A 54907-nucleotide genomic window follows, 5' to 3' on the forward strand; every position below is an offset into this window, starting at 1 on the left:
TCGCTCGCCGTGGCCGCCCCGGGCGTCCCCGCGCCGCACGATCCCGAGCCCGACCCCGAGTACGCCGACACACCGCCGCTGACGCCGCCCGACACGGAGACGTGGGGCCCGGCCCAACGGCGCCTGGGGGCGGACGAGATAGCGCTCCAGTGGGCCGTGTGGCGGGAACAGCTCGACGACTCCCAGTTCGCCACGGAGGAGGACGCCGAGGCGCCTCAGGAGGGCGAGCCGAGCGGCACCCAGACGGGCATCCGGCGGGTCCTCTCGGAGGTGCGCGGGTACGTGGACGCGCCGCCGCCCCTGGGCCGCGTGCGCTCCTCGTTCGCCTCCGGCGACGCCCGGACGCTGCGCGCGGACGGGCCCGGCTGGTCGATGGTCGCGCGGACCGACGACATCGCCTTCGTGCTCCTCGACGACGAGCCGGGCGAAGTGCTGCCGGTCGGCCGCGGCCGGGAACTGCCGAGCCTGCTCGAAGCGCTCGACAAGATGGCCGTACGCCCTACGTGAATCGACGGAGCCGCGCGGGGCGCGAACGTCCCGTGCGGCTCCGATGGTCACGATGTCCCCTCAGCGCCCCAGCTCCTTGCGCGAGGCGCGGCGCAGCCGGCGCCGCTGCGAGGGGTCGAGCAACATGTATGCGGCGGCGGGCGCGCCCAGCACGATGAGCAGGGCCGCCCACCAGGGCAGCCAGATCAACAAAATGATGCCGGCCGCCACACCTCCCACGGCAATCTTCGCGCTCTTCGACATGTGTGGCCTCCTTCGGGGCGGCCCGCCCTCGCCTGAGTGGAGCGGACCCGCCTCTGCTGTGAGAAACGGGCCCACGTCGCCCGCAGTTCCGTCCGGCAACCCTGAGACATCCCTGATTCCACGCCCCGCACACGGCGGGGAAGCCGTCAGATGTCGACCCGCAGCGGCTCTCCCACTTCATACATGTGGCGCAGCGCCTGGCGGTAGGAGTCGACAAGCCCTGTCTCCACGAAGGGGATGCCGAGCCCGCGGCAGTGGGCCTTCACCATGGGTTGGGCGAGGCGCAGGTGGGGGCGGGGCATGCTCGGGAACAGGTGGTGCTCGATCTGGTAGTTGAGGCCGCCGAGGAACCAGTCGGTCAGCGCACTGCCCTTGATGTTGCGCGAGGTGAGGACCTGGCGGCGCAGGTGGCCCCACTTGTCGCCGTCCGGGTCCGGCATCTCCATGCCCTTGTGGTTGGGGGCGAACGCCATACCCAGATGCAGCCCGAACAGTGCCTGATGGAGGGCCGCGAAGACGAGCGCGTGGCCGAGCGGCATGGTGGTGAGGAGCAGCGTCAGGTAACCGGCCACGTGCGCGACCAGGAACGCGCCCTCCACGAGGCGTTCGCGGCCGCTCTGGCGGCGCAGGTCCTGGAATCCGGAGATCTTCAGGGCGAGGCCCTCGAGCAGGGTGAGCGGGAAGAAGAGCCAGGCCTGGTGGCGGGTGAGCCAGCCGCGGAACCCCGCGCGCGTGGCGGCCTGTTTGCTGGTGAAGACGAGTACGTCGGCGGCGACGTCGGGGTCCTTCTCGATGTGGTTCGGGTTGGCGTGGTGCCGGTTGTGCTTGTCGTTCCACCAGGAGTAACTCATGCCGAGCAGCAGGTTGCCGTGGACCAGGCCGATCAGCCGGCTCACCGAGCGGTTCCCGGTGATCTGGGCGTGGCCCGCGTCGTGTCCGATGAAGGCGGTGCGTGCGCACAGCGCCGCAAGGACCGGTGCCAGGGCGAGCACCCACCAGGAGCCGCCGATGAGAGCCATGCCCGTGACGACGGCGCCGAGGCACAGGGCGTTGACCAGGATGGTGCGTACGTACCAGCCGGTGCGCCGCTCCAGCAGCCCCTGCCCCTTGATGGCGCGCAGCAGTGGCGTGAACTCGCTTCCCCCTTCGGGGGAGGCCGGCCCGGTGGTGGGCTCCGGCAGGGTTCCGACGGCCGAGGGCATGGCGGTCTCCGGTCTGTGGTGGGTGAGGTCGATGCGGCGGGCTACGCGTCGCCCGACCACTAGGAACCTATGGATCACGGGCCTTCATCGGCCATGGCGCCACCACCCGAGTACCGCCTGGGCGCACCCCACCACGACAGGGGGGTAAGCCCCACCCTTAAGGGTCAGGTGATCCAGATCACGACATATGGAGGCGCGTCCGGCCGATCGGGAGGTGTACCCTCGGCGCCTCCAGGGTGAGTAGTCAAGTTTGATGAATACGAGGACGTCGCCATCTCCGAGCACACCCACACCGCTCCGCCCACCCCCTCCGAGACCACCGAACTCGCGCGCTGCGGCGTCGTGTTCACCCCCGCCGACCCGGCCCGCACGTCGACCGTGGCCTTCTGGCGACCCGAAGGCGGCGAGCCGCCGCTGCCGGACGCGGGCACCCGCACCGAACTGCGCCTCGCGCTGCCCGGTGAGGACGCCGTGGAGCCGGTGACCGTACCGGCCGTCACCCTGCCCATGCGCGCCGCGCTGCCGGTGCTCACCCGCGCGCGTACCACCGCGGACGCCGACCCGACGGCGACCTTCTGGGGCGCGGCCGGCCTCCTGGCGCTCCAACTCGTCGCCCGTGGGCTGCTGTTGCCGGGAGTGAGCGCCGAAGGCCACGACGCGTGGCGCGCAGGACCGCTGGGGGCCGGCGACCTCGACCGGGTCAGGGAGCTGGCCGCCGCGATGCCGCCCGAGGCGCACGCCGTGCCGCTGGACGGGACCGAAGCGCCGCGCCTGCACGCCCCGGAACGACTGCTGCGCGCGTTCCTGGACGCGGTGGCCGACGCCCTGCCGCGCTCCCCCGCCGCCGCGCACGCCGCCGGTGGACCGGCGTTCGCCGCGCGGGAACCGCAGCGCGTGCCCGAACTGCGCCCCTGGGCGGGGGATGTCGCGGCGGGGCTCGACGCGGGCGTGCGGATCTCGCTGCGCGTGGAGGTCCCCGGACTCGAGCAGATCACGGACGACGAGCCCCGCTCCCCGTTCCGCGCGGTGCTTCAACTGCACAGCGTCAGCGATCCCACCCTGGTCGCGGATGCGGCACAGGTGTGGGCCGGGGGCGGTTCCTCGGCGCGGGCCTTCGGCGACCGTGCCCGTATGGACGCGTTGTTGGCACTGCGCCGCGCCACGCGCGCGTGGACACCACTCGCGCCACTGCTCTCCGCGACCGTGCCGGACGCCGTCGAACTGGCCGACGAGGAGGTCACGGAGCTGCTCGGCGAGGGCGCGCGGGCGCTGTCCGCGGCAGGCGTCGAGGTGCACTGGCCCCGGGAGCTGGCCCGCAAGCTGACGGCCCGTGCGGTGATCGGCCCGGCCGAGGGCGAGGCCCCCGACGGGCTCTCCTCCGACGGTCCGTCCTTCCTGTCGGCCGACGCCCTGCTGGCGTTCGACTGGCGGTTCGCCCTCGGCGACCAGGAGTTGAGCCGCGCGGAGCTGGACGTGCTCGCCGAGGCGAACCGTCCCGTCGTACGGCTGCGCGACCAGTGGGTGCTGATCGACCCCGCGGAGGCCCGCCGCGCCCGCTCGCACCAGGACCGCAAGGTCACACCGGTCGACGCGCTGAGCGCCGTTCTCACGGGCTCGACGGAGGTCGAGGGCCGCCGGGTCGACGTACGGCCGACGGGCTGGCTCACGGCCCTACGGGACCGTCTCGCGGACCCCGAGGGCATGACGCCGGTCGGCCAACCGGCGGCGCTCGACGCCGAATTGCGCGACTACCAGCTGCGCGGGCTCAACTGGCTCGCCCACATGACCTCGCTGGGCCTCGGCGCCTGTCTCGCCGACGACATGGGCCTCGGCAAGACGATCACGCTGATCGCGCTGCACCTGCACCGCCAGACCTCCCCGGAGAGCGCGGGACCGACGCTCGTGGTCTGTCCGACATCCCTGATGGGCAACTGGCAGCGCGAGATCGAGAGGTTCGCCCCCGGCACCCCCGTACGCCGCTTCCACGGCGGGCGCCGCTCCCTGGAGAACCTCGCCGACGGCGAGTTCGTGCTCACCACCTACGGCACGATGCGCCTCGACGCCACCCAACTCGGCACCGCGTCCTGGGGAATGCTCGTCGCCGACGAGGCGCAGCACGTGAAGAACCCCTACTCGGCGACGGCCAAGGAACTGCGCACCATCGGCGCACGCGCGCGCGTGGCGCTCACCGGCACCCCGGTCGAGAACAACCTCTCCGAGCTGTGGGCCCTGCTCGACTGGACGACGCCCGGTCTCCTGGGCCGCCTCGGCACCTTCCGCACGCGCTACGCCCGGGCGATCGAGGGCGGCAAGGACCCGGCAGCGGCGGAGCGTCTGGCCAAGCTCGTGGGGCCCTTCCTGTTGCGTCGACGCAAGTCGGATCCCGGCATCGCCCCGGAGCTGCCGCCCAAGACCGAGACGGATCGCGCGGTGTCCCTCACCGCCGAACAGGCGGGCCTGTACGAGGCCGTGGTGCGGGAGACGCTCGCGGAGATCTCCGGGGCGGCGGGATTCGAGCGGCGCGGTCTGATCGTCAAGCTCCTCACCGGCCTCAAGCAGATCTGCAACCACCCGGCGCAGTACCTCAAGGAGGACAAGCCGCGCATCACCGGCCGCTCCGGGAAGCTGGAACTCCTCGACGAGCTCCTGGACACGATCCTGTCCGAGGACGCCGGCGTGCTGGTCTTCACGCAGTACGTGCAGATGGCCCGCCTCGTGGAGCGGCATCTGGTGGCCCGCGGCGTGCCGGTGATGTTCCTCCACGGAGGCACCCCGGTCGCGGAGCGCGAGGCCATGGTGCGGCGCTTCCAGGAGGGCGAAGTGCCTGTGTTCCTGCTCTCGTTGAAGGCCGCGGGCACGGGCCTCAACCTCACGCGCGCGGAGCACGTCGTGCACTACGACCGCTGGTGGAACCCGGCCGTGGAGGCGCAGGCCACCGACCGCGCGTACCGGATCGGGCAGACCAGGCCGGTGCAGGTGCACCGGCTGATCGCCGAGGGCACGATCGAGGACCGGATCGCGGAAATGCTGCTCCGTAAGCAGGAGTTGGCGGACGCGGTGCTCGGTTCCGGTGAGGCGGCGCTGACCGAACTCACCGACGCGGAACTGGCGGACCTGGTCGAGTTGCGAGGGGGCACCCGATGAGCCACATGGAAGACGACATGCGCACGTTCGCGGCACTGCCGCCCGCGCGCGGGCGGGCCTTCGCCGAGACCTGGTGGGGGCAGGCCTGGTTGAAGGCCCTGGAGGACACCGCGCTCGACACCGCGCAGCTGAAGGCGGGACGTCGGCTCGCGCGCGCGGGAGCGGTGGGCGCGGTGTCGGTCCGGCCGGGTCGCATCACCGCGGTGGTGGAGGACCGCGGCGGCGCCACACACCGCTCGGACGTGCTGCTGCAGTGCCTGGACGAGGACGAGTGGGACGGCTTCCTGACGATGGCGGCCGAGCGGGCCGGGCACATCGCGGCGCTCCTGGACCGCGACATGCCGCCGCACCTCGTGGAGGACGCCTCGGCCTCGGGTGTGGAACTCCTGCCGGGGATCGGCGACTTGGAGCCGCGCTGCGACTGCGACGCCTGGGACCACTGCGCGCACACGGCGGCGCTGAGCTATCAGCTCGCCCGTCTGCTGGACCAGGATCCGTTCGTGCTGCTCCTGCTGCGCGGGCGCGGCGAGCGCGCGCTGCTCGACGAGCTTCAGGTGCGCAGCACCGTACGCACCGAACCGGAGGCGCCGCACGCAGCCCGGGAGGCCGAGGGGGTGGACGCGGCCGAGGCGTACGCGTCGGCGATCGTGCTGCCACCGCTGCCGGGTCCGCCGCCGCTGCCCGACGAGCCCGGCCTGCCGCCGTCGCTCGACACGGAGACAGCACCACCCGCGGGCACGGACGTCGACGCGCTCGGCTTCCTCGGCGCGCAGGCGGCGACCGAAGCGCACCGGCTGCTCGCGGAGGCACTGTCCCCCGGGCACGAACAGCGCCCTGCCCCACCGGAATTGACCGTGCCGCAGGACGCCGTACGTCTGGCCTCCGCGTCCCCCGTGCCGCACATCCGGGCACGGCTCGCCGAGGTCGGTGGCCGCGGCCGGGAGGGCCTGACGCTCGCCGTACATGCCTGGGAGTACGGGGGCGCCGCCGCGCTCGACGTACTGGACGAGGACCGGACCCCGGACGCGGAAGGCCTGGTACGCGCGCGTGCCGCGCTCGACGCGGCCTGGGACGACGACGAGCGCCCCGCGCTCAAGGCCGCCCGCGGCCGCTGGAGCACCGCCGACGGGCAGGCCCAACTGCGGCTCGGCCGGGACGGTCGCTGGTGGCCCTACCGCAAGCAGCGCGGTCGCTGGGCTCCCGCCGGGCCCTCGGCGTCCGACCCCGCCTCCGCGCTGGCCGGAGCCCTCGGCTCCGCCGACGAGGACGGGTAGGCGGAGTCCCGCCGGGCACAGTCCCACCGGGCGCAGTCCCGCGGTGGCCTCTCCGACATCGGTGAGGCCACCGCGAAACCCGCTATCGGATCGGCATGCCCGAGAGGGTGCGGGCGATGACCAGGCGCTGGATCTCGCTCGTGCCCTCGAAGATCGTGTAGATCGCGGCGTCGCGGTGCATGCGCTCCACGGGGTACTCGCGGGTGAAGCCGTTGCCGCCGAGGATCTGGACGGCCTGGGCGCTGACCTTCTTGGCTGTCTCGCTCGCGAACAGCTTGGACATGGAGCCCTCGGCGTTCTCGAACTTCTTGCCCGTGGACGCCATCCAGGAGGCACGCCACACCAGGAGGCGCGCGGCGTCGATCTGGGTGCGCATGTCGGCGAGTTGGAAGGCCACGCCCTGGTTGTCGATGATCGGGCGGCCGAACTGCTCGCGCGTCTTCGCGTACTCCAGGGCCTCCTCGTAGGCGGCGCGGGCCGTGCCGACCGCCATGGCGCCGACGGCGGGACGCGAGGCCTCGAAGGTGGCCATCGCGGCGTTCTTCACGCGCTCGCCGCCCTTCTTGGCCTTCTCCCGCGAGCGGGCCAGGCGCTCGTCGAGCTTGTCCTTGCCGCCGAGCAGGCAGGAGCCGGGCACCCGGACGTTCTCCAGGACGACCTCGGCGGTGTGCGAGGCGCGGATGCCGTGCTTCTTGAACTTCTGCCCCTGGGACAGACCGGGGGTGTTCGGCGGCACGATGAAGGAGGCGTGCCCCTTGGAGCCGAGCTCCGCGTCCACGGAGGCGACGACCACGTGGACATTGGCGATGCCGCCGTTCGTCGCCCACGTCTTGGTGCCGTTCAGGACCCACTCGTCCTTGGCCTCGTCGTAGACGGCGCGCGTGCGCATCGCGGCGACATCGGAGCCGGCGTCCGGCTCGGAGGAGCAGAAGGCGGCCACCTTCACGTCGTTCGCGTCGCCGTACATCTGCGGGATCCAGGTGCCGATCTGCTCCTCGGTGCCGTTGGCGAGGACGCCGACCGCGGCGAGGCCCGTGCCGACGATGGACAGGCCGATGCCCGCGTCGCCCCAGAACAGCTCCTCCATGGCCATCGGAATGCCGAGGCCCGAAGGGTCGAAGAACTGCTGCGCGTAGAAGTCCAGGGAGTAGATTCCGAGCTTGGCCGCTTCCTGGATGACCGGCCAGGGGGTCTCCTCGCGCTCGTCCCACTCGGCGGCCGCGGGGCGGATCACATCGGCGGCGAAGCCGTGCAGCCAGTCACGGACTTCCTTCTGCTCGTCGCTGAGATCCATGGTGAACTCGGCCATAACCCCTCCAGGGCGCACGCAATACTGTGTTACTTAAGGTAACTCGAGTCTGTTACTGGCGAGTAGCCCCTGTCAACCTCCGAGTGCGCGTTCGATACCGGATGGCCATCGGGTGTTACCTTTCGCGTGCGTCAGGCAATCGCACGGGGGTGGGGAGAGCTCATGGAGACCACACAACGGAACGATCAGCGCGCGGACCAACAGTCCGCCGCCGAGCGTCGGCGCCGCGAGCTGCTTGAGGCCGCGGACCGGGTGGTGCTCCGGGACGGCCCCGGCGCCTCGATGAACGCCATCGCGGCCGAGGCCGGGATCACCAAGCCGATCCTGTACCGGCACTTCGGCGACAAGGGCGGCCTCTACGCCGCGCTCGCCATGCGACACACGGACGCGCTGCTCGCCTCGCTGCGGGCCGCCCTGGACGCGCCCGCGGAGCGGCGCGAGCGCGTGGAGGCGACGCTCGACACCTACTTGGCGGCGATCGAGGCCCGCCCTCAGGTCTACCGCTTCCTGATGCATCCGTCGGAGGGCGCCCCCGCCGAATCCGGGTTCGACGTCGGACGGCACTCGGCGCCGCTGCTGCGCCGGATGGGCGAGGAGCTGGCCGAGGTCATCGAGGAGCGCGTGGACCTCGGCCCCGGCAGCCAGCAACTCGCGCGTGTGTGGGGGCACGGGATCGTCGGCATGATGCACGCCGCCGGTGACTGGTGGCTCGGTGACCGCCCGTGCGAGCGCGCCGAGTTGGTGCGCGCACTGGCCGATCTGCTGTGGGGGCGGCTCGCCGCGGCGGGCGACAAGGTGGGCGGCCCCGGCTTCTGACCGGGCCATCTCCTCAACACCTGACGGCGCGGCCTCAGTACCTGGCGACTCCGCCTCACTACCTGACGCCGCCGCACCTGACGACGCCGCCTCAGCGCCTCACGTGGCCCACGGCGCCTTCGCCGCCTGCCGCAGCACCTTCCTGCGGCGCCACCCGGTGACCCGCTCCGTGTACGTACGACCCTCCAAGTGGTCGCACTCGTGCTGGAGGCAGCGGGCGAACCAGCCCGTGCCGTGGATCACCACAGGTTCGCCGCCGAGGTCGTACCCCTCCACGCGCGCGTGGTCGAAGCGGGGCGTGCCCGCCTCGAGGCCCGGGAGCGACAGGCAGCCCTCGGGGCCGCGGATCACGTCGCCGTCGGCCTCGACCAGACGCGGGTTCACGACGTGGCCGACGTGGCGCACATCGTCGTCATCCTCACAGTCGAAGACGAAGACCCGAAGTCCCTCGCCGACCTGGTTCGCGGCGAGGCCCACGCCCTGCGCCGCGTACATCGTGGCGAACATGTCCTCGACCAGGCGCGCGAGGTCCGGGCCGAAGTCCGTTACCTGGGCGCAGGGTTGGTGCAGCACGGTTTCACCGAGCAGGGTCAGGGGTCGTACGCGCCCTGAGGCGCCCGGGATCGAGCCGTGTCGCATGCCGGTAAGGGTACGGTCCAGTACGCACCACGAAGTGCTGGTGGTGCCACTGTTCGGGCTTGTCAGAGGATCTCGATAGGCTGAGCCCACAATCGATGCCGGGGGCAGGCGCGGCGCGGTACGCAAGGAGGACCCAGGAAGATGTCAGGCAACTCGGAGCCGATGACTCCGCGGGCCAAGCTGGCCGTCACCGCGGGCAGGGCCGCGGCCGCGGTGTCGCGGGCGGCGGGCCGCGGCAGCGGATCAGTGATCGGCGGCAAGGTCGCGCTGCGGCTCGACCCCGAGCTGCTCGCGCGGGTCGCCCAGCACCTGGACGTGGTGCTCGTCTCGGCCACGAACGGCAAGACGACGACCACGCGACTGCTCGCGGAGGCCCTGCGCGCCAGCGGCCCCGTCGTCTCGAACGCGCTGGGGGCGAACATGCCCGCGGGCATCACCTCCGCCCTGGCCGGCGGCGGCGAGGCCAAGTACGGCGTGATCGAAGTAGACGAGAAGTACCTGGCCGGTGTCGCCCGCGACACCGACCCGAAGGCGATCGCGCTGCTCAACCTCTCGCGCGACCAGCTGGACCGCGCCGGCGAGACCCGCATGCTCGCCGAGAAGTGGCGTGAGGGCCTGTCCGGTTCGAAGGCCATCGTGATCGCGAACGCGGACGACCCGCTGATCGTCTGGGCCGCCTCCTCCTCGCCGAACGTGGTGTGGGTCGCCGCGGGCCAGGAGTGGAAGGACGACGCCTGGTCCTGCCCGGCGTGCGGCGGCGTGATGCAGCGCCCCGGTGACGACTGGTTCTGCGGCGAGTGCGGCTTCCGCCGCCCGCTCGCGAGCTGGGCGCTCCAGGGCGACCACGTCATCGACCCGCACGGCTCCGCATGGCCGATCAACCTCCAACTGCCGGGCCGCGCCAACAAGGCGAACGCGGCGACGTCCGCTGCCGTGGCCGCCTGCTTCGGGGTGCCCCCGCAGGTCGCCCTGGAGCGCATGTACCAGGTGCAGGCGGTGGCGGGGCGCTACGACGTCGTGCAGTTCCAGGAGCGCGACCTCCGGCTGCTGCTCGCCAAGAACCCGGCGGGCTGGCTCGAAACGTTCACTCTGATCGACCCGCCGCCGACCCCGGTGATCCTCTCGGTGAACGCGCGGGGCGCCGACGGCACCGACACCTCCTGGCTGTGGGACGTCGACTACACGCGCCTGGCCGGGCACCCGATCTGCGTGATCGGCGACCGCCGGCTCGACCTCGCGGTCCGCCTCGAGGTCGCGGGCCTCGACTTCCGGGTCTGCGAAACGCTCGACGAGGCGGTGCAGATGTCGCCCCCCGGGCGGATCGAGCTGATCGCCAACTACACCGCCTTCCAGGACGTCCGCCGCCGCGTGGGCAACTGACGAGCCCCACACAGAGCGCGAACAGCGAAGGATCATGAGCATGAGTGACAACAGCCTGCGTCTCGTGTGGGTCTACCCCGACCTCCTGAGCACCTACGGCGACCAGGGCAACGCTCTGGTGGTGGAGCGCCGCGCCCAGCAGCGCCGCCTCCAGGTCGAGCGCTACGACGTGCGCAGCGACCAGGCCGTGCCTACCTCCGGCGACATCTACCTCATCGGCGGCGGCGAGGACCGTCCGCAGCGCCTCGCGGCGGAGCGGCTGCGCCGCGACGGCGGCCTGGAGCGCGCGGTGGCCAACGGCGCGATCGTCTTCTCCGTGTGCGCCGGTTACCAGATCCTCGGCCACGAGTTCGTGAACGACCTCGGTGAGCGCGAGCCCGGCCTCGGCCTGCTCGACGTCGTCTCGACGCGCGGCGAGGGCGAGCGCTGCGTCGGTGACGTACTGGGCGACATCGACCCGTCGTTGGGCCTGCCGGAGCTGACCGGCTTCGAGAACCACCAGGGCGTCACGCACCTCGGCCCCACGGCGCGGGCCTTCGCCCGGACCCGGATGGGCAAGGGCAACGGCACGGGGGACGGCACCGAAGGCGCCTTCAACGACACCGTTTTCGGCACGTACATGCACGGGCCCGTACTCGCGCGCAATCCGCAGATCGCCGACCTGCTGATCAAGCTGGCGCTCGATGTGAACGCACTGCCGCCGGTGAACGACCACTGGTACGAGGAGCTCCGCAGCGAGCGGATCGCGGCGGCTACGACGCAGCCCGCCTGATCCTCTCGGGGCCCTCCCCCAGGGCCCTTTAGGGCACCCACGCGCCCATGTGAGCAGGCCAGTCCACCAGTCGGACGCCCGGTGCGGTCGGGCCCCCGGCCGCCGATAAGGTACGGGGGTCAAGGCGGACGACGCAGTCCGGCCATCGGCCCACGTTTGCAAAGGTAATCCGGGCTTATGCGTATTGGTGTCCTCACTTCAGGCGGCGACTGTCCCGGCCTGAACGCCGTGATCCGTTCGGTCGTGCACCGTGCCGTCGTCGACCACGGCGACGAGGTCATCGGCTTCCACGACGGGTGGAAGGGCCTGCTCGAGTGCGACTACCGCAAGCTGGACCTCGACGCAGTGGGCGGCATCCTCGCCCGCGGCGGCACCATCCTCGGCTCCTCCCGCGTACAGCCCGCGCATCTGCGTGACGGCATCGAGCGGGCCAAGGAGCACGTCGCGGATCTCGGTCTCGACGCGATCATTCCGATCGGCGGCGAGGGCACCCTGAAGGCGGCCCGCCTCCTCTCGGACAACGGCCTCCCGATCGTCGGCGTACCGAAGACGATCGACAACGACATCGCCGTCACCGACGTGACGTTCGGCTTCGACACGGCCGTCGGTGTCGCCACCGAGGCGCTCGACCGCCTCAAGACCACCGCCGAGTCGCACCAGCGCGTGCTGATCGTCGAGGTCATGGGTCGGCACACCGGCTGGATCGCGCTGCACTCCGGCATGGCCGCGGGCGCGCACGCCGTCGTCGTGCCGGAACGCCCCTTCGACATCGACGAGCTGACCAAGAAGGTCGGTGAGCGGTTCGAGGCCGGCAAGAAGTTCGCCATCGTGGTCGTCGCCGAGGGCGCCAAGCCGCGGGCCGGCTCGATGGAGTACGACGAGGGCGGCAAGGACGTCTACGGCCACGAGCGCTTCGCGGGGATCGCCCGCCAGCTCTCCATCGAGCTGGAGCAGCGCCTCGGCAAGGAGGCACGCCCCGTGATCCTCGGTCATGTGCAGCGCGGCGGCACCCCCACCGCGTACGACCGCGTGCTCGCGACGCGGTTCGGCTGGCACGCCGTGGAGGCCGTGCACCGCGGCGAGTTCGGCAAGATGACCGCGCTGCGTGGCACCGACATCCTGATGGTGCCGCTGGCCGAGGCCGTGGAGACGCTGAAGACGGTCCCGGACGAGCGGTACGCCGAAGCCGAGTGCGTGCTCTGATCCACACCCGCTGATCCACACCCGCTCCAGGACACACAGAACTGCCCCCGGCCGAAACAGCGGCCGGGGGCAGTTCTACTCTGGGTGCGCACAATCCGTACGAAACGAGCAACAGGAGCCGGCGGATGGATCACAGCGGGCACGGCATGAACATGGATCTGCCGCCGTTCACGCTGGGGCGTGGCCTTCAATGGTCGGCCGACCCCTTCTTCCTCGTCGGGTGCCTGCTGGCGCTCGCCCTCTACGGATGGGGCGTGCTGCGCCTGGCCCGGCGCGGTGACGCGTGGCCGGTGTCCCGGACGATCGCGTACGTCGTGGGCGTGCTCACCATCGGTCTGGTGATGTGCACGAAGCTCAACGACTACGGCATGGTCATGTTCAGCGTGCACATGGTGCAACACATGGTCATCAGCATGCTGTCGCCGATCCTGCTCCTGATGGGCGCCCCGATCACGCTCGCGCTGCGGGCGCTGCCGGTGTCCGCGAAGCGCGGCAGCAAGGGGCCGCGTGAGCTGCTCCTCGCGCTGCTGCACAGCCGCTACCTGCGGATCATCACGCACGCGGCCTTCACGATCCCGCTGTTCATCGCGAGCCTGTACGCGCTCTACTTCACGCCGCTCTTCGACTTCCTCATGGGGTCCAAGGTCGGCCACCTCGCGATGATGGTGCACTTCCTCGCCGTCGGCCTGGTGTTCTTCTGGCCGATCATGGGCGTGGACCCGGGGCCCAACCGGCCCGGCTATGTGATGCGGATGCTGGAGCTGTTCGCGGGCATGCCGTTCCACGCCTTCTTCGGGATCGCGCTGATGATGGCGTCGACGACGATGGTCGGCACGTTCGAGAATCCGCCGGCCTCGCTGGGCATCGATCCGCTCGCCGACCAGACGGCGGCGGGCGGCATCGCCTGGGCGTTCAGCGAGGTGCCTTCAGTGCTTGTGCTGCTGGCCCTGCTCTTCCAGTGGAAGAAGTCGGAGGACCGGCAGGCGCGCCGCAAGGACCGGGCCGCGGACCGGGACGGCGACAAGGAGCTGGCGGCGTACAACGCCTACCTGGCCTCCCTCAACGCGCGCGGCCAGTAGCGCCACCCCGCGCGCGGCAGTAGCGCCACTACCCCGTTACGGGTGAATATGGCCTCCTGGTCGCGGCTCGGACTCCGTCCGGCCGCTGGGAGGAGGGTGTCATGCCCGGTTCCACGAAGACGATGGGTGCGTTCACCGTGGGCGGCCTGGTGGCCGTGACCGCCTACACGGTGGCGCTCGGCAGCAACGGGTGGCTGTGGTTCGGCTGGGTGGTGCTCGGCCTGCTCACTGTGGCGATGGTGGCGTCACGCAGCAACTGACGGCCGGCACCTTGGGGGGTCAGAAGCGGAAGACGTGGCCCGTCGACGCGTCCATCTCGCAGGCGTTGCCGAAGGTCTTGTGCCAGGAGATCGCCTTGCCGCGATACGTGCCGGTGGCCGCGACCGTGACCGGGTCGTACTGCTTGGTGCAGATCTGCTGTTCGACCGGCAGCGCGTCCAGGTCGCCGCCCGCCGCCCTGAGGTCGGCACAGGCCTCGGCGGCGTACGGGTGGTGGCCCGAGGGCTTGGGCGTGCAGCGCAGGAGGACACCCCGGACCCAGGTGTTCTCGGCTCCGGAGACCGTCAGGAACAGGCCCCGCGGCCGCTCGGACCCGGCGGGCCCGGTGGTCACGGCGTGGGCGGCCGGGGCGGCCGCGGCCAGGGACAGGAACGCGGCCGCGGCTACGTAGAGGGAACGCATACGGAAGACCTCCGGTGCTGTGACATCAGGGGACGTCGGGGTGGGGCGTCTCGGTGGGACGTCAGGGTGGGAACAGAGCACCCGCCGGGGCCGCCGCCGCCAAGCGGACGCGCCGTGCGGGCCCGGGACAGGGCCCGATCGGGCTCTCGCGCCGACGCTGCCGATTGGTTACTGTGCGCAAGCACGCGGCGGTACAAGCGGCAGTACAAGTGGTCCAAGTGGTTTGTGGGGGAAGGCGATCGGGATGTTCTACCGGCTGCTCAAGTACGTGATCCTCGGGCCGCTGCTGCGGCTGCTCTTCCGGCCCCGGATCGAGGGCCTGGAGTACATACCGGAATCCGGCGCCGCGATCGTCGCGGGCAATCATCTGTCGTTCTCCGATCACTTCCTGATGCCCGCGATCATCAAGCGGCGGATCACGTTCCTGGCGAAGGCCGAGTACTTCACGGGTCCCGGCATCAGGGGGCGTCTCACCGCCACGTTCTTCCGCAGCGCGGGTCAGATCCCGGTCGACCGCTCGGGCAAGGAGGCCGGGAAGGCTGCGATCCGCGAGGGCCTCGGGGTGCTGCGCCGCGGGGAGCTGCTCGGCATCTATCCGGAGGGCACGCGCTCGCACGACGGGCGCCTGTACAAGGGCAAGGTGGGCGTCGCCGCGATGGCGCTCAAGGCGGGGGCGCCGGTCGTCCCGTGCGCGATGATCGGCACGTTCGAGGCGCAGCCGCCGGGTCAGAAGATCCCGAACATGCGCCGGGTGACCATCAAGTTCGGCAAGCCGCTCGACTTCTCGCGCTACGACGGCATGGACGGCGAGAAGGCGATCCTGCGGGCGATCACCGACGAGATCATGTACGCGATCCTGGAGCTGTCCGGGCAGGAGTACGTCGACAAGTACGCGGCCCTGGTGAAGGCGGAGGCCGAGGAGGAGAAGGCCCGGAAGTTCCCGCGGCTGCCGCTGAGTTGATCTCCCCCGGTTCCCGCGGCTGCCACTGAGTTGGCCTCCCCCGGGTTCCGCGCTCTGCGCTGAGCAGATTCCGGGGTCCGGGCGGCCCCCGCCGACGTACGGTCCGGTCATGAAGAAAGCATTGGTGATCGGTGCGGCAGGGCAGATCGGGCGGCCCACGGTGCGGGCGCTCGCGGCGGACGGCTGGCAGGTGACGGCGGCCTCGCGCGGTGGCGGGCGGGACGCGGGCTGGCCGGGGGACGTGCGGGCGGTGGCGCTCGACCGGGAGGACGGGGACGCCGTCGCGGCGCTCGTCGGGGACGGGGTCGACCTCGTCGTGGACCTCATCGCCTTCACGCCGGCCCACGGACAGCAGCTCGCGGGGCTCGCCGACCGGATCGGTTCGGCCGTCGTGGCCTCCAGCGCGGCGGTGTACGAGGACGAGCAGGGGCGCGGCTTCCACACGCAGGAGCAGCCGGACGGCTGGCCGCGCTATCCCGTGCCGATCCCGGAGACGCAGCGGACGGCGTCACCCGGCGACGGATCCAGGGCGCGCAAGGTGCGGATCGAGCAGGATCTGCTGGCTCTCGGTGACCGGCTGCCGACGACCGTGCTGCGGCCGTCCGCCGTGCACGGCCCGTACTGCCGCACGCCCCGGGAGCTGTACTTCGTCAAGCGGAACCTGGACGGCCGCCGTACGCGCCTGCTCGCGTACAACGGCGAGAGCCGCTTCCATCCGGCGAGCACCCGGAACCTGGCGGAACTGGTGCGGCTCGCGGCGGCGCGGCCCGGATCCCGGGTGCTCAACGCGGCGGACCCCGACCATCCCTCGGTCGCCGAGATCGGCGCGATGATCGACGAGGTGATGGGCGTGGAGACCGAGACGGTGCTCGTCGACGGTCCTCCCCCGGCGCCGAACGTCGGGGACAGCCCCTGGTCGGTGCCGCTCCCGCTGATCCTCGACATGTCGGCCGCCGAACGGGAGCTCGGGTACAAGCCGGTGACGACGTACGCCGACGCGCTCCCGGAGACGGTCGAGTGGCTGGCCGCGCGGCTGCGGGAGCAGGACTGGGAGACCGGTTTCCCGAAGATGGTCGCCTCGTACACGACCGGCATCTTCGACTACGCGGCCGAGGACGCCTGGCTGGCGTCCTCGGCTGCGTAGGCCTACTGAACGGCTACGACTACGGCTTGGGCGTGGCGTGCGGGGCGCACGTCACGTCCTTCTTGTCGGTCTTGCCGGTGAGCAGGTAGCTGTCGACCCGGTCGTTGACGCAGGGGTTGGTGAGACCGGTGACGCCGTGCGAGCCCGCGTCCTTCTCGGTGATCAGGCGGGATCCCTTGAAGCGCTTGTGCAGCTCGACGGCGCCCTCGTACGGGGTGGCGGCGTCGCGCTCGGACTGCACGATCAGGACCGACGGCAGGCCCTTGCCGGTCTTCACGTCGAGCGGCGTCTGCTGCTTGGTCTTCCAGGTGGCGCAGGGCAGGTTCATCCACGCGTTGGCCCACGTCATGAACGGGTACTTCTTGTGGAGCTCGGTGTTGTCCCTGTCCCATTTGGACCAGCTGGTGGGCCACTTGGCGTCGGCGCACTCGACGGCGGTGTAGACCGCGTTGCTGTTCTCGGAGGCGGCGTTGCCCGCGGTGTCCGACATGTCGGGGGCGATGGCGTCGACCAGGGCCTGCGTGTCACCGGCGACGTACTTGCTCCACGTCTGCGCGACCGGCACCCACGAGGAGTCGTAGTACGGCGCGCTCTGGAAGAAGGAGATCAGCTCGGCCGGGCCGACGACCCCGCCGATGGGGCTCTTCTTCGCGGCGGCGCGCAGGGTCTCCCACTGCTGCTGCACCTTGGCGCGGGTGTCGCCGAGGTGGAAGGTCGCGTCGTTCTTGGCGACCCAGTCCTGCCAGTCCTTCCAGCGGCCCTCGAAGGCGATGTCCTGGTTCAGGTTCGCCTCGTACCAGATGTTGCTCTTGGCCGGGTTGACCACGCTGTCGACGATCATGCGGCGGACGTGGCCCGGGAAGAGCGTGCCGTAGACGGCGCCCAGGTAGGTGCCGTAGGAGACGCCGAGGTAGTTGAGCTTCTTGTCACCGAGGGCGGCACGGATGACGTCGAGGTCGCGCGCGGTGTTCGGCGTCGTCATCTGCGGCAGCATCTCGCCGCTCTTCTCGTAGCAGCCGTCCGCGTACTCCTTGGCGAGCTTGCGCTGGCCGAGCTTGTCCGCCTCGCTGTCGGGGACCGGGTCGGCCTTGGGCGCCTTGACGAACTCCTGCGGGTCGATACAGGAGATCGGCGCGGAGTGGCCGACGCCGCGCGGGTCGAAGCCGACGAGGTCGTAGGCCTTCGCCATCTTGGCGTAGATCGGGTTCTTGGTGGTCACCCGCGTCGGGAAGCGCATGCCGGAGCCGCCGGGGCCGCCCGGGTTGTAGACGAGGGAGCCCTGGCGCTCGCCCTTGGTGCCTGTGTTGCCGATGCGGTCGACGGCGAGCTTGATCTGCTTGCCGTTCGGCTTCGCGTAGTCGAGCGGCACGCTGACCCAACCGCACTGGATGGGCTTGGCGAGGCCCCAGTCCTCGGGGCAGTCCTTCCAGTCGACGCCGGCCTTCGCGGCCTTGGCGGCGGCGAAGGCCGCGCCGCGCGCCTGGCGGTCGGCGGTGCTGCTGCTGCCGGACTTGGATGCGTCGGCCTGCGCGGCGGGGGCGGAGACCGCGCCCGCTATCAGCGCCGCCGCTGCGAACGCGCCCGCGGAGCCGATCACCGCCTTTCGGCTGCCGCGCGCTGTCTGTCTGGTCCGTCTCAAGTGAGGCCTCCCGCACATCGATTCGATCCGTACGTCGATCGTGTTGCTGATCGGTACGCGGATCCTGACGCGTGCGGGGTCCCCGGCAACAGGGACAGCGGGCGTTCTTTACCAATCCGATAAACGGTATAACTCGCCCCGGTGAGCGGTTCAGGCCAGTCGGCCGAGCACCTCGTCGAGTGTCCGGCGCAGTTGCAGGGCGTCCGGCGCGACCGCCGTGACCAGTACGGCGGGGCCCGCGAGGGGCGTGAGCGCGGCCGTTCCGGCCTCGTCGAGAAGGGCGGCGGACGGCTTCTCCGTCTCGAACTCCGGGCGTACGACGACCAGTTGACCGAGGGCCCGATGGCCGGCGAGGACGGCGGGACCGTCCCAGCCGCCGGGTGCGCCTGGTCCGCAGGCCAGCTCCTGGTCGAGCAGCGGACGCCCGGCCCGGTACACGGTCAGCCGGCTGGTGAGCCGACCCGGCTCCTCCGCCACGCGCCCGAGCACCTGCTCCTCGCGGAGCACGAGCCGCGCGCCCGGCGCGAGTTCGGCGCGCGTGTTCACTCGCAGATCGCTTCCGCCCGCCGAGATCAACTGCTCCGGGAGCCAGTCGAGGCGGGCCCCTTCGGCGACGTCGAGCCGTACGTCGTAGTGGGCCTCGCCCTTGTTCTGCCCCGGCAGGGCGATGGTCGCGGCGATGGAGCCCACGTGCAGATGCGCGCCCTCCTCGGCGCGCGCCTCCACGGTGAGGTGGTCGCCGCCGAGCGGGCCGCTCATGACGCCGACGAGCATGACGCGGGCCTCGTCGGCGCTCGCGCCGCGCGTACGGCGCAGCGCGAACGAGCCCTCGCCCTCCATGACGGGCAGCGCGGTCGCGCCCCGCCCGTCGCCGCGCGCGACGATCCGGGCGGTGGACCGGACTCCGGCGCTCACGCGGTCCACGCGGCGAGCTGCGCCCGCACCCAGGCCGCGACGTCCCCGACGCCGACCTCGGAGCGCAGGGACTGCAGCACGACGGGGAGTTCGGCCCGCGCCTCCTTGGCGTCGGCCTCCATCCGCGCCAGGTCGGAGCCGACGTGCGGGGCGAGGTCGGTCTTGTTGATGACGAGCAGGTCGGCGGTGGTGACGCCGGGTCCGCCCTTGCGCGGGATGTCGTCGCCGCCCGCGACGTCGATCACGAAGATCTGCGCGTCGATGAGTCCCTTGGAGAAGGTGGCGGTGAGGTTGTCGCCGCCGGACTCGATGAGGATCAGGTCGAGCGGGCCGACCTCGTCCTCCAGGTCCTCGACGGCCTCCAGGTTCGCGGAGATGTCGTCACGGATCGCGGTGTGCGGGCAGGCGCCGGTCTCCACGGCGGTGATCCGCTCGGGCGGCAGCACGGCCTCGCGCAGCAGGAAGGCGGCGTCCTCGCGCGTGTAGATGTCGTTCGTGACGACGGCGAGCGAGAGCTCCTCGCGCAGCGCGCGGCACAGCGCGGCGACAGTGGCGGTCTTGCCCGAACCGACGGGCCCACCGAGCCCGATCCGCAGGGCACGCCGCGTACCGTCGGGCCGCTGAGCGTCGGCGGAAACGGCGGAGGCTTCGTCGTGGGAGTGTCCAAGGTGCATAGAAATCACGGCTCCAGATGTCTGATCGGCCGTTCAATCCAGCCCGTCCAGGGGGCACCCCCAGCGTTAGCTGGGGGAGTTTGAGGACGAGGCCGTTCAGGCCGACAAGGGGGGTCTGGGGGCGAAGCCCCCAGGGGTCGGGAATGGGAAGGGGCGGCGGGGGCGACTCCCGCTAGGACGCGAACAGCCGCACGGGCCAGGCCGCATGGGCCTCCGCGCCGATCTCCAGCAGCGGGGCGGACCCGGCGGGCAACGCATCGACACCCAGGTCGACCGCCCGCCGCGCCGCCTCCACGGCATCCGCGACCACCCGGTCCACCTCAGGCGCAAGCCGCGCCAGAACTCCGGTCGCATCGAACGGGTCGAGGCTCAACAACCGCACCACGGCGGTCGCCGCCCCACCCACCCCTTCGTACGCGGAGCAGTACGCGGCGTCCTCCGCACCAAGCCCGGCGGCCCGAGCGGCGAGCCCGAGCACGACGGGCTGATGCGCCCCCTTGGGGAACTGCCGCGCCAGGACGTCGAGTTCGGGATGCGGCCAGGTGGCGCGCGCGGCCCGCATCATCTGCCGCCCGAGCTTGCGGGCGGCGACCCGCAGCGCGGCCGACGGCGTACGCGCGTCGGCTGCCTCGTCGAGCGTCCCGGGGTCGATGCCGAGCGCGGCCGCCGCGGCGAGGGCGGCGGTCACGGCGCCGCTGGTGTACAGGCGGCCCCGGCAGAAGTCCTCAAGGCTCGCCGCGCCGGTGATGCGCCCCGCCTTGACGGCGGCCTCCGCCCCGCCGGAGTGGGCATGCCCTCCGGCGGGGAAGCGGCCGTCGGCCAGGACGAGCAGTGCGGCGCGCGTCATGACGTACGCACCCGGCTCGTAAGCACCCGCATCAGAACAGGAAGTACCGCTGCGCGAGCGGCAGTTCGGCGGCCGGGGCGGGCTCGACGAGCTCGCCGTCGATGGTCACGGCGAACGAGTCGGCGGCGACCTCGACGCGCGGCAGGGCGTCGTTGTTGACCATGTCGGACTTGCCGCGACCGCGGGTGGAGTGGATCGGCACGAACTGCCGCCCGAGCCCGAGCCGCTCCGGCAGCCCGTCCTCGATCGCCCACTCGCTGGTGAAGTTGACCGAGTTGGCCTGCGGCGCCTTGCCGTACGCCCCGTACATCGGGCGCGGCAGCACCGGCTGCGGCGTGGGGATGGACGCGTTGGCGTCGCCCATCTGCGCGTACGCGATCTGTCCGCCCTTGACGACGAGTTGCGGCTTCACGCCGAAGAACTTCGGGTCCCACAGCACCAGGTCGGCGAGCTTGCCGGACTCGATCGAGCCGACCTCGTGCTCGATGCCCTGCGAAACGGCCGGGTTGATCGTGTACTTGGCGACGTAGCGGCGGGCGCGCGCGTTGTCGGCGCGGGTGTCGCCGGGCAGGAAGCCGCGGCGGCGCTTCATCACGTGCGCGGTCTGCCAGGTCCGCATGATGACCTCGCCCACGCGGCCCATGGCCTGCGAGTCCGAGGACATGATCGAGATGGCGCCGAGGTCGTGCAGGATGTCCTCGGCCGCGATGGTGGTGGGCCTGATGCGGGACTCGGCGAAGGCCAGGTCCTCGGGCACCGTCGGGTTGAGGTGGTGGCAGACCATCAGCATGTCGAGGTGTTCCTCGACGGTGTTGACGGTGTGCGGCCGCGTCGGGTTGGTCGAGCTCGGCAGCATGTTGGGCAGCGACACCGCGGTGATCATGTCGGGCGCGTGCCCGCCGCCCGCGCCCTCGACGTGGAAGGCGTGCAGTGTGCGCCCGGCGACCGCGTCGAAGGTGTCCTGGACGAAGCCGGCCTCGTTCAACGTGTCGGAGTGGACGGCGAGTTGGACGCCGGACTCCTCGCAGATGTCGAGACAGGCGTCGATCACGGCCGGGGTCGCGCCCCAGTCCTCGTGGATCTTGAAGCCGATGGCGCCGCCGCGCAGCTGGGCGCGCATGGACTCCTTCGACATGGTGTTGCCCTTGCCGAGGAAGCCGATGTTGACCGGGCTGTTCTCCATCGCCGCGAACATCCGGGCGAGGTGCCAGGAACCGGGGGTGATGGTGGTCGCCTTGGAGCCCTCGGCGGGACCCGTGCCGCCGCCGACCAGCGTGGTGACGCCGGAGGCGAGGGCCTCGTCGAACTGGGTCGGCGAGATGAAGTGGATATGGGTGTCGATGCCGCCGGCGGTGACGATCTTGCCGTTGCCCGCGATGACTTCGGTGTCCGGGCCGAGGACGAGGTCGGGGTGGACGCCGTACATCGTGTCCGGGTTGCCGGACTTGCCGATCGCCGTGATGCGGCCGTCGCGGATGCCGATGTCGGCCTTGACGATGCCCCAGTGGTCGATGATCACGGCGCCGGTGATGACGGTGTCCGGGGTGCCGTCGGCGCGGGTGGCGCGTGACTGGCCCATGGACTCGCGGATGACCTTGCCGCCACCGAAGACGGACTCGTCGCCGGAGAGGCCGGGGCCGCCGGAGCGGTCCTCCTCGATCTCGATGAGCAGATCGGTGTCGGCGAGCCGGATGCGGTCGCCGGTGGTGGGGCCGAACAGGTCGGCGTATGCGGCACGGGACAGCTCAGGCATCGAGGGCACCTCCGGTCTCGCCGCGCAGGCCGGTGACGATGCGATTGCCTGCGAGGGCTACGAGTTCGACGTCTACGGGGATGCCGGGCTCGAAGCGAACGGCGGTGCCCGCGGCGATGTTCAGCCGCTTGCCGCGGGCGGCGGCGCGGTCGAAGTCGAGGCCGGGGTTGGCCTCGTAGAAGTGGTAGTGGGAACCCACTTGGATGGGGCGGTCGGCGGCATTGAGCACCGTCATACGTATGACGTCGCGGCCCTCGTTGTATGCGACCGGTTCGTCGGCGAAGAGTATTTCTCCGGGAATCATGACTTCCGCTCCCCCGTCAGACGATCGGCTCGTGAACGGTCACGAGCTTGGTGCCGTCCGGGAACGTCGCCTCGACCTGCACGTCGTGGATCATCTCGGGGATGCCGTCCATGACGTCGTCGCGGGTGAGCAACTTGCGGCCGGATGCCATGAGTTCGGCGACCGTGCGCCCGTCCCGGGCGCCTTCGAGAATGTGCGAAGTGATCAGCGCGATCGCCTCGGGATGATTGAGCTTGAGACCCCGGGCCCGACGCTTCTCGGCGACGTCAGAAGCCACATGGATGAGCAGTCTCTCCTGCTCGTGCGGGGTCAGTTGCACGAATCCACCTCACAGTCCTTCACGCCGGGCCATGCGGGCCCGGCTGCCGCGGCCACCGCGACGGGTCTAGATGTAACACACAACAAAGGCGCACATCTGTGCCGACCCCTGCCGCGAAAAGCGGCCGATGACCTGGGACTGGAGGGTAATTCAGCGGAGTTTCAACGGCGTTAACCGACGCTTGACCGTCTTATTGCTGAACGCCGAGCGCGCTACCTCATCTCGGGGCCGCGATGTTCCGCGGCAATACCAAACCTTTGCTGTTCGCCGGGAGCGGACGTCAGGGTGCCAATTCGTGACACGGACGTGATCACCGGTTCATCCACGACATCTCCGGCGGACTCGCTCATCGCCTCGAGTCGCTCCAGGTCCGCGGCCGAGACCAGGGCGACGAGCGGCTTGCCGTGCCGGGTGACGACCACGCGCTCACTTCCGTACACGACGCGGTTGATCAGGTCGGCGAGCTCAGCCCTGGCTTGCGTCACCGGAATCTCGTAGGCCATGCTCCCCATCGTACGTCATGTACGTCCTGTACATTTTTGGAGAAGCAGGTCCCGCAGCAGCGCCTTGAGGAGGCACCATGACCCGTCCGTCCGGCCGCTACGTCCTGCCCGAGTTCACCGAGCGCACCAGTTCGGGGAGCCGCACCCTCGACCCGTATTCGAAGCTCCTGGAAGAGCGCATCGTCTTCCTCGGGACACCGATCGACGACATCTCGACGAACGATGTGATGGCGCAGTTCATGTACCTCGAGTACCTGGCGCCCGACCAGGACATCTCCCTGTACATCAACTCTCCCGGCGGCTCGTTCAGCGCGATGACCGCGCTCTACGACACGATGCAGTACGTCAGCTGCGACGTGGCGACGACCTGTCTGGGGCAGTGCTCGTCCGTGGCCGCGGTCATCCTCGCGGCAGGGGCGCCGGGGAAGCGGATGATGCTGCCCGGCGCGCGCGTGGTGATCGACCAGCCCTCACTGCCCGAGCCGGCCCAGGGACAGCCGAGCGACCTGGAGATCTACGCGAGCGAACTGGTGCGCATGCGCGACCAGTTGGAGAGGTTCCTCGCCCTGCACAGCGGCCGCTCCAAGGAACAGGTCGGCGCCGACATCGAGCGCGACACCGTGCTGACGGCGCACCAGGCCCTCGAGTACGGCCTGGTGGACCACATCGTGGAGAACCGGACCGCCACCCTGCGCTCCCCCGACGCGAGGTGATGCCGATGTACCCGCCCGAACTTCCGCCGCTGCCCGCGATGACCCGCGCCGAGTGCGAGCTCGTGGACCGCTATCTGGAGGTGGTCGACCTCATCGCCCGCATCAACCCGGCCCGGGGCGACAACACCTACAGCGGGCTGCGCGCGGCGCAGGCGCTGGTGAGCCGGGCGGTGGAGCTGCGGGACGCGCTGAACCTGATGCACCAGCGGGGCGAGAGCCGGGTGCACGCGACAACGCTGGCGCGGGCGCTGCGCGTCCTGGACGGGGAGCGGCGCACCAAGCGGGTCACTTTGCCCTCAGAACCGATCAGTTGAAGTCGGGACTGTTCACTGGACATCCCGAACCGCTACGGCACGATCCAAACGCCCCGAACGAGGTACCCCGTACGGCCCAACCTCCGGTCCGTCGATGAGCCCGGCAAAGTTGCGCACGAGCCGTAGGCGGCTGTCGGAATTCGGCGTTCCGTCGCTGGTGCGGGGCTCGTCGGGGCTCGTCGGTCCGGGGCGAAAGCCGCACCGTCCACCTGAACGGGTCAAGGGTGACGAGACTCACTTACCGCCGGTTCACCTCGGTTTTCGCCCCCGCCGTGCGTGAAGATCCGTTGCGACGACAAGCCCCCGCCACCGCGGCGGGGCGGTCCGCACGGACGCCGAGTCCTGCCGCCGTGCGGATGCCAGGTCGACAGGAGTGCATCGGCAGGAGTGGAGGACCCGAGCACGACGGGCCCCCGCCGCGCCTCGTCAGAGGCCGCGACGGACGGTCCTTGGGGTGAAGCCGCAGCTTGCGGCCGGGCAACTTCGCCGGCCCGAACCCGACAGGTCATCCTTCACAGGCGGCTGACGAAGGGTTGCGCATGACTGCGCTGAATCGTGTTCCGTCGCTGCTGACCCGGGCGGGTACCGCTTCCGCCCTCTCCATCGCCGTCGCCGGCGCGGGGCTCATGGTCCCCGGCGCCGCATCCGAGGCATCAGCGGCCACGGCATCCGTCAAGGCACTGCACGTCGCCGCGTCCAAGAAGGGTGCACCGTACAAGTGGGGCGCCACCGGGCCGCACCGGTTCGACTGCTCGGGCCTCACGCTCTACTCGTTCAAGCGGGCGGGCAAGAAGCTGCCGCGCACCGCGGCCCAGCAGTACAACAGGACCAAGCACATCTCAAGGTCTCACCGCACTCGCGGTGACCTGGTGTTCTTCCGCTCCGGCCGGAGTATCTACCACGTGGGCATCTATGCCGGTAAGGGCCGCATCTGGCACTCCCCGAAGACCGGCGCCGTGGTACGTCTCGAGCGGATCTGGACGAACAGCGTGTCGTACGGCCGGGTGCGGTGAGCCGCAGCGCTCGCGCGTGAGCGTGCCGCGAGCGGATACTCGTAGGGGATGCACGAGCGCAACGAGACGCCGCTGGAGCGCGCCGATCGGAACTTCGGAGAACTCCTTCAGGAGCTCCGGGTCATCCAGACCGGCGTGCAGTTCCTGTTCGCGTTCTTGTTGACCCTGGCGTTCACGTCGCGCTTTCCGTCGCTCGACACGGTCCAACGGACCACGTACGTCACGACGTTGCTCCTCACGGTCATCGCGGCCACGCTGTTCACGGCGCCGGCCGCGGTGCACCGGATGCTGTTCAGCCTGGGCGCGAAACCGCAGATAGTGCGGGTCTCCTCGCGGCTCGCGGCGTACGGGATGGTGGCGCTCGTGCTCGCGCTGAGCGGGTCCGTGCTGCTCGTGGTCGATGTGACGGTCGGCAGGGCCGGCGGGATCGCGGCGGGCGTGGGGACGTTCTGCGTCTGTACGGGCCTGTGGGGGCTGCTGCCGTGGCTGTTGCGGCGAGCGGTTCTCAGGCGGGTCGGGTGACCGGAGCCACCCAGGGCAGCGTGATCAGCACCGTCTTGCCGCCCTCCGGGGTCGGTCGCACCGTCAGCGTGCCGCCGAACTCCTTGATGAGGCAGCGGATGATCACCATGCCCCGGCCGTTGTCCTGCTGGACGGCGGCCGGCAGCCGCTTGGGGTAGCGCGGGTGGCTGTCGGTGACGCCGATGCGCAGCTGCTCGTCGCGCTCCAGCTCGATGTCGACGGTGAACGTGGGTGACTGCCCGAGGGTGTGCTGCACCGCGTTCGTCGCGAGCTCGGAGACGATCAGGCGGATGGTGTCCGCCGCATCGGTCCCCGCCGCCATGCCCCACTCCGCGAGGACGGTGGCGACATACCTTCGGGCGGCCGAGACCGAGGCGGGATCGCTCGGCAGCGTGACGGATGCTTCCTGGTGGTCTGCCATGGCGACGTGTCCCTTTCCCGCCGAGGTGGCTCGTCCGGCCTCGCGGATCGCTCCCGCGCGGCCCCCGGCAACTGCTTCGCGCCAGATTGCCACTTGGACGTACCACTGTGGTGCCGATCCCCCAAGATATGCATATATCTGTCGCTCGATGCGGTGAACTCTGCGACGGTGGACCGTATTTGGGCCGAGGCACGCTCCGTCCTCTACCGTCGGCTCAGACACGCGCCCCGTGCGGGCCGGGAGGGAGTCCGGCCGGGTGGCGCGAGGAGCCCGAGGAGTCCCCCATGAAATACGGTCCCGCCGTACGCCGTCGCAAGCTCGGTGCCGAATTGCGGACGCTGCGCGTCCAGGCCGGCCTCACGAGCGGGGAGGCGGCACGGCTCGTCGGCTGGCACCAGTCGAAGGTGAGCAGGATCGAAACAGGACGCAGCGGCGTGAAGCCTTCGGACGTGCTGCGGCTGCTCGACGCCTTCGAGGCCCGCGATCCCCGACTGCGCGAACTGGTGGTCGCACTGGCCGGCGGGGACGAGGTGGGCGGACACCACTGGTGGCACGCGTACCGCGGTCTACTGCCGCCCGCGTACCGCGATTTCATCAGCCTGGAGTCCCAGGCGTGCCGCATCAGGACCCTGGAGACGAGCGTCGTACCGGGGCTTCTGCAGACACCCGAGTACGCGCACGCGGTGACACGTTCGGTATTGAACGGGGCGCCGGACCAGCACATCGACGCGCTGGTGGAGGTGCGGCTCGCGCGCCAGGACGTGCTGCGCGCCGATCCGCCGCTGCGGCTCACCGCCGTGCTCGACGAGGCGGTGCTGCGCAGGGAGGTGGGCGGGAACGGAGTGCTGCGGCGGCAATTGGCACATCTGGCCGAGGCCGCATCAATGCCACATGTCCGGATCCATGTGCTTCCGTTCTCGTCGGGTGGCCATATCGGCTTGACGGGACCTTTCGTTGTGTTCTCTTTTCCGAACACATCTGATCTGGATGTGGTTGTTCTCGACCATTTGACGAGTAGCCTCTACCTCGAACGGAAAGAAGACCTCAAGGCGTACACCGACGCCTTCGACGCTCTTCTGCTCCATGCCAGGTCACCCGAGGATTCACTCGAATTCATCGCGAAGATTGCCGGGTAAGCGAGGACGCCGACACCTCGTCGTGCGCCGGCACCGCGTGAGGAGGCATCATGGCCATTGCCCGCAGTACGTCGCTGAGCGGTGTCCGATGGCGGCGCAGCAGCCGCAGCACGGGCGCCAACAACTGCGTGGAGACAGCCTCGTTGAGGCCGGGTTCGCCGGTCGGCCTGCTGGCCGTCCGCGACTCCAAGCGCACGACGGGGCCCGCGCTCCTGTTCACGTCCACGAGCTGGCGTACGTTCGTCAACTCCTTACGGTAGAAGCCCCGTTGGGAGCGGTGCGGCTGATCACTCGGACGGCCTCGGCGACCTCGGTCTCCGTGAGGTCGGCGCGGGCGGTCAGCCGCAGCCGCGCGATGCCGTCGGGCACGGAAGGCGGCCTGAAGCACCCCACCGAAAGGCCCGCGTCCCGGCAGTCCGCCGCCCAGCGGACCGCCGCATCGGGCGAGGGGGCACGCACGGAGACGACCGCGGCATCGGGACGGACGGCCAACAGGCCTTCATTTTGCAGTAGTTGATGCAGGGATGTCGCTACGTTCCGTGCGCGCGCGGCGCGTTCCGGCTCGCGGCGCAACAGCCTCAGTGCCGCGAGGGCAGCGCCGCACGCGGCCGGGGCGAGGCCCGTGTCGAAGATGAACGTGCGGGCCGTGTTGACGAGATGGTCGATGACATGGGCGGGGCCGAGCACCGCGCCGCCCTGACTGCCGAGGGACTTGGAGAGGGTGACGCTGACGACGGTGTCGGCCGCGCCCGCGAGTCCCGCCGCGTACGGAACGCCGCGCCCGCCGGCGCCCACGACGCCGAGCCCGTGCGCGTCGTCGATGATCAGACCCGCCCCGAACTCCCGTGCCACCTGCGCAAGTTCGATGACCGGTGCCCGGTCGCCGTCCACCGAGAAGACCGAGTCGGTGACGACGACGGCCGCCCCTTCATGCGTGCCGAGTGCCTTGCGGACGGATTCCGGGTCCGCGTGCGGGGCCACCTGGGTGGCGCCGCGAGCGAGCCGGCAGCCGTCGATCAGCGAGGCGTGGTTGCCCGCGTCGGACACGATCAGTGATCCGTGCGGGGCCAGCGCGGTGACGGCTGCGAGGTTCGCCGCATATCCGGAGGAGAAGACGAGGGCCGCCTCGAAACCGCAGAACTCCGCCAGTTCCCGCTCCAGTTGGGCGTGCAGCTCGGTGCTGCCCGTGACCAGACGGGACCCGGTGGCCCCGCCGCCCCACCTGCGCGCGGCCCCGGCCGCGCCCTCGACGACCTCGGGGTGCCGGGCGAGGCCCAGATAGTCATTGCTCGCGAGGTCGAGCATCGGGCTGTCCGCGGGGCGCGGGCGCAGGGTGCGGACGAGCCCGGCGGCCTCGCGGGCGCGCCGCTGTTCGCCGATCCAGCCGAACGCGGGTGTGTGGGGCGTGGCCATGAGTCCTCTGCGAGTCCGGCAATGGGCGAGCGGTGCTTTGTAGGTGCGGTGCTTTGTAGGTAATGCACAGACACTAGCGCCCGCGCCACTCGGGCAGGATGTGGCAATACCCACACGACGTGCGCCGTCCTTTGTAGAGAGTCTCCTTTCCCCGAGAGCACGGGATAGGTAAGGATCAGGGCCCATGGACCTGCTGAACACGCTGGTGGACAAGGGGCTTCGGCGCGAACTGCCGAGCCGTGAAGAGGCGCTCGCGGTACTCGCGACGTCGGACGACGAACTGCTCGATGTGGTGGCCGCGGCCGGCAAGGTGCGCCGCCAATGGTTCGGGCGGCGGGTGAAACTCAACTATCTGGTGAACCTCAAATCGGGGCTTTGCCCGGAGGACTGCTCGTACTGCTCGCAACGCCTCGGTTCGAAGGCGGAGATCCTCAAGTACACGTGGCTGAAGCCCGACGAGGCATCGAAGGCGGCGGCCGCCGGGGTCGCGGGCGGCGCCAAGCGGGTGTGTCTGGTGGCGAGCGGGCGCGGCCCGACGGACAAGGACGTGGACCGGGTCGCGAAGACCATCGACGCGATCAAGTCCGAGAACGAGGACGTCGAGGTGTGCGCCTGCCTCGGCCTGCTCGACGAGGGGCAGGCGGAACGCCTTCGCGGCGCGGGGGCGGACGCGTACAACCACAACCTCAACACCTCCGAGGCGACGTACGGCGACATCACCACGACGCACACGTACGCGGACCGCGTCGAGACCGTGAAGAAGGCGCACGCGGCGGGGCTTTCCGCCTGTTCCGGCCTCATCGCGGGCATGGGCGAGAGCGACGGGGATCTGGTCGATGTCGTCTACGGGCTGCGCGAACTCGACCCGGACTCGGTGCCGGTGAACTTCCTGATCCCCTTCGAGGGGACACCGCTGGCCAAGGAGTGGAACCTGACGCCGCAGCGGTGTCTGCGGATCCTGGCCATGGTGCGGTTCGTGTGCCCGGACGTGGAGGTGCGGATCGCGGGTGGCCGCGAGGTGCACCTGCGGTCGATGCAGCCGCTCGCGCTGCACATCGCCAACTCCATCTTCCTGGGTGACTACTTGACGAGCGAGGGCCAGGCCGGGAAGGCCGACCTCGACATGATCGCGGACGCGGGGTTCGAGGTGGAGGGCGCCGAGCAGGTGACGCTGCCGGAGCACCGGGCCGGGGGTGGCTGCGGGTCGACCTGTGCGCCTTCGCCGGAGACCGGGAGCGAGGCCGCCGCCGAGGCCGGGGCCGATGAGGCGCGGACCGATGAGGCGCGGACCGATCTCGTCACCGTACGTCGCCGGGGTGCGGGGACGGATCTCGCGCCCAATGCCTGAACTGAACCTGGACGAACTGCTCGACCTGGACCGGCGCCACGTCTGGCACCCGTACGGTCCGATGCCCGGAACGCAACAGCCCCTGGTCGTCGAGTCGGCGGCCGGGGTGCGGCTTCGGGTCACGGGGCACGGCGAGCTGGTGGACGGGATGTCGTCGTGGTGGTCGGCGATCCACGGCTACGGCCACCCGGTGCTCGACGAGGCGGCGCGCGGCCAGTTGGATCGGATGAGCCATGTGATGTTCGGCGGCCTGACGCACGAGCCGGCGGTACGGCTCGTGGAACGTCTTGTCGACATGTCACCGGAGGGCCTGGAGCACGTCTTCCTCGCCGATTCGGGGTCCGTGTCGGTCGAGGTCGCCCTGAAGATGTGTCTGCAGTACTGGCGTTCCCTCGGCCGGCCCGAGAAGCGGCGCATGCTGACGTGGCGCGGTGGTTACCACGGTGACACCTGGCAGCCGATGTCCGTGTGCGACCCGGAGGGCGGGATGCACGGGTTGTGGGCGGGCGTGTTGCAGGAGCAGATCTTCGTGCCCGAGCCGCCGAGCGGCTTCGACGCGTACGAGGAGGCGTACGCGGAGCAGCTGCGGGAGGCTATCGGGCGGCACGCGCACGAGGTGGCGGCCGTGATCGTGGAGCCGGTGGTGCAGGGCGCGGGCGGGATGCGGTTCCACTCCCCCGCGTATCTGCGGGTGCTGCGGGAGGCGTGCGACGCGCACGATGTGCTGCTGGTGTTCGACGAGATCGCCACGGGGTTCGGGCGGACCGGGGAGCTGTTCGCGGCCGGGCACGCGGGGGTGTCGCCCGATGTGATGTGCATCGGGAAGGCGTTGACCGGTGGCTATCTGACGATGGCGGCGACGCTGTGCACGGCGCGGGTCGCCGAGGGGATCTCGCGGGGCGAGGTGCCGGTGCTCGCGCACGGGCCGACGTTCATGGGGAACCCGCTGGCGTCGGCGATCGCGTGCGCGTCGATCGATCTGCTCCTGGAGCAGGACTGGCGCGGTGAAGTGAAGCGGATCGAGGCGGGGCTGCGCGAGGGGCTCGCGGGGGCTGTCGAACTGGCCGGGGTGCGGGATGTGCGCGTCCTCGGCGCCATCGGCGTCGTGCAGCTCGACCGCGAGGTCGACATGGCGGCGGCGACGCGGGCGGCGGTCGCGGAGGGTGTGTGGCTGCGGCCGTTCCGGGACCTCGTCTACACGATGCCGCCGTACGTCACGAGCGACGAGGACGTGGCACGGATCGCTCGCGCGGTGTGCGCGGTCGCTGCCGCCGCTTCAGGTGAAAGGTCAGTGCCGAGATGAGTGTGCTGGTCGTGACCGGGACCGGGACCGAGGTGGGCAAGACCGTGACGACGGCGGCGCTTGCGGCCGTCGCGGCGCGGTCCGGGCGTTCGGTGGCCGTGCTCAAACCGGCCCAGACGGGCGTCGCGCCCGGGGAGCCGGGAGACGTGGACGAGGTGGTGCGGCTCGCGGGGGACGCGGTGACGGGAGTCGAGCTGGCGCGGTACCCGGAGCCGCTCGCGCCCGGGACGGCGGCGGCGCGGGCCGGGCTTGCGCCGGTGCGGCCGGGGCAAGTGGCCGACGCCGTCGAGAAGTTGGCGGCGTCGCACGACCTCGTGCTGGTGGAAGGTGCGGGTGGTCTGCTCGTGCGCTTCGACGAGGAGGGTGCGACGTTGGCGGATGTGGCGGGGTTGCTCGGGGCGCCGGTGCTGGTGGTCGCGGCGGCGGGGCTCGGGACGTTGAACTCCGTGCAGTTGACGGGTGAGGCGTTGCGGTCGCGCGGCCTTCGCCAGGCGGGGGTCGTCATCGGCAGCTGGCCCCGCGACCCCGGGCTCGCGGAGCGCTGCAATGTGGCGGATCTGCCGGTGGTGGCTGGGGCGGAGTTGCTGGGGGCGGTGCCTGCGGGGGCCGGGGCGCTGCCACCCGTGGCGTTCCGGGCCGGGGCGGAGGGGTGGCTGGGGCCGGAGTTGGGCGGGGTGTGGGACGGGGGTGCGTTTGCGGAGAGCGAGCGCCCCGAGGCTTTCCGGGGTTGACGCCTTCGCGAGGGGCGCGCGGCACCGGGGGCCGCCTTGCCCACCCTGCCGCCCAAGGCGGCAGATTGCCCAAGGCGGTTGGCGGCGACCGCCAAGGGTGGGGAGGCGTGGTTGGCGGCAGATTGCCCAAGGCGGGGGCAGCCACCCGCAGGCCCAGGCGGCGGGTGGGCATGTCAAGCCCCGGTCTGGGACGAGACTCGCGGGGTGCGGGGCGGAGCCCCGATCTTTTCAGCCCCGCCGGCGTTTGAGGCGCGGGGGCCGGGGCGGAGCCTCGGGCGTAGGGTCCAGGGCTCCGCGGCGGGGAAGACTGGAGGTGGGGGGCGCGCCCAGTGAAGGAGGCCCCGTCGTGGACAAGGCATCGTTGGTCGGCAAAGCGGCCCGGCGCGGTGGGCGGGACGCCGTGCGGCATCCCGTGTTCGCCCGGTATTACGCGCAGGTCGTCGAGCGGGTCGAGCCCGTCATGGCCCCCATACGGAGGGAGCTCGTCGCCGGGCTCTCCGGACGCGTACTGGAGATCGGCGCCGGGACCGGCATCGGCTTCGGGCACTATCCGACCACCGTCTCCGAGGTCGTCGCCATCGAACCCGAGCGCTCCCTGCGCCGGATCGCCGTCGACGCGGCGCAGCGCGTGGACGTGCCGGTCGACGTGGTTCCGGGCGCCGCGGAGGCACTGCCCGTGAAGAGCGAGGCGTACGACGCCGTGGTGCTCAGCACCGTCCTGTGCAGCGTACGGAACGTGGAACGCTCCCTGGGCGAGGTGTGGCGCGTGCTGCGGCCGGGCGGTGAGGTGCGGTTCTTCGAACATGTGCGGGCTCCGGGGCGCGGCATGCGCCTCGTCCAGGGCGCCCTCGACCGGACTCTGTGGCCGCTCTGCGTCGGCGGCTGCCACCTGCGGCGGGACGCCCTCGGCTCGCTGCGCGCGGCCGGCTTCGAGCTCGGCGACCACCGGGCGCTGACCATGCCGGGGCACGGGCCCCGGCAGCCGATGTCGTACTGCGTGCTCGGCACAGCCAGGCGGCCCGCACGCGACGGGGACCAGGCGTAGCCGCACGGGCTCCGGGCCGCCTCACAGGCTCCAGGTGCGGAGTTCCTTCTCGATGTCGTGGACCGTCGCCGTGCCCGTCTTCACCAGGCGCGCCAGATCGCGGATCTGCTCGGGCGACGTGACGATCTTCAGCCCGCTGGCGACGAGGTACGCGTAGGCGACAGCCGTCGCGTACATCGCGTTCGAACGCTCCAACGCCGGTACATGGATGAGGAGTTGGAGAAGCGACGCGGCGCGCGCGTGCGCCGAGTCGTAGACCGGCACGTCGAAGATCGCGGCCCGGTGGCGGGCGACGGCGCCCACGAGGGCGCCCCAGTCGGTGACCTGCGGATCACCGGGGGTCTTCTGCTCCGCGACCATGAGCAGCCAGGCGAGGTCGATGGTGAGATGCGGCGGTTCGTTCAGCGGTTCATTCGACGAATCACTCAACGGGACGGCGCCGGCCTTCGGTGTCCGAGCCGAACTCCTCGGCGAACACCGACTCGTACTGCTTCATGAAGTCGGCGGCGGCGTCGACGAACGTCCGCCCCTGCTCGCCGGCGTCACGCCGCACCAGCTCCTCGATGTACCGGTTCACGCTCACCCCTTGGGCGAGCGCGCGCTCGCGGGCGGCGCGGGCGGTGCCCTCTTCCACCCTGACGTTCAGCTGCGTCTTGGCCATGCCTCCAAGCTAGCGCCGATGTGCTAGCACCGGCAAGGTGCGGACGATCGATCGTCTGCGCCTCTCCACACCTTTGATCTACGGCTGTACTCTCGCGGGCCGGACGGGACAGGACATGCGGATGAGCGCGAAGGGGCCCTCATGCCGATGGACATGCCGGACACACCGAATGCCGCCGCGGCCTCGGCCCGTGGCACGTACCCCGAGCGCTGGCTGCGCGTGTGGAGCCACCGGGAGGAGCTGCTCAGGGTCGCCCGGCGCGGATCCGTCACCCCGGAGGACGCCGAGGACGCGGTGCACGAGGCGATGCTGCGCGCGGCGGAGCGTCCTGGCCTGGACGACGAGCGGCTCGGCGGCTGGCTCACGACGGTGACAATGCGGCTGTGCGTCGACCGGCACCGGCAGGTCATGCGGGAGGCCGAGGTGCACCGCAGCCCGACGCTGACGGTCCCGGGCCCCGTGCCCGTCGAGGAGGCCGTGTGCGACCGGGACGAGGCGCGCTGGCTGGCGGCCCGCAGCGCCCGGCTGCCCGAGCGCCAGGCGGAGGCGCTGCGGCTGAAGGCCGAGGGCCTCGACGTGGGAGAGGTCGCCCTGCGGATGCGGCTCGGCTATCGGACCGTCGAATCGCTGCTGGCGCGGGCCCGCCGCACCTTGGCGGAGACGCTGGGGCTCGCCCTCTTCCTGTGGGGCCGCGGGAAGCTCGTCGCGAGCGGGCCCGCGCAGGCCGTCGCGGTGTCGTCCGCGACGGCGGGGCTTGTGGTGGCGGGGTTCGTGGCGCCGGACGCCGCGGAGCACGGGGCCGCTGAGCCGCGGGTGACCGAGTCGCGGGTGGCCGGGGCGAACACGGGGGATGTGCGGCCGGTGGGCGATGCGGGTTCCGGTTCCGCGATTCCCCGTGTGCGCGAGGAGCGGGACGCGCAGCACCGGGGCGCCGCGTCGCCCGTGCGCACGGAGCCGGGTCCGGAGCGTTCGGGTTCCACCGAGGAGGGTCCTACGCGGTGGTTGCCGACGGTGGCGCTGCCGTCCGTTTCGGTGCTGAGAGTGACGGTGTCGTTGCCTGCGCTTGGGAGCAACCCACCACAGTCACCCGCACCTGCCCGAAAGAAGTCCGCCCCCGCCGCGACGGATCGCCCGCCCCTCCCTCGTGGGCCGGTTGGAGCCCTCCGGCCTCGCCCCCGTACGGATCGCCTGCATCAGCCGGTTGATCGTCGACCTGAACGCACAGACCGGCGATTTCGGCGGCGAGTACCGCAAGACGACGTCGACCCGCAGCACGCGGATCTCGTGGACCTCAACCGGGTCCGGATGACCATGAGCCGCACCTCCGACGGCTGGAAGGTGAGCGGCGCCGACGCGCTCTGAGACCCGTTGTCAGAGCAACCGGCTATCCTCGGACCCGATATCGAGCCTCGAAGCCCGATGCACAACTGGCTTACTAGGTAAGGGAGTTGGGGTGGGGGGAACGGGTGTGGCCAAGGAGACCGCCGTCGCCGCGCGGGCCAGGGGCCTGACGAAGGCGTACGGCTCCGGCGAGACGCAGGTGCTCGCTCTCGACGCGGTCGACGTGGACATCGCGCGCGGCCGGTACACGGCCGTGATGGGCCCTTCGGGCTCGGGCAAATCCACGCTGATGCACTGCCTGGCGGGCCTCGACACCGTCTCGGCGGGACAGGTGTGGCTGGGGGAAACGGAGATCACGGGACTGAAGGAGCGCGAACTGACGCGACTGCGGCGCGACCGCATCGGTTTCATGTTCCAGTCCTTCAACCTGATCCCCACGCTGAACGCGGCGGAGAACATCACGCTGCCGATGGACATCGCGGGCAAGGACCCGGACGAGAAGTGGCTGGAGCAGGTCATCGACACGCTCGGCCTGCGGGACCGGCTGAAGCACCGCCCCGCTCAGCTCTCCGGCGGGCAGCAGCAGCGCGTCGCGTGCGCGCGGGCGCTCGCCGCGCGCCCCGAGCTGATCTTCGCGGACGAGCCGACGGGGAACCTGGACTCGCGGGCCGGGCTCGAAGTGCTCGGATTCCTGCGCCAGTCGGTCGACGAGCTGGGTCAGACCGTGGTCATGGTGACCCACGACCCGGGCGCCGCCGCCCACGCCGACCTGGTCCTCTTCCTCGGTGACGGCCGCGTCGTGGACGAGATGCGGGAACCGACCGCGGAGTCCGTCCTGGAGCGCATGAAACAGTTCGACGTCGTGCGCCAGGTTGTCGCCGAGAAGCCCGGCCCCCGGGGTTAGCCATGCTGAAAGCGACCTTACGGAGCTTCCTGGCGCACAAGGGGCGCCTCGTCCTGTCCGCACTCGCCGTCGTCCTGTCGGTGGCGTTCGTCGCGGGCAGCCTGATCTTCTCCGACACCGTGTCGCGCACCTTCGACCGGCTCTTCGCGTCGACGTCGGCGGACGTGCGGGTGGGACCCCAGGAGGACGACTTCGACGAGTCCGTGCCGTCGGGCACGGTGCGTACGGTGCCCGCCTCGCTGGCCGGGCGGATCGACCGGGTCGACGGCGTGGCCGCCACGCACATCGACGCCGGGGTCGAGAACATCACCGTCGTCGACCGGCACAACAAGTCGGTCGGACCGACCACCGGTGCGCCCACGATCGCCACCAACTGGGAGCCCACGGACCGCAGTCCGCTGCGCCTCACATCGGGGCACGCGCCGCGCGGCCCCCGCCAGGCGCTGCTCGACGCGGACACCGCCGACAAGAAGCACGTGGGCATCGGGGACCCGCTCACCGTCCTCGCCGAGCCCGGTTCGTTCAAGGTCGAGGTCGTGGGCATCGCCACGTTCCGTACGACGAACCCGGGCGCGGCCCTCGTCTTCCTGGACACGGGCACCGCGCAGCGCAGGCTGCTCGGCGGCACCGGGCGTGCGTCGAGCATCGCGGTGGACGCGGCGCCGGGCGTCGCCGACACGACCCTCAAGCGGCGGATCGGCCAAGAGCTGGGCGGCGCCTACGAGTTGAAGACGGCCGACGAGGACGCGAAGTCGGCCACGGACGACCTGGGCGGGTTCCTCGACGTCATCAAGTACGTGATGCTCGCCTTCGCTGGCATCGCCGTCCTGGTCGGCGTGTTCCTCATCGTGAATACGTTCTCGATGCTGATCGCCCAGCGGACCCGGGAGTTGGGACTGCTGCGGGCGCTCGGTGCGGACCGCCGGCAGGTGCGGCGCTCCGTCCTGACGGAGGCGTTACTGCTCGGGCTCGTCGGTTCGGCGGCCGGGTTCGCCCTCGGCGTGGGGCTCGCCGTCGGGCTCATCAAGGTGATGAGCGTCTTCGGCATGAACATCAAGTCCACGGAAATGGCGGTGGGTTGGACCACTCCCGTGATTTCGTTCGTGGTCGGCGTCGGGGTCACGTTCGTGGCCGCGTATCTGCCGTCGCGGCGCGCGGCCCGCGTCTCCCCGATGGCCGCGCTCGCCGACGCCGAGATCGCGGGTGTGGGGCGGCCGTTGAAGGTGCGGGCACTGGTGGGCTCGGTGATCGGCGCGGCCGGCGCCGCGGCCCTGATCGGCTGCTGGATGGCGGACGAGACGGGGCCCGCGTCCTCGCTGCTCGGCCTCGGCATCGTCCTCACGCTGCTCGCGACGGTCGTCGCGGGGCCCCTGCTCGTACGGCCCGTGATCCGGGTCCTCGGCGGCGCGTTCCCCGCCGTGTTCGGTTCGATCGGCCGGATGAGCCAGCGCAACGCGCTGCGCAACCCGCGCCGCACCGGAGCCACCGCCGCCGCCCTGATGGTGGGCCTTGCCCTCGTGGCGGGGATGTCCGTGGCGAGCGCGTCCATGAGCAAGTCGTTCGACGAGCAGATCGACAAGACGCTGGGCGCCGACTTCACCGTGCAGAACGCCAACTTCATGCCGTTCTCGCAGGAGGTCACCCGGAAGATACGGGCGACGGACGGCGTGGGTCTGGTGGTGCGCCAGCGGTTCAGCGCGCTCGCCGTGCGCATGCCGGACGGGAAGCGGGTGAAGACGACGGCTGCCGGGTGGGACCGGCGGGTCGACGAGGTCGCGCACGTCACGTACGCGCGGGGCAGCAGCGCCACGGGCCTGGCACCCCGGCATCTGCTGCTGCAGAAGGAGTTCGCGGACGAGCACGGGGCGCGGATCGGCAGCGTCCTGCCCGTGGAGTTCGCCGGCGGGAAGCGCACCGAGCTGACCGTGGGCGCCCTGACCGACCAGGAGGCCAACGACTTCGGTATGACCGGCGGCTTCGCGATGGGCCTGTCCACACTGGTGAAGTACGCGCCAGGCGGCCAGGACTCGGCGGTGTACGTGAACGCCTCCTCCGGCACCTCGCCCGACGTGCTGCGCGAGCGCCTGGAGAAGACGCTCGACCCGTATCCGCAGGTGCAGGTGCGCGACCTCGCCGACTACAAGGAGCTGATCCACGGGCAGATCGCGGTGCTCCTGTATCTGGTGTACGCGCTGCTCGGCCTGGCGATCGTCATCGCGGTCCTCGGCGTGGTCAACACCCTTGCCCTCTCGGTCGTGGAACGCACGCGGGAGATCGGGCTGCTGCGGGCGATCGGGCTCGCGCGGCGCCAGTTGCGGCTCATGATCCGCCTGGAGTCGGTGGTGATCGCCGTGTTCGGGGCGGTGCTCGGGCTCGCGCTCGGGCTCGTATGGGGCGTGGTCGCGCAGCGGGTGCTGGCCCTGGAGGGCATGGAGGCGCTGGCGATCCCGTGGACGACGATCGCCACGGTGGTGGTCGGCTCGGTGCTCGTGGGCCTCGCGGCGGCGCTGTTGCCGGCGCTGCGGGCCTCGCGGCTGAACGTGCTGGCGGCGATCGCGCACGAATAGCGGGCCGGACGTAGGGTCGGCACGGCAACTGTCCACGTTCTGAGGAGAGTTCATGAGTACGGCAGGTTCCCAGGCGGCGCGCCCGTTCCGCTTCGGCGTCAATCTGGTGACCCCCGCGCCGGACGACGCGTGGCGCGCCAAGTGCCGGCGCGCCGAGGAGATCGGTTACGACGTGATCCTCGTGCCCGACCATCTGGGCGCCCCGTCGCCGTTCCCCTCGCTCGTGGCGGCGGCCGACGCGACGAGCCGGCCGAAGGTCGGCACGTTCGTGCTCAACTGCGCGTTCTGGAACCCGGTGCTGCTCGCCCGCGAGGTCACCACCACCGTCGCCCTCACCGGCGGCCGCCTCGAACTGGGCCTCGGAACCGGCTACGTACGCGAGGAGTTCGAGCAGGCCGGCCTGGAGTGGGGCACGCCCGGCAGCCGCGTCGACCACCTGGTGCGCACCGTCACGCAGCTCGACCGGCTGCTCTCCGCCCCCGACCAGGGCCCCAAGCCCCCGCTCCTGATCGGCGGCAACGGCGACCGGATGCTGCGGATCACCGCCGAGCACGCCGACATCGCCGCGTTCACCGGGGCCCGCGCGCCGGCGGGGAACGCGGGCGGACTCGAACCGCTGACCGGCGACGAGCTCCAGGAGCGGGTGGCCACCTACCGGAAGTTCGCCGCCGACCGAGCGGAGAGCGCCGAACTCAACCTGCTCGTACAGATGGTGGCGGTGACGGACGACCGGCCCGCCGCCGTCCGGCCCCTCCTCGAACATCTGCCGCAGCTCACCGAGGAGCAGGCCCTCGACTCCCCGCTGCTGCTCGTCGGCACCGTCGAGCAGATCACCGAGCAACTGCTGGAGCGCCGCGAGCGGTTCGGGTTTTCGTACATCACCGTCCTGGAGCCGTCCATGGAGGCGCTCGCGCCGGTGATCGAGGCGCTGCGGGGGCGCTGAGAGCCGGTACGCCAAAGACCGGTACGCGAAAGGCGCGTGGGCTACAGCGACTTCACCCAGCGGCGCCAGTGGTCCTCGCGGTGGTATCCGGAAGCGGACCACGCGCCGTGCGCCCGCGTGTTGGACTCCAGGACCATGGCGTCGACGCGACGGCCGCCGAGCGCGGCGAAGCGTCGTTCGGCCGCTTCCAGGAGCGCCGACGCGATGCCCTGCCGACGGTGGTCGGGGTGCACGGCGAGCCGGTAGGCCGAGCAGCGCCACCCGTCGAAGCCGGCGATGACGGTGCCGACGAGCTGCCCGTCGCGTTCCGCGAGGATGAGGGCCTCGGCGTCGCGGGCGATGAGCCGCGCCACCCCGTCGTGGTCGTCGGAGATGCTCGTGCCTTCGGCCGCCTTGCGCCAGAACGCGAGGACCGCGTCGATGTCGTCGGGGGTCGCGGGGCGCATGTTCAGATCAGTCACCCCCGGATTCGAACACGGCTGCCTCCGCCCGGCCAAGGTCTTTTGGCCGGGCGAAGGCTGAGGCGATGGCCGTCCCCGCGGCCGGCCCCTCGGTGGCGGCCTCAGTCCTCGATCACCTGATAGAGCGTGGTCCAGAAGTCGTTGTGCAGCCGGATCGCGTGCCCCACGGACGCGCCGACCTGGGTGAGGACGATGCCGGTGACATCGTTGACCGGGTCGGCGTAGGTCGAGGTGCCGCTGCCGCCGTCCCAGCCGAACTGGCCGAGCGGCGCGTAGTCGCCGATGTAGGTGCGCACCGCCATGCCGAAGCCCCAGCCGCCCTGTTGCGCCTGGCCGAACGACACATGGACGTTCTCGGTGGCGAGGGCCGTCCGGGCCGCCTGCTGCTCGGAGTTGAGGCGGTTGGTGGTCATGAGCCGCACGGCCGGCTTCGACAGGACGCGCTCGCCGCCGTGCACTCCGCCGTTCAGCAGCATCCGGAAGTAGGCGTGGTAGTCGTCGGCGGTGGAGTTCAGACCGCCGCCACCGCCGGGGAAGGCCGGAGGCACGCTGTGGCGTCCGCCCTCGGCCTCGTCCCAGACCTGGAACTCGCCGGTGGCCGGATCGGGGGCGTACAGCGGAGGGAGCCGGTGCATGTCCTGGGCGGGCACGTGGAAGCCGGTGTCCTTCATGCCGAGCGGCTCGAAGATGCGCTCGCGCAAGAACGTGTCGAACGACTGCCCCGAGACCCGGGCGACCAGCACGCCGAGCAGGTCGCTGGCGATCTGGTACTGCCAGCACTCTCCGGGCTGATGCATCAGCGGCAGCGTGCCCAGGCGCTTCATCCACTCGTCGGGCTCGGGCATCGGCTCCGGGAGGTTCGGGATGATCCCCCGCTCGGCGATCGCCCCGAAGACCGGGGTGCCGATCGCGGTCATATCCATGCCGAGCCCGAACGTGGACGTCAGGATGTCCCGCACGGTGATCGGCCGGCGCGCGGGGACGGTGTCGTCCAGCGGTCCGTCGACCCGCTTCAGCACCTGTCGGTCGGACAGTTCCGGCAGCCACTCCTCGACCGTGTCGTCGAGGCGCAGCCGACACTCGTCGAGCAGCACCATGCCCGCCGCGATCGAGACCGGTTTGGAGGTGGACGCCATCCGGAAGATCGTGTCCCGGCGCATCGGATCGCCGCCGTCCTGACGCATCGTCCCCAGCGTCTCGACGTACGTCTCCTCGCCCCGGCTGTAGAGCACGACCACGCCGGGAATCCGCCCGGACTCGACGTGCCGCGCCAGCAGGTCACGGACCCTGCGCTGCCCCGCCTCGGAGAAACCGCCGCTGATGTGTCCCATCGCCCACCCCTCGCGGACCCGCCCGCGCGGCCCGCCCTCGTCCGGCTCGCAGGCCCGGAGACGTCCGGGCCCCTCGCCCTCAGCCTGCGCCGGGCCCGACGGGTGATCAACAATGAGTTCGGCAAGGCTGTGTTGTCCTCCGAAGCATCAATGCGCATTGTGTCACCGCACAGTTGACCGCTAGGTTCACGCTCACTGGGGAGGCGGGGGCCGATGGAGCTGCGGGACATCGAGATCTTTCTGACGTTGGCGGACGAGCTGCACTTCGGGCGGACCGCCGAGCGGCTGCACATCACCCCGTCCCGGGTCAGCCATGTCATCAAGAAGCAGGAGCGCCGGCTCGGCGTGCAGCTCTTCGAGCGGACCTCGCGCACGGTGCGGCTCACCCCTCCCGGCCAACGACTGCGCGACGAGCTGCTCCCGGCCCACCGACGCATCCTCCAGGCGCTCGACCGGACCGCCGCCGAGGGGCGGACCGAGGCCGGCGAACTGCGCGTCGGCTACTCCGGCCCCTGGTGCGCAGAACTGTTGCTGCGGGCCGCGCAGGAGCTGCGCGGCCGGCACCCCGGCTGGTCCGTACGGATCCAGGAGATCCAGTTCAACGATCTCTACGGTCCGCTGCACCGCGGTGAACTCCAGCTGCAGATCACCGAGTTCCCCGTGTTCGAACCGGGCCTCGCCGCAGGCCCGGTGCTGCTGCAAGAACGTCGCGCGCTGATGCTGCCGGCCGACCACCCCATGGCCGACGCCGACACCGTGTCCCTGGAGGACCTGGCCGAGGTGCCACTGCTCCGGCTCCAGGGGGACCATCCGAAACCCCAGATGGACTTCCACTTCCCCCCGACCACACCGATGGGCCGCCCCATCCCCCGCGGCCCCTCCTACACCTCCTGGTACGAGATCCCCGTGCTGGTCGCCGCCGGGTTCGGCGCGTCGATCGTGGCGGCCCGCATCGCCGACTACCACGCCCGGCCCGGCGTCGCCTTCGTTCCGTTCCGGGACGGTCCGACGCTGGACTACGGCGTGCTGCTGCCCGCCGCCGCCCCGGCGCCGCTCGTGCCGGCCTTCGTCGAGCTGCTGCGCTCCCTCGCCGAGGGGGACGGCGGCCGGTGAGCGGGGGCGTACGGGGCCGCGAGCGGGGGCACCCGTACGACGGACCGACACCCTTTGCCGACGCTTTAACATGGATGAGTCATCCGAACTCCTACGAAAGGTGTGAGCGTCCGCCCATGGGCGAGCCTCCCAGTCCGACAGGGACTCCTCCCTGCTCCGTCCCCCCGCGCGGCCCCCGCGAGCGCGCATCCGTCCCGGCCCTGGCCGATCATGGGACGGAGGTGACGCCCCGATGACCGAAGTACTGCTGCTCGCCGTCGCAGTCCTGCTGTCGCTGGCCTGCGGCGCGTTCGTCGCCGCGGAGTTCTCGCTCACGACCGTCGAGCGCGCCGATCTCGAAGAGGCCGTCGAGCGCGGTGAGCGCGGCGCGGCCGGCGCCCTGCGGGCCGTACGGAACCTGACCTTCCAGCTCTCCGGAGCCCAGCTCGGCATCACCGTCACCAACCTGGTCGTCGGCATGCTCGCCGAGCCGTCCATCTCCAAGCTCCTGGCGGGGCCGCTGGGGTCCATCGGGCTGTCCGAGGGGGCCTCCTCCTCGGTCGCCCTGGTGCTCGGCACCGCCCTGTCGACCGTGTTCCTGATGGTCGTCGGCGAGCTGGTGCCGAAGAACTGGGCGATCTCCTCGCCGCTGGCCGTGGCCAAGAAGGTGGCGACGCCGCAGCGCTGGTTCAGCGCCGCGTTCCGCCCGTTCATCACGCACCTCAACAACACCGCGAACCGGCTCGTGCGCCGCTTCGGCATCGAGCCGACCGAGGAGCTGGCCTCCGCGCGCGGCCCGCAGGAGCTGATGGCGCTCGCCCGGCACTCCGCGAAGGCGGGCGCGCTGGAGGCGGACACCGCCGAGCTGTTCGTGCGCACCCTGAACCTCGCCGACCTGACCGCGGAGAACGTGATGACGCCGCGCGTCCAGGTCATGGCCCTCGACCTCCAGGCCACCTGCGAGGACGTGGCGAACGCGACGCGGGCCACGGGACTGTCCCGCTTCCCCGTCTACCGCGGCAGCCTCGACTCGGTCGTCGGCGTCGTGCACATCAAGGACGTCCTCGCCGTGCCCGACGAGCAGCGGTCCCGCAAGGGCGTCACCGATCTGCTGCGCGAGCCGCTGCTGGTGCCGGAGACGCTGACCGTGGACCGGCTGCTCGACCGGCTCTCCGGCAAGCGGACGATGGCCGTGGTCATCGACGAGTACGGCGGCACGGCCGGTGTCGCCACCCTGGAGGACATCGTCGAGGAGGTCGTCGGCGAGGTCCGCGACGAGCACGACCCGCACGAGACCCCCGACATCGCGGCCGCGGGAACCGACCCGGAGGGCCGGACGCTCTACTCCGCCGACGGCGCCGCCCGCACCGACCAGCTCGCGCGGGTCGGACTGCGCGCGCCCGACGGACCGTACGAGACGCTGGCCGGGCTCGTCGCGACGGAGCTGGGCCGGATCCCGGACATCGGCGACAGCGTCGACGTCACCGGGTGGCGGCTCGACGTCGTGGACGCGCACGGGCATCGCGCGGCCCGCGTACTGCTGCATGCGCCGCTGATCCCGGACACCGAGGACAGCGGGACGGCGGAGGAGACGAGGAGCGGCCGGACGGCCGCGAAGGCCAGGGCGGCGGGCAAGGCCGAGAAGGCCAGGGCCGCGAGCAAGGCCGACAAGGCCTCTCAGGAGAAGGGGGCGGCCCGATGACCGCGATCCAATTGCTCATCGGCCTGGCGACGCTGTTCGTCAACGCCTTCTTCGTGGGCGGCGAGTTCGCGCTGATCTCGGTGCGCCGCAGCCAGATCGAGCCGTACGCCGAGGAGGGCGACCGGCGCGCGCGCAGCGTCATGTGGGGTCTTGAGCACGTGTCGGCGCTGCTCGCCGCGGCGCAGCTCGGCATCACGCTGTGCACGCTGGTGCTCGGCATCGTCGCCGAGCCGGCCATCGCACATCTTTTGGAGCCCGCGTTCGACGCGGTCGGCGTGCCGCACGGCCTGGTCCACCCGATCTCGTTCGTGATCGCGCTGACCGTGGCGACGTATCTGCACATGCTGCTCGGCGAGATGGTGCCGAAGAACATCGCGCTCGCCGAGCCGGTCCGCTCGGCGCTGCTGCTCGGCCCGCCGCTGGTCGCCGTCGCGCGCGCCCTGCGCCCGGTGATCTTCGCGATCAACGCCTTCGCGAACGGGCTGCTCAAGCTGCTCCGCGTGGAGGCGAAGGACGAGGTCACGGCGACGTTCTCGGACGACGAGCTGGCCCGCATGGTCAAGGACGCCTCCGCCGCGGGCCTGATCGACGACCGCGCGCAGGAGCGTCTGCACGACGCGCTCGAACTGGGCCGGCGGCCCGTCAAGGACGTCGTCCTGCCGATCGAGAAGGTCGTCTACGCGCGCGTGGGCGTCACGCCCGAGGAGCTGGAGCGGCTCTCCGCCGAGTCCGGTTTCTCGCGCTTCCCCGTGGTGGACGAGGGCCGGCGGATCGTCGGCTACCTCCACGTGAAGGACGCCCTGGACGCGATGCCGCGCGACCTGCCGTTCCGGGTGCCGGACATGCGGTCCATCGCGCGCGTGCGGGAGACGACGCCGCTGGACGACGTGCTGACCGCGATGCGCGGCAGCCGTACGCACGTCGCGGCGGTGCTCGGCGCGGACGGCCGGCTGGCCGGGCTCGTGACGATGGAGGACGTGCTGCGGGAGCTGTTCGGCCAGCCGGTGTGAGCCCTTCACGGGGGCCGGGAACCTCGCGGGGCCAGGAACCTCGCGGGGCCGGGAAAGGGGAGGCATGAGTCAGCTCGTCCTGAAGGACGTGTCGTACGGGTACCCGGACCGGCCGGTCCTCGACCGGATCTCGCTGTCGGTGCGGCCCGGCGAGAAGGCCTGCGTCATCGGTGAGAACGGCTCCGGCAAGTCGACGCTGCTGCGGCTGCTCGCGGGCGAGCTGATCCCCTCGGAGGGCTCCGTCGTGGTCGGCGCCGACGGCGGCACCGGCTACCTCGCCCAGACGCAGCCGCTGCCGCCCGACGCCACGGTGCAGGATGCCGTCGACGCGGCGCTCGCCGAGCTGCGCGACCTGGAGCGGCGGATCACCGAGGCGGAGGCGGCCCTCGGTTCGGCCGGGCCCGGCGCGCTGACCGAGTACGCCGATCTGGTGGCGGCCTTCGAGGCGCGCGACGGCTACCGCGCCGACGCCCGTCTGGAGGCGGCCCTGCATGGGCTCGGCGTCCCGCACCTGGAGCGCACGCGCACGCTCGACTCCCTGTCGGGCGGGGAGGCGGCGCGGCTCGGCCTCGCCTGCGTCCTCGCGCCGCGACCCGAGCTGCTGCTCCTGGACGAGCCGACGAACCACCTCGACGACCAGGCGCTGAGCTGGCTGGAGGAGCGGCTCCGGGCACACCGCGGCACCGTCGTCGCCGTCACCCACGACCGCGTCTTCCTCGACCGGGTGGCCGGCGCGATCGTCGAGGTCGACGGCGACCGGCACTCCGTCGCCCGCTACGGCAACGGCTGGGACGGCTACCTGGAACAGCGGGGCACGGCGCGGCGCCGCTGGGAGGAGCGGTACCGGGCGTGGTCCGACGAGGTGGACCGGCAGGAGCGGATCGCCGAGGACACCTCCGCCCGTCTCTCCGGCGGCTGGCGGATGCGGGACAGCAGCGCGTTCGCCAAGTTCTCCAAGCACCAGCGCTCCGTGGAGGGCCAGGTCTCCGGCGTCGTCCGCAACGCGCGGGAGCGGCTGCGGAGGCTGCGCGCCGACCCGGTCCCGAAGCCGCCGGAGCCGTTGCGGTTCCGGGTGGGCGGGGGCCCGGAAGGCGGAGCTCCGGAAGGTGGCGACCACCCCTTCCTGCGCCCCGTGGAGGTGACCGACGTCGCCGTCGAGGGACGGCTCACGGTCGAACGCCTTGTGCTGGAGCCCGGGTCGCGCACCCTGGTGACCGGGCCGAACGGTGCGGGCAAGTCGACGCTGCTCGCCCTGCTCGCCGGGCACCTCGCGCCGGACCGTGGCACGGTCCAACGCCCGCCCCGCATCGGCTACTTGACGCAGGAGGTCGCGCACGACGGCACCGCGCAGCCGCTCCTCGACGCGTTCGCGGCCGGGCTCGGCGGGCTCGGCGGGCTCGGCGGGCTCGGCGGGCTCGGCGGGCTCGGCGGGCTCGGCGGGCTCGGCGGGCTCGGCGGGCTCGGCGGGCTCGGCGGGCTGCCCGAGGAACACGCGGGGACCCTGCTGGCGCTGGGCCTCTTCCGCGAGGAGGACCTGGCCGTGCCGGTACGGGACCTCTCCGTCGGCCAGCGCCGCCGGCTCGATCTGGCCCGCCTGGTCACCCGCCCCGCCGATCTACTGCTCCTGGACGAGCCGACGAACCACGTCTCGCCCGCGCTCGCGGAGGACCTGGACGAGGCGCTGGCCGGCTACGCGGGCACGCTCGTCGTGGTCTCCCACGACCGCAGGCTGCGGGCCCGCTTCGAGGGCCGTCAGGTGCGCGTGGCGGGCGGGTCGCTCGTGGGCTTCTTGGGCTGAGGGCGCGGCGCCGCGGGCTCCGGCGTCGGGGCCTCCAGGATGCCGGGACCGTGCGGCCCGATGCGTGCGGTGCCGACCGCCGTGAGGACCGCGAGCAGCGTGGCGAGCCCCGCGGTGCCGAGGGCCGCGGCCCAGTCGACGTCCAGCAGGTTCGTCGCGCCCGCGACCAGCACCGCCGCGAGCGCCTGCGCGAACGTCCGGATCGCCCGCTCGGCGGTGGCCTTCCAGAATCCGATGCTCCACATGACCCGCTCCCCCGTTCGTCGCGCCCGCCCGGCCGGGCGAGCCGGTACGCGCTCCTGGCATACCGCCGCCGGGCGCCGCTGCCCAGCCCCGCGGCGCCCACCACTTCGTTGCCTCGGGATACGATCTGGGTAGTCATGCACACGAACCCCCACCACACCAGCCTCGTCGCGGTCGGCGACTCCTTCACCGAGGGCATGTCGGACCTGCTGCCGGACGGTTCCTACCGAGGATGGGCGGATCTCCTCGCCGCCCGGATGGCCGCGCGCACCGAGGACTTCCGCTACGCGAATCTCGCCGTGCGCGGCAAGCTCATCGGCCAGATCGTCGACGAGCAGATCGATGTCGCCGCCGCGATGAAGGCCGATGTCGTGACCCTGGTCGGCGGCCTCAACGACACCCTTCGCCCCAAGTGCGACATGGTCCGCGTCCGCGATCTGCTCACGCAGGCCGTGGAGACGCTGGCCCCGTCCTGCGAGCAGCTCGTCCTGATGCGCAGCCCCGGCCGCAACGGCCCGGTGATGGAGCGGTTCCGGCCGCGCATGGAGGAGCTGTTCACCTGCATCGACGAACTGGCGGTGAAGCACGACGCCCTCGTCGTCGACCTGTACGGGGCGCCGGTCCTCGGCGATCAGCGCATGTGGGACGTGGACCGGCTGCACCTCACCGCTGAGGGTCACCGCCGGGTCGCCGAGGCGATCTGGCAGGGCCTCGGCCACGAGGCGGAGTCCGACTGGCGCGCCGAGCTGCCGCCCGCGCTCCCGCCGAACTGGGTGGCGCGCCGGGTGGCCGACGCCCGCTTCGCCAAGCAGCACCTCGTGCCGTGGATCGGCCGCCGCCTGACGGGAAGGTCGTCGGGCGACGGCCGGGCACCGAAGCGGGCGGAGCTGGCCCCGTACGCGGACGAGTCGCGGGACCGCACCGCGTAAGCGGCCCGCAGGCCCCGAGGTTCAACGCGGCGCAGCAGCTCAGTCCACGGACAGCACGAGCTTGCCCCGCGTGTGTCCCTCGGCGTTGAGCCGCCAGGCCTGTGCCGCCTCGGCCAGCGGAAGCACCCGCGCGACAGGCACGGTCAGCTTCCCCGCGTCGGCGAGGTCGGCGAGTGCCGTGAGATCGGCCGGGTCCGGGCGGACCCACACGTAGTGGCCGCCCTTCTCGGCGGCCTCCGCCTCGACGATGGACGCGAACCGGTCGGGCCGGTCGAGCAGCCGCAGCGAGGTCTCGACGGCTTCCTCGCCACCGACGAAGTCGAGGGCCGCGCCGATGCCCTCGGGCGCCGACTCCGCGACACGGTCGGCGAGTCCGGGACCGTAGGCCACGGGTTCCGCGCCCAACTCCCGTACGAAGTCGTGGTTGTGGGCGCTCGCCGTGCCGATCACGCGGGCGCCGAGCGCCACCGCGATCTGGACGGCGAACGAGCCGACGCCGCCCGCGGCCGCGTGCACCAGGACGGTGTCACCCGTGCCGACACCCACGCGCTTGATGGCCTGGTAGGCCGTGAGCCCGGCGAGCGGGAGGCCCGCGGCCTGCTCCCAGGAGAGCGCGGCGGGCTTGCGGGCGAGCATGCGCACGTGCGCGGAGACGTATTCGGCGTAGGCGCCGAGCTGGGCGGCGTCCTTGCGGATGTAGCCGAAGACCTCGTCCCCGGGCGCGTACTCCTCGACGTCGAAGCCGACGCGCTCGACCACTCCGGCCACGTCCCAGCCGGGGACGAGGGGGAAGTGTGTCTCCATGATCGGGTCGAGGCCGCCCGCGGCGAGCTTCCAGTCGACCGGGTTGACCCCGGCGGCCCGGACCCGGATCAGCACCTCACCAGGTGCGACCTTCGGGTCGGGGAGGTCGGTGAGCCGCAGCGCGTCGGGGCCGCCGTATCCGTTCAGAGTGATGGCCTTCATCCGGTCAATGGTTGCACACGGCGGTAAATGCAGGACCCCGATACGTGCGTTTACATTTAACCCGCGCCTGCAATTACCGTCGGACGGCGTAAGCACCCGTAGGGCCCGTACCACCCGAGAGGCCACCCACACCATGGCACCGTCCACCATCCCCACCGTCACCCTCAACAACGGCGTCGAGATCCCCCAGCTGGGCTTCGGCGTCTTCCAGGTGCCGGACGACGAGACCACCGCGGCCGTGACCGCCGCGCTCGAGGCCGGTTACCGCAGCATCGACACCGCGGCGATCTACGGGAACGAGACCGGCGTCGGCCGCGCGCTCGCCACCTCCGGCATCGCCCGCGAGGACCTGTTCATCACGACCAAGCTGTGGAACGCCGACCAGGGCTACGACGCCACGCTCGCGGCCTTCGACGCCTCGCTGGAGAAGCTGGGCCTCGACTACGTCGACCTCTACCTCATCCACTGGCCGACCCCGGAGCGCGACCTCTACCGCGAGACCTGGAAGGCCATCGAGAAGCTGGTCGCCGACGGCCGGATCCGGGCCGCGGGCGTCTCCAACTTCCAGCCCGCGCACCTCGAGCGGCTCCTCGCGGACTCGCCGCTCGTACCCGCCGTGAACCAGGTCGAGCTGCACCCGGGCCTCCAGCAGAGCGAGCTGCGCGCCGTGCACGCCGACCTCGGCATCGCCACCGAGGCGTGGAGCCCGCTCGCGCAGGGCGCGGTCCTCGGCGACGAGGCGATCACCACCATCGCCGCCCGACACGGCAAGTCGCCCGCCCAGGTCGTGCTGCGCTGGCACCTCCAGCTCGGCAACGTCGTGATCCCCAAGTCCGTGACGCCGGCCCGCATCCGCGAGAACCTCGACGTCTTCGACTTCACGCTCACGGACGACGAGCTTGCCTCCATCGCCACCCTCGACCGCGACCTGCGCACGGGTCCGCACCCGGACGAGCTCAACTAGTCCGCCAGCTCGCGCTTGAGGATCTTGCCGGTCGCTCCCTTCGGCAGGGCGGCCACGATCCGCACGCGGCGCGGGTACTTGTAGGCGGCGACCCGTTCCCGGACGAACTCCCGTATGGCGTCGGCCTCGGCGCGCTCGCCGGCGCGCAGGCTGACGACGGCGACGACCTCCTCGCCGTGGGTCTCGTGCGGGACGCCGAGCACGGCGGCCTCCGCGACGGCGGGATGCTCGTGGAGCACTTCCTCGATCTCCCGCGGGTAGACGTTGTAGCCGGAGCGGATGATGAGGTCCTTCTTCCGGTCGACGACGTAGTAGTAGCCGTCGTCGTCGACGCGGGCGAGGTCCCCGGTGCGCAGCCAGCCGTCCGTGAAGGCCTCGCGGGTCGCCGCCGCGCGGTTCCAGTAGCCCTTCATGACGTTGTCGCCGCGGATCACGATCTCGCCCACCTCGCCGGCCTCGACGGGCTGCCCGGCGTCGTCGAGGAGGCGGAGCGCGACGCCGTCGACCGGCAGCCCGATCGAGCCGGGTCGGCGGGGCCCGTCCGGCGGGTTGAACGTGGCGACCGGGGACGTCTCGGACAGCCCGTAGCCCTCCAGGATCGGCACCCCGTACGCGCGCTCGAAGGCGTGCAGCGTGTGGACCGGCAGGGAGGCGCCGCCCGAGACGGCGAGCCGCAGCCTTCCGGGCCGTACCCCCACGCCTCCATGGAGCAGGGCCGCGTACATCGTCGGCACACCGAGGAAGAGCGTGACTCCGTCGCGTGCCATGGCCTCCAGCGCCGCCCCGGCGTCGAACCGGGGCAGCAGGGTGAGCGTCGCGCCCGCGCTCACGGCGGCGTTGAGCGCGCAGGTCTGGCCGAACGCGTGGAACAGCGGGAGCCCGCCGAAGACCACGTCGTCCCGGCCGATCCGGAGGATGTCGCGCGCGACGGTGCGCGCGTTGGCGGCGAGATTGCGATGGGTGAGCTCGGCCCCTTTGGGCGCTCCGGTCGTCCCCGAGGTGTAGAGGATCACGGCCGTGTCGTGGTCGGCACGCTCGACGATCGACCTCAATGGCTCGGTACCGCACAGCAGTTGGGTGAACTCCTCCGTCCCCACGGTCAGACAGGGCGTGCCCGTCGGCGCGGCGGCGGCAGCGACCTCGTCCGCACACGCTGCCACCGTCACCACGGCACGGGGCTCGCAGTCCCCCAGCACGTGGGCGAATTCCCGGGACTTCAGCAGCGGGTTCAGCGGGACCACCACGGCGCCCGCGGCGAGGATGCCGTAGTAGGCGACAGGGAAGTCGACGACATTGGGCACGGCCATGGCCACCCGGTCACCGGCCCGCACGCCCCACTCCCCCAGCAGCGCGGCGAACCGGGCACATGCGTCGCCCAGCTCCTCGTACGTGAGACGGTCCCCGCCCTGCCGCACGGCCGGCCGGTCGCCGTGCTCCCGGGCGGCTGCGACGAGGAGGGTGGCAAGGTTGGTCATGCGGCTCCTTCGAGGGCTGATCTTCGGCCGGTGCCTTGTCAACGCGCTGTCCGGCCGGTTTCCTGGCGTTCGGTAACTCCGTGACCGGGTGGCCTCGGGGACCGTCGCGGCGCTGCAACGCTAGGTCGCGGTCCGGTCCCCCGCTTGCCTCCTCGTGACGTGCGACTTATCCAACGGGGACAGGCAAGGAGCGTGCCCATGAAGCCCCGCGTCCGCAGCGCCGCGCTCAGCGGCTACGTCCCGCTCGCCCGCTCGCTCGGCATCGCGCCGGAACCGCTGCTGCGCGAGGTGGGCCTGCGCCCCGCCGAACTCTCCGTACAGGACCGGTGGATCCCCGGGCCCGCCGTGACCCGGCTGCTCGAACGGTCGGCCGCCGTGGCGGGCCGCGAGGACTTCGGGCTACTGCTCGCCGGACGGCGACGGTTCGCGAACCTGGGACCGATCAGCCTGGTGGCGCGCGAGGAGCCGACGCTGCGCAGCGCGCTCGATCTGCTGATCCGCCACGAGGACGCGTACAACGAGATGCTGCACGGCCGGCTCGACGAGTCGGAGGGGCGGTCGGTGCTGAAGGTGTGGCTCGAATCGGGTGAGCCGACGCCCGCGCGGCAGGCGACGGAGCTGGCCGTGGGCGTCTTCCACCACGTCGTTCGGGAGATCCTGGGCGACCGCTGCCGCCCCGCCGCCATCTGCTTCACACACCCGGCGCCCACCGAACCCGGCACACACCACCGCCTGTTCGGCCCCGCCGTGGAGTTCGGCCGTGCGTTCAACGGCCTGGTGCTGCACGCGCGTGACCTCGACGCCCCCAACCCGCACTCGGACCCGCTCCTGCACGCCTACGCCCGCCAGTACTTCGACTCGGTCACCGAGCCGCGCGGGGCCGCCCTCGTCGACCAGGTGCGGGAGTTGATCGAGGCGCTGCTGCCGACGGGGCGCTGCTCCATCGAGGAGGTCGCGCACAGCCTCGGTGTGGACCGCAGGACGGTGCACCGGCATCTGGCGTCGGCGGGGCACACGTTCTCCTCGCTGCTCAACGCCACCCGCGCCCGCCTCGCCGAGCAGTTGGTGGCGAATCCGCGGCAGCCGCTGACCGAGGTCTCGCTCCTCCTCGGCTTCTCCGCGCCCAGCGGCTTCTCGCGGTGGTTCCGCGAGCAGTTCGGCTGCACGCCGCGGGCCTGGCGGGCCCGGCGTACGGGGAGTTCGGAACGTACGGGGAGTTCGGAGACAGCGGGGAGATCGGAACCAGCGGGGAGATCAACTCCTGTCCCCAAGTGACAAGTTGGCTGTCCCTTTCGGTTAAGCGGGCCACGTAACCCGTCCTTAACGTGGCGGTGGTAGGCGAGAAACCGCACCGAAAGGGCGTAAAACCATGCATTTCCACGATGACTCCCTCTACCCCGAGAACCAGCAGAAGCTGGTGATCCAGGCCGCGCCGTACGGCCCCGAGTGGCTGCCCGGCGACGCCGACGACCTGCCGATGACCATGGACGAGCACGTGCAGGCCGCCGTGGACTGCTACAACGCCGGCGCCACCGTGCTGCACATCCACGTACGCGAACTGGACGGGCACGGCTCGAAGCGCCTGTCGATGTTCAACGAGCTGATGGGCCGGCTGCGCGAGGCCGTACCGGACATGGTGCTCCAGATCGGCGGTTCGATCTCCTTCGCCCCCGAGGACGAGGGCGGCGACGCGCAGTGGCTCAGTTACGACACCCGCCACATGCTGGCGGAGGTCTCGCCGAGCCCCGACCAGGTCACCATCGCGATCAACACCAACCAGATGAACATCGTCGAGATCTTCGACGACGCCGACATCGAGGGCACGTCCATCGCCAAGCCGGGCTACTACAAGGCGTACCGGGACATGGTCGTCGAGGCGGGACCGGAGTTCTATCTGGAGCACCTGAAGCGGCTGCGGGCGAACGGCATCCAGCCGCACTTCCAGCTCGCCAACCTCTCCCAGCTGGAGACGGTCGAGCGCCTCATCCGCAAGGGCGAGTACCACGGCCCGCTCGTCCTCAACTACGTGGCGATCGGCGGCGGGTTCGCGGGCCGGCACCCCGCCGACCTGGTCGAGTTCATCCGTCGCGTGCCGGACGGCGCGGTGCTCACCATCGAGGCGTCGATGCGCGCGGTGGCTCCCATGAACGCGGTCGGGATCGCGCTCGGCGCGCACGTCCGCGTCGGCAACGAGGACAACCTGTGGAGCCGCAAGGGCGAGCGGATGTCGTCGGTGCAGCAGGTCGAGCAGATGGTGCGGATCGCCGACGCGGTCGGCCGCGAGGTGGCCTCCGGGCCCGAGGCGCGGGAGATCTACCGGCTCGGCGAGTGGTACGACGGCACGGACGAGACCCTCGCGCAGCTCGGCATGGTGCCCAACCGCCGCCCCGGGCAACGGGGTTCGATGCTGCGTCCCGTCGCGACCGAGGGCAAGCACTGATGGCGTACGCGGTCCGCTTCCACGAGACCGGCGGCCCCGATGTGCTGCGCTGGGAACAGGTCGCGGTGGGCGCCCCGGGCCCCGGCGAGGTGCGCATCCGGCATCAGGCGGTCGGCCTGAACTTCGCCGACACCTACTTCCGCACCGGGCTGTACCCGGCGCCGCTGCCCGCGGGGCTCGGCGTCGAGGGCGCGGGCGTGATCCTGGCCGTGGGGCCGGGCGTGACGGAGTTCGCCGCGGGCGACCGGGTCACGTACACGGGAAGCCCGCTCGGCGCGTACAGCACCGAACGCGTCATGCCGACCGGCTCCCTGATCAAGTTGCCGGACGGCATCGGCTTCGACACGGCCGCCGCCATGACCATGCGCGGCCTGACCTCCGCGTATCTGCTGCGCCGCATCCATCCGTTGGAGGCGGGCGACACGATCCTGCTGCACGCGGCGGCCGGTGGCGTCGGGCTGATCCTCACCCAGTGGGCGAAGCTGCTCGGCATCAGGGTCATCGGCACGGTCTCCACGGAGGAGAAGGCGGCCGTCGCTCGCGAGCACGGCTGCGACCACACCATCCTGTACCGGCGCGAGAACGTCGCGGAGCGGGTCCGTGAACTCACTGACGGAGAAGGCGTTCCGCTCGTCCTCGACAGCATCGGCAAGGACACCGTCGAGGCGTCGATGGCCTCGCTGCGCCGCCGCGGACTGCTGGTGTGCTTCGGCACGGCGTCGGGTGTGCCACCGCTGGACGCCATGCAACTGGCCGTCCACGGCTCGCTGTTCGTGACGCGGCCCGCGCTCGCCGACTACATCGCGGATCCGG

The 54907-nt window shown here is 71.3% G+C and carries 56 protein-coding genes (2 of these 56 cut by a window edge); 34 read left to right on the forward strand and 22 right to left on the reverse strand.

Features of this window, described 5'->3' with window-relative positions:
- A protein-coding gene (locus OHA73_RS08560) for a hypothetical protein (protein WP_266722359.1) crosses the window boundary here: on the forward strand, window positions 1–507 show its 3' portion. 318 nt of this gene lie to the left of the window's left edge; only the last 507 of its 825 coding nucleotides appear in the window; its start codon lies beyond the left edge, outside the window; the stop codon is at window positions 505–507.
- Window positions 508–567: 60 nt separating this feature from the next.
- Here OHA73_RS08560 and OHA73_RS08565 read toward each other — a convergent pair whose 3' ends face one another.
- The gene (locus OHA73_RS08565; RefSeq protein WP_266722357.1) at window positions 568–750 is read right to left on the reverse strand and encodes a hypothetical protein; all 183 of its coding nucleotides are present in this window, start codon (window positions 748–750) and stop codon (window positions 568–570) included.
- Between the two features lie 146 nt (window positions 751–896).
- A complete protein-coding gene (locus tag OHA73_RS08570; RefSeq protein WP_327654733.1) occupies window positions 897–1952 on the reverse strand; it encodes a fatty acid desaturase family protein in 1056 nt (351 codons plus the stop codon).
- A gap of 342 nt (window positions 1953–2294) precedes the next feature.
- Between OHA73_RS08570 and OHA73_RS08575 the strand changes: the two genes are divergently transcribed.
- Together OHA73_RS08575 and OHA73_RS08580 are read left to right on the forward strand one after the other, a co-directional pair.
- Window positions 2295–5096 (forward strand): DEAD/DEAH box helicase, encoded by a 2802-nt coding sequence (locus tag OHA73_RS08575; RefSeq protein WP_327654734.1) that lies wholly within the window; start codon window positions 2295–2297, stop codon window positions 5094–5096.
- On the forward strand, window positions 5093–6370 hold the full coding sequence (locus OHA73_RS08580) for an SWIM zinc finger family protein (protein WP_327654735.1): 1278 nt from the start codon (window positions 5093–5095) through the stop codon (window positions 6368–6370). The genes OHA73_RS08575 and OHA73_RS08580 overlap by 4 nt, the downstream gene beginning before the upstream one ends.
- Before the next feature lie 82 nt (window positions 6371–6452).
- On the opposite strand, the gene OHA73_RS08585 is transcribed toward OHA73_RS08580, so the two are convergent.
- Window positions 6453–7679 (reverse strand): acyl-CoA dehydrogenase family protein, encoded by a 1227-nt coding sequence (locus OHA73_RS08585; protein WP_266722349.1) that lies wholly within the window; start codon window positions 7677–7679, stop codon window positions 6453–6455.
- 162 nt (window positions 7680–7841) lie between these two features.
- Here OHA73_RS08585 and OHA73_RS08590 point away from each other — a divergent pair, with 162 nt between their 5' ends.
- Window positions 7842–8495, forward strand: a complete 654-nt coding sequence (locus tag OHA73_RS08590; protein ID WP_266722347.1) for a TetR family transcriptional regulator — start codon at window positions 7842–7844, stop codon at window positions 8493–8495.
- Between the two features lie 99 nt (window positions 8496–8594).
- Here OHA73_RS08590 and def read toward each other — a convergent pair whose 3' ends face one another.
- Window positions 8595–9134, reverse strand: a complete 540-nt coding sequence (gene def, locus OHA73_RS08595; RefSeq protein ID WP_327654736.1) for a peptide deformylase — start codon at window positions 9132–9134, stop codon at window positions 8595–8597.
- Window positions 9135–9275: 141 nt separating this feature from the next.
- Between def and OHA73_RS08600 the strand changes: the two genes are divergently transcribed.
- The 5 genes from OHA73_RS08600 (at window position 9276) to OHA73_RS08620 (ending at window position 13828) form a co-directional block, all read left to right on the forward strand.
- Window positions 9276–10514 (forward strand): Mur ligase family protein, encoded by a 1239-nt coding sequence (locus OHA73_RS08600; RefSeq protein ID WP_266722343.1) that lies wholly within the window; start codon window positions 9276–9278, stop codon window positions 10512–10514.
- 40 nt (window positions 10515–10554) lie between these two features.
- On the forward strand, window positions 10555–11286 hold the full coding sequence (locus OHA73_RS08605; RefSeq protein WP_266722341.1) for a type 1 glutamine amidotransferase: 732 nt from the start codon (window positions 10555–10557) through the stop codon (window positions 11284–11286).
- Window positions 11287–11463: 177 nt separating this feature from the next.
- The gene (locus OHA73_RS08610) at window positions 11464–12489 is read left to right on the forward strand and encodes a 6-phosphofructokinase (protein WP_266722339.1); all 1026 of its coding nucleotides are present in this window, start codon (window positions 11464–11466) and stop codon (window positions 12487–12489) included.
- A gap of 125 nt (window positions 12490–12614) precedes the next feature.
- Window positions 12615–13568: a cytochrome c oxidase assembly protein gene (locus OHA73_RS08615; RefSeq protein WP_267071306.1), complete on the forward strand. Its 954-nt coding sequence runs from the start codon at window positions 12615–12617 to the stop codon at window positions 13566–13568.
- A gap of 101 nt (window positions 13569–13669) precedes the next feature.
- The gene (locus OHA73_RS08620; protein WP_266722335.1) at window positions 13670–13828 is read left to right on the forward strand and encodes a hypothetical protein; all 159 of its coding nucleotides are present in this window, start codon (window positions 13670–13672) and stop codon (window positions 13826–13828) included.
- A 19-nt stretch (window positions 13829–13847) separates the two neighbouring features.
- Here OHA73_RS08620 and OHA73_RS08625 read toward each other — a convergent pair whose 3' ends face one another.
- Window positions 13848–14249: a subtilase-type protease inhibitor gene (locus OHA73_RS08625; RefSeq protein ID WP_267071305.1), complete on the reverse strand. Its 402-nt coding sequence runs from the start codon at window positions 14247–14249 to the stop codon at window positions 13848–13850.
- A 244-nt stretch (window positions 14250–14493) separates the two neighbouring features.
- Between OHA73_RS08625 and OHA73_RS08630 the strand changes: the two genes are divergently transcribed.
- A complete protein-coding gene (locus tag OHA73_RS08630) occupies window positions 14494–15210 on the forward strand; it encodes a lysophospholipid acyltransferase family protein (protein WP_266722331.1) in 717 nt (238 codons plus the stop codon).
- 109 nt (window positions 15211–15319) lie between these two features.
- Window positions 15320–16354 carry an NAD-dependent epimerase/dehydratase family protein gene (locus OHA73_RS08635; protein ID WP_267071304.1) on the forward strand — a complete coding sequence of 345 codons (1035 nt, stop codon included), beginning with the start codon at window positions 15320–15322 and terminating at the stop codon, window positions 16352–16354.
- Window positions 16355–16373: 19 nt separating this feature from the next.
- Here the strand turns inward: OHA73_RS08635 and OHA73_RS08640 are convergent, their stop codons facing one another.
- From OHA73_RS08640 to OHA73_RS08675, 8 genes are all read right to left on the reverse strand, one after another.
- Window positions 16374–17993 carry an alpha/beta hydrolase gene (locus OHA73_RS08640; protein WP_267071303.1) on the reverse strand — a complete coding sequence of 540 codons (1620 nt, stop codon included), beginning with the start codon at window positions 17991–17993 and terminating at the stop codon, window positions 16374–16376.
- 150 nt (window positions 17994–18143) lie between these two features.
- A complete protein-coding gene (locus tag OHA73_RS08645) occupies window positions 18144–18908 on the reverse strand; it encodes an urease accessory protein UreD (RefSeq protein ID WP_443063049.1) in 765 nt (254 codons plus the stop codon).
- On the reverse strand, window positions 18905–19582 hold the full coding sequence (gene ureG, locus OHA73_RS08650; RefSeq protein WP_266722323.1) for an urease accessory protein UreG: 678 nt from the start codon (window positions 19580–19582) through the stop codon (window positions 18905–18907). Before ureG ends, OHA73_RS08645 begins: the two co-directional genes overlap by 4 nt.
- Window positions 19583–19754: 172 nt before the next feature.
- The gene (locus OHA73_RS08655) at window positions 19755–20429 is read right to left on the reverse strand and encodes an urease accessory protein UreF (RefSeq protein WP_327654738.1); all 675 of its coding nucleotides are present in this window, start codon (window positions 20427–20429) and stop codon (window positions 19755–19757) included.
- Window positions 20430–20460: 31 nt separating this feature from the next.
- Complete coding sequence (locus OHA73_RS08660; protein WP_266722319.1) at window positions 20461–22182, reverse strand: urease subunit alpha; 1722 nt, start codon at window positions 22180–22182, stop codon at window positions 20461–20463.
- Window positions 22175–22486: an urease subunit beta gene (locus tag OHA73_RS08665; RefSeq protein ID WP_266722317.1), complete on the reverse strand. Its 312-nt coding sequence runs from the start codon at window positions 22484–22486 to the stop codon at window positions 22175–22177. The genes OHA73_RS08660 and OHA73_RS08665 overlap by 8 nt, the downstream gene beginning before the upstream one ends.
- 16 nt (window positions 22487–22502) lie before the next feature.
- Window positions 22503–22805: an urease subunit gamma gene (locus OHA73_RS08670; RefSeq protein WP_266722315.1), complete on the reverse strand. Its 303-nt coding sequence runs from the start codon at window positions 22803–22805 to the stop codon at window positions 22503–22505.
- Window positions 22806–23017: 212 nt separating this feature from the next.
- On the reverse strand, window positions 23018–23308 hold the full coding sequence (locus OHA73_RS08675) for a type II toxin-antitoxin system Phd/YefM family antitoxin (protein WP_266722313.1): 291 nt from the start codon (window positions 23306–23308) through the stop codon (window positions 23018–23020).
- A gap of 77 nt (window positions 23309–23385) precedes the next feature.
- Here OHA73_RS08675 and OHA73_RS08680 point away from each other — a divergent pair, with 77 nt between their 5' ends.
- From OHA73_RS08680 to OHA73_RS08695, 4 genes are all read left to right on the forward strand, one after another.
- Window positions 23386–24021 (forward strand): ATP-dependent Clp protease proteolytic subunit, encoded by a 636-nt coding sequence (locus tag OHA73_RS08680; RefSeq protein WP_327654739.1) that lies wholly within the window; start codon window positions 23386–23388, stop codon window positions 24019–24021.
- 5 nt (window positions 24022–24026) lie between these two features.
- Complete coding sequence (locus OHA73_RS08685; RefSeq protein ID WP_266722309.1) at window positions 24027–24335, forward strand: hypothetical protein; 309 nt, start codon at window positions 24027–24029, stop codon at window positions 24333–24335.
- A gap of 539 nt (window positions 24336–24874) precedes the next feature.
- A complete protein-coding gene (locus OHA73_RS08690; protein WP_266722307.1) occupies window positions 24875–25348 on the forward strand; it encodes a C40 family peptidase in 474 nt (157 codons plus the stop codon).
- A 48-nt stretch (window positions 25349–25396) separates the two neighbouring features.
- On the forward strand, window positions 25397–25870 hold the full coding sequence (locus OHA73_RS08695) for a DUF6328 family protein (RefSeq protein ID WP_266722305.1): 474 nt from the start codon (window positions 25397–25399) through the stop codon (window positions 25868–25870).
- Here the strand turns inward: OHA73_RS08695 and OHA73_RS08700 are convergent.
- A complete protein-coding gene (locus OHA73_RS08700) occupies window positions 25854–26291 on the reverse strand; it encodes an ATP-binding protein (protein ID WP_266722303.1) in 438 nt (145 codons plus the stop codon). The two genes, OHA73_RS08695 and OHA73_RS08700, sit on opposite strands and share 17 nt — an antisense overlap.
- Before the next feature lie 284 nt (window positions 26292–26575).
- Here OHA73_RS08700 and OHA73_RS08705 point away from each other — a divergent pair, with 284 nt between their 5' ends.
- Window positions 26576–27427, forward strand: a complete 852-nt coding sequence (locus OHA73_RS08705) for a helix-turn-helix domain-containing protein (protein ID WP_266722301.1) — start codon at window positions 26576–26578, stop codon at window positions 27425–27427.
- Between the two features lie 50 nt (window positions 27428–27477).
- Complete coding sequence (locus tag OHA73_RS08710; RefSeq protein ID WP_266722299.1) at window positions 27478–27687, forward strand: DUF397 domain-containing protein; 210 nt, start codon at window positions 27478–27480, stop codon at window positions 27685–27687.
- On the opposite strand, the gene OHA73_RS08715 is transcribed toward OHA73_RS08710, so the two are convergent.
- On the reverse strand, window positions 27671–28840 hold the full coding sequence (locus OHA73_RS08715) for an 8-amino-7-oxononanoate synthase (protein WP_327654740.1): 1170 nt from the start codon (window positions 28838–28840) through the stop codon (window positions 27671–27673). The genes OHA73_RS08710 and OHA73_RS08715 overlap by 17 nt on opposite strands.
- Before the next feature lie 184 nt (window positions 28841–29024).
- Between OHA73_RS08715 and bioB the strand changes: the two genes are divergently transcribed.
- The 4 genes from bioB (at window position 29025) to OHA73_RS08735 (ending at window position 33267) form a co-directional block, all read left to right on the forward strand.
- On the forward strand, window positions 29025–30188 hold the full coding sequence (gene bioB / locus OHA73_RS08720) for a biotin synthase BioB (protein WP_327654741.1): 1164 nt from the start codon (window positions 29025–29027) through the stop codon (window positions 30186–30188).
- On the forward strand, window positions 30181–31491 hold the full coding sequence (locus OHA73_RS08725; RefSeq protein WP_327654742.1) for an adenosylmethionine--8-amino-7-oxononanoate transaminase: 1311 nt from the start codon (window positions 30181–30183) through the stop codon (window positions 31489–31491). Before bioB ends, OHA73_RS08725 begins: the two co-directional genes overlap by 8 nt.
- A complete protein-coding gene (gene bioD, locus OHA73_RS08730) occupies window positions 31488–32222 on the forward strand; it encodes a dethiobiotin synthase (RefSeq protein ID WP_327654743.1) in 735 nt (244 codons plus the stop codon). Before OHA73_RS08725 ends, bioD begins: the two co-directional genes overlap by 4 nt.
- Before the next feature lie 346 nt (window positions 32223–32568).
- Entirely contained in the window at window positions 32569–33267 is a 699-nt protein-coding gene (locus OHA73_RS08735; protein ID WP_327654744.1) for a class I SAM-dependent methyltransferase, read from the forward strand.
- A gap of 21 nt (window positions 33268–33288) precedes the next feature.
- On the opposite strand, the gene OHA73_RS08740 is transcribed toward OHA73_RS08735, so the two are convergent.
- Complete coding sequence (locus OHA73_RS08740) at window positions 33289–33627, reverse strand: fic family toxin-antitoxin system, toxin component (protein WP_266725634.1); 339 nt, start codon at window positions 33625–33627, stop codon at window positions 33289–33291.
- A 61-nt stretch (window positions 33628–33688) separates the two neighbouring features.
- Window positions 33689–33928 carry a toxin-antitoxin system HicB family antitoxin gene (locus OHA73_RS08745; RefSeq protein ID WP_266722288.1) on the reverse strand — a complete coding sequence of 80 codons (240 nt, stop codon included), beginning with the start codon at window positions 33926–33928 and terminating at the stop codon, window positions 33689–33691.
- A gap of 141 nt (window positions 33929–34069) precedes the next feature.
- On the opposite strand from OHA73_RS08745, the gene OHA73_RS08750 reads away from it, so the two are divergent.
- The 4 genes from OHA73_RS08750 (at window position 34070) to OHA73_RS08765 (ending at window position 39683) form a co-directional block, all read left to right on the forward strand.
- Window positions 34070–35290, forward strand: coding sequence for an RNA polymerase sigma factor (locus OHA73_RS08750; protein WP_327654745.1), 1221 nt, complete (start codon window positions 34070–34072; stop codon window positions 35288–35290).
- A gap of 106 nt (window positions 35291–35396) precedes the next feature.
- Window positions 35397–36173: an ABC transporter ATP-binding protein gene (locus tag OHA73_RS08755; RefSeq protein ID WP_266722284.1), complete on the forward strand. Its 777-nt coding sequence runs from the start codon at window positions 35397–35399 to the stop codon at window positions 36171–36173.
- Window positions 36174–36175: 2 nt separating this feature from the next.
- Window positions 36176–38740: an ABC transporter permease gene (locus tag OHA73_RS08760; protein ID WP_327654746.1), complete on the forward strand. Its 2565-nt coding sequence runs from the start codon at window positions 36176–36178 to the stop codon at window positions 38738–38740.
- 52 nt (window positions 38741–38792) lie between these two features.
- Complete coding sequence (locus OHA73_RS08765; RefSeq protein ID WP_327654747.1) at window positions 38793–39683, forward strand: LLM class F420-dependent oxidoreductase; 891 nt, start codon at window positions 38793–38795, stop codon at window positions 39681–39683.
- 41 nt (window positions 39684–39724) lie between these two features.
- Here OHA73_RS08765 and OHA73_RS08770 read toward each other — a convergent pair whose 3' ends face one another.
- Entirely contained in the window at window positions 39725–40144 is a 420-nt protein-coding gene (locus OHA73_RS08770) for a GNAT family N-acetyltransferase (protein ID WP_327654748.1), read from the reverse strand.
- A 101-nt stretch (window positions 40145–40245) separates the two neighbouring features.
- On the reverse strand, window positions 40246–41475 hold the full coding sequence (locus OHA73_RS08775; protein WP_327654749.1) for a serine hydrolase domain-containing protein: 1230 nt from the start codon (window positions 41473–41475) through the stop codon (window positions 40246–40248).
- A 213-nt stretch (window positions 41476–41688) separates the two neighbouring features.
- Here OHA73_RS08775 and OHA73_RS08780 point away from each other — a divergent pair, with 213 nt between their 5' ends.
- From OHA73_RS08780 to OHA73_RS08795, 4 genes are all read left to right on the forward strand, one after another.
- Window positions 41689–42588 (forward strand): LysR family transcriptional regulator, encoded by a 900-nt coding sequence (locus OHA73_RS08780; protein ID WP_327654750.1) that lies wholly within the window; start codon window positions 41689–41691, stop codon window positions 42586–42588.
- A gap of 232 nt (window positions 42589–42820) precedes the next feature.
- Entirely contained in the window at window positions 42821–44269 is a 1449-nt protein-coding gene (locus OHA73_RS08785) for a hemolysin family protein (protein WP_327654751.1), read from the forward strand.
- Window positions 44266–45279: a hemolysin family protein gene (locus OHA73_RS08790; RefSeq protein WP_266722270.1), complete on the forward strand. Its 1014-nt coding sequence runs from the start codon at window positions 44266–44268 to the stop codon at window positions 45277–45279. The genes OHA73_RS08785 and OHA73_RS08790 overlap by 4 nt, the downstream gene beginning before the upstream one ends.
- Before the next feature lie 64 nt (window positions 45280–45343).
- Window positions 45344–47077, forward strand: a complete 1734-nt coding sequence (locus tag OHA73_RS08795) for an ABC-F family ATP-binding cassette domain-containing protein (RefSeq protein ID WP_327654752.1) — start codon at window positions 45344–45346, stop codon at window positions 47075–47077.
- Here OHA73_RS08795 and OHA73_RS08800 read toward each other — a convergent pair.
- Window positions 47032–47322 (reverse strand): holin, encoded by a 291-nt coding sequence (locus OHA73_RS08800; RefSeq protein WP_327654753.1) that lies wholly within the window; start codon window positions 47320–47322, stop codon window positions 47032–47034. The genes OHA73_RS08795 and OHA73_RS08800 overlap by 46 nt on opposite strands.
- Before the next feature lie 135 nt (window positions 47323–47457).
- Between OHA73_RS08800 and OHA73_RS08805 the strand changes: the two genes are divergently transcribed.
- Window positions 47458–48249: an SGNH/GDSL hydrolase family protein gene (locus OHA73_RS08805; protein WP_327654754.1), complete on the forward strand. Its 792-nt coding sequence runs from the start codon at window positions 47458–47460 to the stop codon at window positions 48247–48249.
- 39 nt (window positions 48250–48288) lie between these two features.
- Here the strand turns inward: OHA73_RS08805 and OHA73_RS08810 are convergent, their stop codons facing one another.
- The gene (locus OHA73_RS08810) at window positions 48289–49215 is read right to left on the reverse strand and encodes an NADP-dependent oxidoreductase (protein WP_327654755.1); all 927 of its coding nucleotides are present in this window, start codon (window positions 49213–49215) and stop codon (window positions 48289–48291) included.
- A 133-nt stretch (window positions 49216–49348) separates the two neighbouring features.
- Between OHA73_RS08810 and OHA73_RS08815 the strand changes: the two genes are divergently transcribed.
- Complete coding sequence (locus tag OHA73_RS08815; RefSeq protein WP_266722260.1) at window positions 49349–50179, forward strand: aldo/keto reductase; 831 nt, start codon at window positions 49349–49351, stop codon at window positions 50177–50179.
- Here OHA73_RS08815 and OHA73_RS08820 read toward each other — a convergent pair.
- The gene (locus OHA73_RS08820) at window positions 50176–51654 is read right to left on the reverse strand and encodes a long-chain-fatty-acid--CoA ligase (RefSeq protein WP_327654756.1); all 1479 of its coding nucleotides are present in this window, start codon (window positions 51652–51654) and stop codon (window positions 50176–50178) included. The two genes, OHA73_RS08815 and OHA73_RS08820, sit on opposite strands and share 4 nt — an antisense overlap.
- 198 nt (window positions 51655–51852) lie before the next feature.
- On the opposite strand from OHA73_RS08820, the gene OHA73_RS08825 reads away from it, so the two are divergent.
- The 3 genes from OHA73_RS08825 to OHA73_RS08835 all read left to right on the forward strand — a co-directional run.
- Window positions 51853–52929, forward strand: coding sequence for an AraC family transcriptional regulator (locus OHA73_RS08825; protein ID WP_267071278.1), 1077 nt, complete (start codon window positions 51853–51855; stop codon window positions 52927–52929).
- Window positions 52930–53023: 94 nt separating this feature from the next.
- Window positions 53024–54094: a 3-keto-5-aminohexanoate cleavage protein gene (locus OHA73_RS08830; RefSeq protein WP_266722254.1), complete on the forward strand. Its 1071-nt coding sequence runs from the start codon at window positions 53024–53026 to the stop codon at window positions 54092–54094.
- A protein-coding gene (locus OHA73_RS08835) for a quinone oxidoreductase family protein (RefSeq protein ID WP_267071277.1) crosses the window boundary here: on the forward strand, window positions 54094–54907 show its 5' portion. The gene runs 158 nt beyond the window's last position; 814 of the gene's 972 nt are visible here — the first part of the coding sequence; it begins with the start codon at window positions 54094–54096; the stop codon falls past the right edge of the window. The genes OHA73_RS08830 and OHA73_RS08835 overlap by 1 nt, the downstream gene beginning before the upstream one ends.

The sequence above is a fragment of the Streptomyces sp. NBC_00483 genome, from assembly GCF_036013745.1.
Lineage (GTDB): Bacteria > Actinomycetota > Actinomycetes > Streptomycetales > Streptomycetaceae > Streptomyces.

Excerpts from the sequence above, each read along its gene's own strand:
- OHA73_RS08800 (WP_327654753.1), bottom strand. The coding sequence starts at position 47,322 with ATGTGGAGCATCGGATTCTGGAAGGCCACCGCCGAGCGGGCGATCCGG.
- OHA73_RS08745 (WP_266722288.1), bottom strand. The coding sequence starts at position 33,928 with ATGGCCAAGACGCAGCTGAACGTCAGGGTGGAAGAGGGCACCGCCCGC.
- OHA73_RS08785 (WP_327654751.1), top strand. The coding sequence starts at position 42,821 with ATGACCGAAGTACTGCTGCTCGCCGTCGCAGTCCTGCTGTCGCTGGCC.
- OHA73_RS08655 (WP_327654738.1), bottom strand. The coding sequence starts at position 20,429 with ATGACGCGCGCCGCACTGCTCGTCCTGGCCGACGGCCGCTTCCCCGCC.
- OHA73_RS08570 (WP_327654733.1), bottom strand. The coding sequence starts at position 1,952 with ATGCCCTCGGCCGTCGGAACCCTGCCGGAGCCCACCACCGGGCCGGCC.
- OHA73_RS08700 (WP_266722303.1), bottom strand. The coding sequence starts at position 26,291 with ATGGCAGACCACCAGGAAGCATCCGTCACGCTGCCGAGCGATCCCGCC.
- OHA73_RS08830 (WP_266722254.1), top strand. The coding sequence starts at position 53,024 with ATGCATTTCCACGATGACTCCCTCTACCCCGAGAACCAGCAGAAGCTG.
- OHA73_RS08775 (WP_327654749.1), bottom strand. The coding sequence starts at position 41,475 with ATGGGACACATCAGCGGCGGTTTCTCCGAGGCGGGGCAGCGCAGGGTC.
- bioD (WP_327654743.1), top strand. The coding sequence starts at position 31,488 with ATGAGTGTGCTGGTCGTGACCGGGACCGGGACCGAGGTGGGCAAGACC.
- OHA73_RS08690 (WP_266722307.1), top strand. The coding sequence starts at position 24,875 with ATGACTGCGCTGAATCGTGTTCCGTCGCTGCTGACCCGGGCGGGTACC.
- OHA73_RS08805 (WP_327654754.1), top strand. The coding sequence starts at position 47,458 with ATGCACACGAACCCCCACCACACCAGCCTCGTCGCGGTCGGCGACTCC.
- OHA73_RS08810 (WP_327654755.1), bottom strand. The coding sequence starts at position 49,215 with ATGAAGGCCATCACTCTGAACGGATACGGCGGCCCCGACGCGCTGCGG.
- OHA73_RS08765 (WP_327654747.1), top strand. The coding sequence starts at position 38,793 with ATGAGTACGGCAGGTTCCCAGGCGGCGCGCCCGTTCCGCTTCGGCGTC.
- OHA73_RS08715 (WP_327654740.1), bottom strand. The coding sequence starts at position 28,840 with ATGGCCACGCCCCACACACCCGCGTTCGGCTGGATCGGCGAACAGCGG.
- OHA73_RS08665 (WP_266722317.1), bottom strand. The coding sequence starts at position 22,486 with ATGATTCCCGGAGAAATACTCTTCGCCGACGAACCGGTCGCATACAAC.
- OHA73_RS08705 (WP_266722301.1), top strand. The coding sequence starts at position 26,576 with ATGAAATACGGTCCCGCCGTACGCCGTCGCAAGCTCGGTGCCGAATTG.
- OHA73_RS08615 (WP_267071306.1), top strand. The coding sequence starts at position 12,615 with ATGGATCACAGCGGGCACGGCATGAACATGGATCTGCCGCCGTTCACG.
- OHA73_RS08825 (WP_267071278.1), top strand. The coding sequence starts at position 51,853 with ATGAAGCCCCGCGTCCGCAGCGCCGCGCTCAGCGGCTACGTCCCGCTC.
- OHA73_RS08590 (WP_266722347.1), top strand. The coding sequence starts at position 7,842 with ATGGAGACCACACAACGGAACGATCAGCGCGCGGACCAACAGTCCGCC.
- OHA73_RS08580 (WP_327654735.1), top strand. The coding sequence starts at position 5,093 with ATGAGCCACATGGAAGACGACATGCGCACGTTCGCGGCACTGCCGCCC.
- ureG (WP_266722323.1), bottom strand. The coding sequence starts at position 19,582 with ATGCACCTTGGACACTCCCACGACGAAGCCTCCGCCGTTTCCGCCGAC.
- OHA73_RS08600 (WP_266722343.1), top strand. The coding sequence starts at position 9,276 with ATGTCAGGCAACTCGGAGCCGATGACTCCGCGGGCCAAGCTGGCCGTC.
- OHA73_RS08795 (WP_327654752.1), top strand. The coding sequence starts at position 45,344 with ATGAGTCAGCTCGTCCTGAAGGACGTGTCGTACGGGTACCCGGACCGG.
- OHA73_RS08565 (WP_266722357.1), bottom strand. The coding sequence starts at position 750 with ATGTCGAAGAGCGCGAAGATTGCCGTGGGAGGTGTGGCGGCCGGCATC.
- OHA73_RS08695 (WP_266722305.1), top strand. The coding sequence starts at position 25,397 with ATGCACGAGCGCAACGAGACGCCGCTGGAGCGCGCCGATCGGAACTTC.
- OHA73_RS08685 (WP_266722309.1), top strand. The coding sequence starts at position 24,027 with ATGTACCCGCCCGAACTTCCGCCGCTGCCCGCGATGACCCGCGCCGAG.
- OHA73_RS08620 (WP_266722335.1), top strand. The coding sequence starts at position 13,670 with ATGCCCGGTTCCACGAAGACGATGGGTGCGTTCACCGTGGGCGGCCTG.
- OHA73_RS08680 (WP_327654739.1), top strand. The coding sequence starts at position 23,386 with ATGACCCGTCCGTCCGGCCGCTACGTCCTGCCCGAGTTCACCGAGCGC.
- OHA73_RS08675 (WP_266722313.1), bottom strand. The coding sequence starts at position 23,308 with ATGGCCTACGAGATTCCGGTGACGCAAGCCAGGGCTGAGCTCGCCGAC.
- OHA73_RS08710 (WP_266722299.1), top strand. The coding sequence starts at position 27,478 with ATGGCCATTGCCCGCAGTACGTCGCTGAGCGGTGTCCGATGGCGGCGC.
- OHA73_RS08815 (WP_266722260.1), top strand. The coding sequence starts at position 49,349 with ATGGCACCGTCCACCATCCCCACCGTCACCCTCAACAACGGCGTCGAG.
- OHA73_RS08625 (WP_267071305.1), bottom strand. The coding sequence starts at position 14,249 with ATGCGTTCCCTCTACGTAGCCGCGGCCGCGTTCCTGTCCCTGGCCGCG.
- OHA73_RS08725 (WP_327654742.1), top strand. The coding sequence starts at position 30,181 with ATGCCTGAACTGAACCTGGACGAACTGCTCGACCTGGACCGGCGCCAC.
- OHA73_RS08605 (WP_266722341.1), top strand. The coding sequence starts at position 10,555 with ATGAGTGACAACAGCCTGCGTCTCGTGTGGGTCTACCCCGACCTCCTG.
- OHA73_RS08780 (WP_327654750.1), top strand. The coding sequence starts at position 41,689 with ATGGAGCTGCGGGACATCGAGATCTTTCTGACGTTGGCGGACGAGCTG.
- OHA73_RS08585 (WP_266722349.1), bottom strand. The coding sequence starts at position 7,679 with ATGGCCGAGTTCACCATGGATCTCAGCGACGAGCAGAAGGAAGTCCGT.
- OHA73_RS08635 (WP_267071304.1), top strand. The coding sequence starts at position 15,320 with ATGAAGAAAGCATTGGTGATCGGTGCGGCAGGGCAGATCGGGCGGCCC.
- OHA73_RS08740 (WP_266725634.1), bottom strand. The coding sequence starts at position 33,627 with ATGGTCGCGGAGCAGAAGACCCCCGGTGATCCGCAGGTCACCGACTGG.
- def (WP_327654736.1), bottom strand. The coding sequence starts at position 9,134 with ATGCGACACGGCTCGATCCCGGGCGCCTCAGGGCGCGTACGACCCCTG.
- OHA73_RS08760 (WP_327654746.1), top strand. The coding sequence starts at position 36,176 with ATGCTGAAAGCGACCTTACGGAGCTTCCTGGCGCACAAGGGGCGCCTC.
- OHA73_RS08820 (WP_327654756.1), bottom strand. The coding sequence starts at position 51,654 with ATGACCAACCTTGCCACCCTCCTCGTCGCAGCCGCCCGGGAGCACGGC.
- OHA73_RS08790 (WP_266722270.1), top strand. The coding sequence starts at position 44,266 with ATGACCGCGATCCAATTGCTCATCGGCCTGGCGACGCTGTTCGTCAAC.
- OHA73_RS08610 (WP_266722339.1), top strand. The coding sequence starts at position 11,464 with ATGCGTATTGGTGTCCTCACTTCAGGCGGCGACTGTCCCGGCCTGAAC.
- OHA73_RS08660 (WP_266722319.1), bottom strand. The coding sequence starts at position 22,182 with ATGCCTGAGCTGTCCCGTGCCGCATACGCCGACCTGTTCGGCCCCACC.
- OHA73_RS08630 (WP_266722331.1), top strand. The coding sequence starts at position 14,494 with ATGTTCTACCGGCTGCTCAAGTACGTGATCCTCGGGCCGCTGCTGCGG.
- bioB (WP_327654741.1), top strand. The coding sequence starts at position 29,025 with ATGGACCTGCTGAACACGCTGGTGGACAAGGGGCTTCGGCGCGAACTG.
- OHA73_RS08750 (WP_327654745.1), top strand. The coding sequence starts at position 34,070 with ATGCCGATGGACATGCCGGACACACCGAATGCCGCCGCGGCCTCGGCC.